The sequence below is a fragment of the uncultured Thiohalocapsa sp. genome, assembly GCF_913063425.1.
Lineage (GTDB): Bacteria > Pseudomonadota > Gammaproteobacteria > Chromatiales > Chromatiaceae > Thiohalocapsa.
The window spans coordinates 1-55,054 of the sequence record NZ_CAJXYK010000019.1 but is presented as its reverse complement, the minus strand read 5'-3'; the positions used below and the strand labels follow the sequence as shown (position 1 = coordinate 55,054).

Sequence of the window (55,054 nt, the reverse complement as noted above, 5' to 3'; positions counted from 1 at the left end):
TTTCGCGATCTGCTCGCCATCGGCCGCCAGGCGCGGACCGCCCTCTATGATCTTCAGCCGCCGCCGGCACCGCCGCCGGTGCCGCCCGAGCTGTGCCTGGAGACGGGCGGGCGGCTCGCTGCGGACGGTGCGCTGCTGGAGCCCCTGACGCAGGCGGACCTCGACGCGCTGCGGGCAGCGCTGACGCGGCTCGGTGCCGAGTCCGTTGCGGTGAGCCTGCTGTTTGCCTATCTGGACGACCGCGCCGAGCGCGCCATCGCCGCGGCGGTGCCGCCCGGGTGCTTCGTCTCCCTGTCATCGGCGGTGCTGCCGCTCATGGGCGAGTACGAGCGTGGCATTGCCACCTGGCTCAATGCCCGGGTCGGGCCCGTGGTGGCGGGCTATCTCGGGCGGCTGCGGGCCGGGCTGCCCGGCGCGCGGGTGTCTGTGATGCAGTCGAGCGGCGAAGCCGTGGCCGCCGCCGCAGCCGGCGCCGCCGCCGTGCGGCTGCTGCTCTCCGGGCCCGCCGGTGGGCTCGCGGGTGCGGCACACGTGGCCGCCGCGGCGGGGGTCGAGCAGCTGCTGACCTTCGACATGGGCGGCACATCCACGGACGTGGCGCTGGTGGAAGGCGCGCAGCCATTCATCCCCCGGCTCACGCTGGAGGGCCGCATCGGCGGCCTGCCCGTTGCTGTGCCCATGGTGGACATGCACACCATCGGCGCCGGCGGCGGCTCCATCGCCCGGGTGGATGCGGGCGGCGCGCTGAAGGTCGGCCCCGAGTCCGCAGGCGCCGACCCAGGACCCGTCTGCTACGGGCGCGGCGGGCGGGAGCCCACGGTGACCGACGCCAATCTGCTGCTTGGGCGGCTGCGGGCGGAGGCCTTCCTCGGCGGTCGCATGCCCCTGGACCTGGGGGCCGCCCGCCGCGCGCTGGCGCGGCTCGCGCAGCAGCTCGGTCTTGCGGATGCCGCCGCGACAGACTCCGGGGGAATGGAGGCTGCGGAGCGGGCTGCCCGCGGCATCATCGACCTCGTCAACGAGCACATGGCGCAGGCGCTGCGTGTCATCTCCGTGCAGCGCGGCATCGACCCAGCCGGCGGCTGGCTCTGCTGTTTCGGCGGCGCCGGCGGCCTGCATGTGTGTGCCCTGGCGGAGTCGCTCGGTATGACGCGAGCGCTGGTGCCGGAGCGCGCCGGAGTGCTCTCGGCGCTCGGCATGCTCGCGGCGCCGCCTGGGCGGCTCCTGACCCGCGCCTGGCTGGCGCCCCTTGACGCCCGCGGGGATGCCGAGGTCACCGCGGCCCTGGCGGCGCTCGCCGACACGGGCCGGCGGGCACTGGCGGCAGACGGCATCGACCCTGGCAGCCTCACGCGCGCGGACAGCCTGGACCTGCGCTATCGCGGCCAGTCGTACACGCTGAATCTGCCCTGGCGCGGGGTGGCGACGACGGCTGCGGACTTCCAGGACCTGCACGCCCGGCGCTACGGCCACACACTGGACCTGCCGGTGGAGCTGGTGAATCTGCGTGTGCGGCTCACGGCGCCGCCACGGGCGCCGGCGCTGCCCACCATCACGCCAGCGCGGGCGGCGCCCGCCGCCGCGCCGGCCGCGGCGAGCCTGCCCGGCTTCGAGGTGCCGGTGCCCCTGCACCGGCGCGAGGGGCTCGCCGTCGGTGCGCGGGTCGAGGGTCCGGCGGTGATCCTGGACGCTGTGGCCACCACCTGGCTTGCGCCCGGCTGGCAGGCGGAGCGCGACGCCTACGGCAATCTGTTGCTGCACCGACGCTGACGGGCCGCCGCACCGCTGGTGTCGCGGAGCGGCCTTGGCTATAGTGCAGTCCCCACGCTCCTCCCGGATAACAACGACGACAACCGGGGCTCACCGCGGACACGCCCGAGGATTTTGCTTGATGACGTACCAGGGTCTACTGGAGTTTTCCCCTTGGCAGATCGTGCTTGCGACACTCGCGATGACGCACCTGACCATCATCGCCGTGACGCTCTACCTGCACCGCGCCCAGGCGCACCGGGCGCTGCACCTGCATCCCGCCATCGCTCATGTCTTGCGTTTCTGGCTCTGGCTCACCACGGGCATGGTGACCCGCCAATGGGTGGCGGTGCACCGCAAGCACCACGCCCACTGCGAAACCGAGCAGGACCCGCACAGCCCGCAGGTTCTGGGTCTGCGCACCGTGCTGTGGCGCGGCGCCGAGCTCTACATGGCAGCCGGCAAGAATGCCGACGACTTGGCCCGCTACGGCCACGGCACCCCGGACGACTGGATCGAGCGCAACCTCTACAGCCGCTTCAGCTGGTACGGCGTCGGTGTCATGCTGGTGCTCGACCTGCTGTTGTTCGGCGCCTTCGGGCTTACGGTCTGGGCCGTGCAGATGCTCTGGATTCCGCTGCTGGCCGCCGGTGTCATCAACGGTGTCGGGCACTTCTGGGGGTATCGCAACTTCGAGACACCGGATGCGGCCACCAACATCGCGCCCTGGGGCATCCTCATCGGCGGCGAGGAGCTGCACAACAATCACCATGCCTTTCCGTCCTCGGCGCGTCTGTCCATGCGCCGCTGGGAGCTCGATCTGGGGTGGCTCTACATCCGTCTGCTCACATGGCTGCGCCTTGCACGTGTGAAGCGCCTGGCGCCGTCGCCGCGGTTCATCGAGGGGAAGCGCACCATCGACCTTGACACGCTGCGGGCGGTGCTGGTGGCGCGCATGCACGTGGTCCGGCGCTTCAGCCTGGATGTGCTGAAGCCGGTGACGCGCGAGGCCCTGGCCTCCGAGCAGCCGCAGTGCGGCATCTCCCCCCGCCGCGCCGCGCGCATGCTGGCACGCACCTGGAGTCAGCTCGATGAGAGCGGCCGGCGCAACCTGGAGCAGTTGCTGGCACAGAGCCGCGAGCTTGCGGTGGTGTACCAGTTCCGCGAGCGGCTGCAGCAGATCTGGGAGCGCAACGCCCCGACCCAGGAGGCCCTGTTGGCCCAACTTCAGGATTGGTGCCACCAGGCCGAGGCCACGGGCATCCAGGCCCTGGAGCGCTTCTCCCGCCAGCTGCGCGGCCTCGCGCTCGCCGGCGCGCACTGACAGCGCTGGCGCCGCGGCTGCCGGCGCATCCAGGCACCCGCGCAAGAAAAAGCCCGCGTCTGCGGGCTTTTTGCTGCGCGGCCGGTGGGCTGCGACGTCTTACTTGATCTTGCCTTCCTTGTACATGACGTGCTTACGGGCGACGGGATCGAACTTTTTGATCTCCATCTTGCCGGGCTGGTTCCGTTTGTTCTTGGTGGTGGTGTAGAAGTGACCGGTTCCCGCGCTCGAGTTGAGGCGGATCTTTTCGCGAGCTGCCTTGGCCATGGGCGTGGTACCTCGTAGTGCGGCGTGGTGGCGACGGTAGGGGTGGGGGCGACAGCGTGGGGCTTTGGCGCGTGGGGCTTAGGGCTGTCCCCGTTCAGACCTGTTGGCGTCAGACCTTTTGGCCGCGGGCACGCAGGTCACCCAGCACCGCGTCGATGCCGAGCTTGTCGATGATGCGCAGTCCTTTGGTGGAGACGCGCAGCCGCACCCAGCGCTTTTCGCTCTCGACCCAGAAGCGATGGTAGTGCAGGTTCGGCAGAAAGCGCCGCCGCGTCTTGTTGTGCGCGTGCGAGACGTTGTTTCCGGTCACCGGGCGCTTGCCGGTCACCTGGCAGACTTTGGACATGGCCCAGGCTCCTGTGTGTCATCACCCGCGGCGGTGTGGCGCCCGCTGCTCTTGCAGGGGGCTCCGGCATCGGCCGTACCGCAAGGGAGAGCGGCTGACGTGCCGAGTCGGATTGCGCGGGATCACTGGAAATTGCTAAGCACGCCAGAATACCTGCTCGCGGGGGCAGGTTCAAGCGTTGAGACTCGCCGGCGGCGCCGACAGGGCCCGCCGTCAGAGCAGCCCGCGCTCGGCGAAGGAGGTGCCGCCGCCTTCACCGATGACGATGTGATCCAGCACCCGGACATCCACCAGGGCGAGGGCGTCCCGCAGGCGCTCGGTGATGCGCAGGTCCGCCTGGCTCGGCTCGGCAACGCCGGAGGGGTGGTTGTGGGCGAAGATCACCGCCGCGGCGTTCCAGCGCATGGCCTCGCGTACCACCTCCCGCGGGTGCACGCTGGCGCCGTCGATGGTGCCGCGGAAGAGCTCGCGGTACTCGATGATCCGGTGCCGATTGTCGAGGAAGAGGCAGGCGAAGACCTCGTGCGGGAGCACGCGCAGGCGGCTTTTCAGGTAGTTGCGCACAGCCTCCGGGCTGGTGAGCACATCCCGCTTTTCGATCTCCGCGCGCAGGTAGCGCCGGCTCAGCTCCAGCACCGCCCGGAGCTGGACGTATTTGGCCACGCCGAGCCCCTTGCCGGCGCAGAACTGGGCCTGGCTCGCGGACAGTAGGCCGACAAGCCCGCCGAAATCGGCAAGCAGATCCCGGGCCAGATCCACGGCGCTGCGCCCCGGTACACCGGTGCGCAGGAAGATCGCCAGCAGCTCGGCATCGCTCAACGCCCCCGCGCCGCGCTGAATGAGCTTCTCGCGGGGGCGGTCCTGCTCAGGCCAGTCGCTGATGGACATGTGCGGAGCTCCCTGAATACGCTGCCCGGGAGAAGCTTACCTGAGCGTACACGACCGACCAAGTGTGGATGCTCAGGGCATGCCGGACCGCTCTGGGGCACCCGGCCAAGTGTGGTGCGGGACAACGCGGCCCAGGCACCATGGCGACTGCGCTACAATCCGGCGTATTCCCCGCTGTGAGTCATGCAGTCAACGCCGCGAGTACCGTGTCCGACGACGGGATGCAGAAGATTCTGCTTGGGGTGAGCGGCGGCATCGCTGCGTACAAGACCCCGGAGCTGGTGCGGCGCCTGGTGGAGCGCGGCGCCTGCGTGCAGGTGGTCATGACCGCGGCGGCAGCCGCCTTCGTGACGCCCCTGTCGCTGCAGTCCGTCTCCGGGCGGCCGGTGCGCACGGCACTGCTGGCGCCGGAGGCCGAGGCCGGCATGGACCACATCGCCCTCGCGCGCTGGGCGGATCAGGTTGTCCTGGCACCGGCCACGGCGCACCTGATCGCGCGCCTGGCGCACGGGCTTGCGGATGACCTCCTCACCACGCTCGTGCTGGCGACCTCTGCACCTGTGACCATAGCCCCAGCCATGAATCAGCAGATGTGGCAGCATCCCGCCACCATGGCCAACATTGCAATGCTGACCGAACGCGGCTGCCGCCTGCTCGGGCCCGCCAGCGGCGAGCAGGCCTGCGGGGAGCAGGGGCCGGGACGGATGCTGGAGCCGGCTGCGATCGCCGCCGCCTTGCTCGCGCCGCCACCGGCGGCGGCTGGCGCGCTCGCGGGGGTGCCGGTGCTGCTGACGGCGGGCCCAACGCGTGAGGCCATCGACGCAGTGCGCTATGTCGGCAACCGCAGCTCGGGCAAAATGGGCTATGCATTGGCGGCGGCGCTGGCGGGCGCCGGTGCGCGGGTGACACTCGTCTCAGGGCCCGCGCAGCTGCCATGCCCGACGGGCGTGCAGCGCGTGGTGGTGGAATCCGCGGCCGAGATGCATGACGCGGTGATGGCGCGTGTGGCCGACTGCGCCCTGTTCATCGCCGCCGCCGCCGTGGCCGACTATCGCCCCGCGCAGTCCCTGCCGGGCAAGCTCAAGAAGCACGCCGACACCCTGACCATCCAGCTCGTGCGCAACCCCGATATCCTGGCCGAGGTCGCGGCCCGTCCCGACAAGCCCTTCACCGTGGGCTTCGCGGCCGAGACCGAGGGTCTGGAGGCCGCGGCCCGCGACAAGCTCGGGCGCAAAGGGCTGGACATGATCGCCGCCAACGAGGTCGGCGCCGCGGCCGGCGGCTTCGAGGCCGACGACAACGCGCTGCTGGTGCTCTGGCCCGGCGGGCGCCGCACCCTCCCCATGATGCCGAAGCCCGCGCTGGCGACGGCGCTGACGCAACTCATTGCGGAACGCTATGCGGCATCGGCTTCAGGTTAAGGTGCTGGACCCCCGGCTCGGGCGGGACTTCCCGCTGCCGGCCTACGCCACCGAGGGCGCGGCCGGCATGGATCTGCGCGCGCTGCCCGAGGCCCCGCTGGACCTGGCGCCTGGGGCTGCCGAGCTGCTGCCCACCGGCATGGCCGTGCACATTGCCGAGCCCGGGCTTGCGGCCATGGTGCTGCCGCGCTCGGGCCTCGGGCATCGCCACGGCATCGTGCTCGGCAATCTGGTGGGCCTCATCGATGCCGACTATCAGGGCGAGCTGCTGGTGTCCTGCTGGAATCGCGGGCATGCGCCCTTCCGCATCGAGGTGGGTGAGCGCATCGCCCAACTGGTGCTGGTGCCGGTTGTGCACGCGGACCTGGAGCTGGTGGACGAGTTCCCTGCCAGCGCCCGCGGCACCGGCGGCTTCGGCCACAGCGGGCGGCTCTGAGCCATGCACCTCCGCCCTGCCCCGGTGAGTCCTGCCCCAGCCGGCCGTGCCCCAGCGAGCCGTGCCCCAGCGAGCCGTGCCCCAGCCATCGGCAGTCGCCGGCTGTCGTCGCCGCAGCGTCGGCGGCATCCCCGCCATCACCGGAGTCGCTGAGATGCCTGCGCGCCTGGGCAAGAGCGCGGAGGCCGAAGGGCTTGCCGTGCCGGACAGTGTCGACGGCTTCGGCCTCGGCACCTATTGCTGGATCGCCTATCTCGCGGCGGGCCTCGTGCTGCTGCTCGCGCTGCTCGGCGCCGCTGTGATCTTCGGCGCGAACGAGTCGCGCATGATGGAGCGCCACCTGCGTGCCTACTCCGCCACCCTGGCGCAGGAGATGAGCAACCGCACCGCGGCCGTGCGCGGACAGCTGAAGCGCTGGCGCGAGGACCCGGGCCTGCGCGCGGCGCTGCTGGATGGACGCCCGGATATCCTGCGCGACAAGGAAGCGGAGCTGGCGCTGCTCGTGCCGGGGGCGCTGGACGTGCTGGTCTTTCGCAGCGCGGACACCTCGGCCGGCGGGGCGGCATCGCAGCGGCTCAGCTTTGCCGGGCTCGACATGGTGCAGCAGGTCAAGGAGCAGGTCGCCATTTCTCCGTTGGAGGCGCATCGGGTGCGGCGCGACGATGAGCATCTCGCCATGGCCGGCCCGGTGACGGACGCCGACGGCGGCGAATTGCTGGGCATCGTGCACATCATGCTGCCGCTCTCGCTGCTGCCGCATACCGCGGCGGAAGCGGATGCGCATACCCACTTCGTGTTCCGTCAGCGTGTCGGTGACAGCCTGGTGGCCGTCAAGCCGCGGGACGCGGGCAACACGCCCCCGGGCGCCCCGTCGGTTGCCTTGCCCATCGCGGACACGCGGCTGTTGCTCGACGCCTGGGCCGAGATGCCCGGGCTCGTCGGTGGCGGACTCCTCCCGCTGTTGGCAGGGCTCTATGTGCTGGCGCTGGGGCTGCTCGCCGCCGCCCTGGGCCTGCCCTACCGCTACCTGCGCCGCGGCGTCGGGGCGGACCTCGCGAGCATGGTGGCGCTGGTGGAGGACGCCGCCGCCCAACGCCCCCTGCGCAATACCCGGGGGCGCATCCGCGAGCTGGTGGCCGCCACGGATACGGTGCGCAGACGCCTGCGCGAGCTGGGGCCGGGACGTGCGGTGTCGCCCAAGTCCGCAGAGCAGCTCGCGGCCCTGGCTGCGGCGGCCCCGGACGACGATGCGCCACTCGACCTGGAGGCGGGCTTCGACATGGAGCTCGACACGCCGCCGTCGGACCCGGCACAGGACCCCGCTTCGCCGCCCGCCGCCTCCGCCGCCGAGGTGCCCGCCACGAGCGGCGAGTCCCAGACGACGGTGCCGGACCACATCTTTCGTGCGTACGACATTCGCGGCCTCCTGGGTACCGAGATCGATGCGCGGGTGATGCGCCTGCTCGGCCGCGCCGTGGGCAGCGAGGCGGCGGCACAGGGCCAGCGCAGCTGCATCGTCGCGCGCGATCAACGGCCCTCCGGCCCGGAGCTGACGCAGGCACTCATCACCGGGCTGTGCGAGAGCGGCTGCGATGTGGTGGATCTCGGCGTCGCGCCCACGCCGCTCGCCTACTACGTCACCTTCCAGCGCGGCGCCGCGAGCGCGGCGGTGGTCACCGCGAGCCACAACCCCGCGGATTACAACGGCCTCAAGGTCGTCCTCGGCGGCCGTGCCGCGAACGAGGAGCAGATTCAGGGCCTGCGCGAGCGCATCGCACGCGGCGACTTCGAGCGCGGCGAGGGCCGCTGCACCGAGCTCGACCCCACAGACGACTACATCCGTGAGCTCTGCGACGACATTACCCTGGCGCGGCCCATGAAGATCGTCGTCGACTGCGGCTTCGCGACGGCCAGCCGCCTGGCGCCCGCCCTGTTCCGGGCGCTGGAGTGCGAGGTCACCGAGCTCGACTGCGACCTGGACCCGGCGCAGGCAGATGCCCACATGCCCGACCCGTCGCAGCCGAAGAATCTCTATGCCCTGGGCGATGCGGTGATCGGTGCCGGCGCGGATCTCGGGCTCGCCTTCGATGCCGACGGTGACCGGCTCGGCATTGTCGACTCCGCCGGCAAGTTCATCGCCGCTGATCGCATGCTGATGCTGCTCGCGGCGGATATCCTGGCACGCGCGCCGGGGAGCGACATCGTCTACGACGTCAAGTGCAGCCATCACCTCGGCTCGGCCGTGCTGCGCCACGGTGGCCGCCCGGTGATGTGGAAGTCCGGGCACAGCTTCATCAAGCAGAAGGTGCGCGAGCTCGGCGCCCCCCTCGGCGGCGAGCTCTCCGGGCACATCGTGCTCGCCGAGCGCTGGAACGGCTTCGACGACGCCTTCTACGCCGGCGCGCGGCTGCTGGAGGTCCTGGCTCTGGACCCGCGTCCCAGCACAGAGGTCTTCGCGGACTTCCCCGTCGGCATCGGCACACCGGAGCTGTTCGTGCCGCTGGCGGCCGGCGAGGATGCGGGCATCATGCAGTCGGTGCTCGCCATGGCGGACCGCCTGGACGGGGTGGAGGTCAACACCACCGACGGTCTGCGGGCCGAGTTCGACCAGGGCTGGGGCCTGATCCGGGCCTCCAACACCCAGCCGGGGCTGGTGTTCCGTTTCGAGGCGGACGACCAGACGGCGCTGGAGAAGATCCAGGACCTGTTCCGGCGCATGATGGACCTGGTGGCGCCGAATCTCGACATCCCGTTCTGAGGCGCCCACACGCGCCGCCCGCCCCAAGGAAACCCCGTCATGTCACTGCCGGAAGACCGTGCCCGCAACATCGCCCGCGTCCTCATCGAGGCGCTGCCCTACATTCGCCGCTTCGCCGGCAAGACCATGGTCATCAAGTACGGCGGCAACGCCATGGTGGAGCAGCGCCTGAAGGAGGGCTTTGCCCGCGACGTGGTGCTGATGAAGCTGGTGGGCCTGAATCCGGTGATCGTGCATGGCGGCGGTCCGCAGATCGGCGAGCTGCTGGAGCGGCTCGGCAAGGCCAGCGAGTTCGTGGACGGCATGCGCGTCACCGACAGTGAGACCATGGACGTGGTGGAGATGGTCCTGGGCGGACTGGTCAACAAAGAGATCGTCAACCTGATCAACCGCCACGGCGGCAATGCCGTGGGTCTCACCGGTAAGGACGGCGACCTGATCCGGGCGCGCAAGATGCTGCTGCGCCGGGACGCGCCGGAGCTCGCGGCGCCGGAGATCATCGACCTGGGTCACGTGGGCGAGGTGGAGAGCATCGACGTGAGCGTCGTCAACATGCTCGTGGGAGGCAATTTCATCCCGGTCATCGCCCCCATCGGGGTGGGTGCCGACGGCTTCTCCTACAACATCAATGCGGACCTGGTGGCCGGCAAGGTGGCGGAGGTGCTGCGCGCCGAAAAGCTCATTCTTCTCACCAACACCGCCGGCCTGCTGGATGCCGATGGCGAGCTGATCCGGGAGCTGGAGCTGGCGCGGGTGGAGGGCCTGATCCGCGCGGGCATCATCGCGGGCGGCATGTTGCCTAAAGTGGGCTGCGCCGTGGAGGCCGTGAAGGCCGGGGTGCGTGCCGCCCACATCCTGGATGGGCGGGTGGAGCACGCGGTGCTGCTCGACCTCTTCACCGACGAGGGCGTCGGCACCAAGATCAGCCCCCGCTGAGGGACGCAGGCGCCCTGGGCTGCACGCGCACGGCGGCGGTGTCGTCGCTGCTGCGGGCGTCCTCCCCACGCTCCAGGGCACTGCGGAAGCCGTCGAGCACGGCGGCGCGGGCGTCCGTGCGGCAGCTTTCCTCCTGGCCCGGGGAGTAGCTGCGGCACTGTACGTCCAGGAAGATCGACGCACTGCGACCGTCCTCGCGCCAGATGCGCGACACGGTGAGGGCGATATCGTTGCGGTCCTTCGGCGCCTCGGTCATGGCCACGTCCTTGCCGAGCGATTCGATGGGCATGGTGGCGTGGCGTCTCACATAGGACAGTGCGCGCTGCCAGAGCTGCTCGCAGCTCATCTGGTCGCTGCATTCGACCAGGTTCTTGAGCACCGGCGGGCGTGTCGCAACGGCTTCTCTGGGCGTCGGGGTGGCGGGCAGATTCTTGAGCTGGCGCAGCCGCTTGAGGTCGCGGTCGAACTTGCGGCGGATCTCCTGCTTCTGCTGCTCGCGCTCGACGATGGCCGCCAGCGCCTCCTCGATGGAGCGCTCGGTGCCGTCGATGCGCTCTTTGAGCTGCGGTGGTACTGCCTCGCCCTTGCGCTCCAGGTCTGCCGCTTCCGCGCGCAGCTGCATGAGCCAATCCTGCTGGCGGCGGATATTGCCCTTCTTGAACTGGATCATGGTGTCGATGTCCGACAGGTTCCCGTCCCGGGTCATGATCAGGTCGTCGACGCTCTGGAAGGTGTTCAGCAGCACGCGATCATCGGCGCGCTGCTGCTCCAGCATACGCTGCTGCTGGGCGCGCAGGCGCTCGAGCTCGCGCTCGCGCTGGATCTCTTCGGGCGTCTTGGCCGGTGGCACCGTGCGCACCCGCAGGCCCTGAGGCGAGAGCTGCGTGTGGCCCTTCTCCACTTCCGTGGGGGGAATCACATCCGAGTATTGGATGTTGCCCTGGTCATCCACCCAGCGATAGAGCGCCTGGGCCGCCGTCTCCGCGGCGGCGCCGAGCAGCAGGCAGGCCAGCAGCAGGCAGCACGACATCACAGCAGCAGGGCCGGGGGCGCGCCCACTGCGGTGCGGCGACTTCTCCGACGACGGGGGGGGATCGACGTGGCGCATGGCGAATGGTGGACTCGTGCGGCGCCCGCAGTCAGCGGCGCTGCAAAACATAATGGGACTGTAATACACGGGCCGTTCGCGGACTGGGATGCGGCGCATGTTTCCTGCGGACCGCCCGGGCGCGACGTGATCAGCCCGGGGTGGCGGTGCCCCAGCGCCGGCGGTAGTCGTCGAGGGCCTGATGAAATTCGGCAAGATCTGCATGCGCGTCGAGGTAGTCTACGAGGTCGTGCAGGGTGACGATGCTCACGGTGGCGAGGCCGAAGGTCGCGGCAATCTCCGCCGTGGCCGATTGCTCGCCGGTGCCGCGCTCACAGCGGTCCAGTGCGATGAGCACCCCGGCAGGTGTGGCCCCGGCGGCGCGGATCAGCGCTACGGATTCGCGTACCGAGGTGCCGGCGGTGATCACATCGTCCACGATGAATACCCGTCCGTCGAGGGGGCTGCCGACGATGCTGCCACCCTCGCCGTGAGTCTTGGCCTCTTTGCGGTTGAACGCGAAGGGCAAGTCCCGGCCGTGGTGCTCGGCGAGTGCGATGGCGGTGCAGGCGGCCAGCGGAATACCCTTGTAAGCGGGGCCGAATAGCATGTCCACCGGGAGCTTCGAGTGCGTAAGCGCTGCGGCATAATAGCCCCCGAGCCGGGCGAGGCGGGCACCGGTGCTGAATGCCCCCGCGTTGAAGAAATAGGGGCTGTGCCGGCCGGATTTGAGGGTGAAATCCCCAAACCGCAGCACGCCGACGTCGACGGCGAAGCGCAGGAAGTCCCGTTGATAGTCTTGCATGCTGGTGGGTCCCGGAGGTTCTCTGGTGAGTGGTGTTGGAGTGAGCGGTATTGGGGTGAGCGGTGCAGGAGTGCGTGGCGCAGGGGTGGCTGGTGGGCTGCGCTGTACTGGTGCTCCCGCCGGCCCGCTCAGCGGCTTGCGGCCCGATGTCGCGGACTGAGACGGCGCCTGCGGCGCTGCACCCCAGGCCATCGCCAGCATGCTAACGCGAGACGGGGCCTGACGTGCTGCTGACCTCCCTTGCCACGGCCTTCGTCGTCGGGCTGCTCGGTGGCGTGCATTGCGTCGGCATGTGCGGCGGCGTGGTGTCCATGCTCACGCTGGGTATCGCGCCGGAGCGCCGCGGCGACCTCGCCGGGCTGCTCCCGCTGCAGTTCGGCTACAACCTGGGCCGGGTGGCGGGCTACGCCCTCGCCGGTGCGATCTCGGGCGGCATCGGGGCGGTGCTGGCGCAGGCCGGTCTCCTGTACTGGGGGCAGCGTGCGCTCTACGCCCTCGCCGCGTGCGTGATGATTGCGCTCGGACTGTATCTCGGCGGCTGGTGGCGGGGGCTTGCGGTCATCGAGCGGGCCGGTGCCGGGCTCTGGCGGCGCATCGAGCCCATCGGCCGCCGGCTGCTGCCGATCCGGAGCTGGACGCAGGCGGTGGCGGTGGGGCTGGTCTGGGCCTGGCTGCCGTGCGGGCTCGTCTACAGCGTGCTGATCCTCGCGCTCGGCACCGGCTCGCCGGTCCAAGGGGCGCTGCTGATGCTGGCGTTCGGCCTCGGCACGCTGCCGAATCTGCTGGGCATCGGGCTGCTCGCCGGCCTGGCGTCGCGTTACCTGGCGGCGGTCTGGCTGCGGCGTACGGCGGGCCTGCTGGTGATGGGGTTCGGGCTGGCGGCGCTGTGGCAGGTCGTCGCACCCTGAGATGCGCATCTGGACGCCCGGGCTGCTGCTCGTCCCGGCGTTCATTCGCCCGGCGCCGGTCGCGCGTCAGCCGGAGCGTCGCACCGGCTCGCCGTCACTGCGCACCAGGTAGGGTGAAGGCGGGCGCTGCGCCGTGGTGCCGGGGTCGTCGTCGAGGGCATTGCGGATGTTGCGCAGCAGCGTCAGCTCACGGGCCAGCCGCGCCCGCTGTTGGGTCAGCTCGGTGCGCTCCGCCCGCGCCTCTTCCCGTGTGCGCTTGACGCGCTGGTAGCGCTCCAGGCGCCGCTCCGCCCGGACCTTGCGTCCTTCCACCGCCGCCACCAGCGGCGCCAGGGCACCCCGGCGCCAGGCATCGCAGTCCTCGCGCAGATGCTCCAGCAGCACGCCGGCGCGCTGCACCAGGCCGCGGCGCAGGCGGCGGATGGCCATGCCCTGCTCCGTGAACAGCAGCTCTGTGCCGGCGGCGAAGCGCAGCGCCTCTGCGTGCAGCAGGTCCATCTCGTGGCGGTAGCGTGCCGCCGAGAAGGGGGGCGGCGGCTTCACGTCCAAGCCGAGTGTCCGCTGCAGCAGCGTGTAGGTGGCATCCACCTGCTCGGCGGCCGCGGCGGCCTCGGTACTGGTCTGTGCCACCACCAGCCGCAGCTCGGTGAACAGCGCGCAGACGGCGCGGCGCAGGCCGAGCGTGGTCCAGCTGGCCGCAAGCCGCGCCTGGGCGCCGCCGATGAGGTGCTCGCCGGTGTCGCTCGCAATGAGGCCGCGGCAGCGCGCAGTGCGCTCGCGCAGGCGCCGCTGCGCGCGCTGCACCTGCTGCACGCTCTGCACGTAGGTCTGCTCGTCGCGGCGGGTGCGCTCCAGCGTGCGGGCAACGAGGTCTGCGCTGCGCGCTTCCAGTGCTTCCAGCTCGCGCACACGGGCGTCCGTGTGGGCGCAGCGCTCGCCGATGCGCGCCATCGCGGCCCGCAGCAGCTCGCCGATGCTCGCCTCCACGACGGCCCGCGAGCGTTCGCGCTGGGCGCCGATGATGCGCGTGCCGAGCCGGGACTCCAGCGCATCGACGCCGCTTGCACGGCGCCGAGCCGGCTTGTCGGCGATCTTCGCGGCGAGACCCTCCCGTGCCGAGATGGCATGCACTGCATCCCGCGCCACCGCCAGCGCCGTGGCGGTATGGTGCGTCAGACGCTCGATCTTCGTGGCCCGTTGGGGCCCGTCGGGGCCGAGCAGGTCCGTGCGGGTCAGGGCCACGAGGGTGACCTCGGGCTGCGGCTCGAGGGTCCGCAGATGGTCCTGCCACAGCGTCAGGTCATCGGCCTCGACGCCGCGGTCCGCGGCGATGGTCAGCACCAGTGCATCGATGTTCTCCAGCAGCTCGCGCTGCAGGAGCGCGTCCCGGGCGGTGGCGGCGAGACCCGGCAGGTCCAGCAGCACCAAGCCCTTCTTCAGCAAGGGATGCGGAAAGCTCAGTGCGGCGTAGCGCCAGCAGGGTACCTCGCAGGTGGCCCCGGCGGTGGCATCTCCAGCCAGGCCGAGCCGCGCCGCCTGCGGGGCGGGCAGCGGCTTGGTGCGGTGGATCTCGGCGAGCGTGGCGCTGATCTGCTCCGGCTCCTGCGGATGCAGGGGCAGCCGCACCCAGCGCTCGGGTGACGCCCTGAGCTCGGCGAGGGAGAGGTCGTCCGCCTGGTACTCGATGGGCAGCAGGCGCAGACAGGCATCGCCGTCGCCGGGCTGCCAGCGGATCTCCAGTGGGCACAGGCTGCGCGTTGCGGTGACCGGCATGAGCCGCCGGCCGAAGTCGGCAAAGAAGAGCGCGTTGATGAGCTCCGTCTTGCCGCGCCCTTCGGCACCGGCGACGGCGATGCGCAGCCCGTCCGCCTCGATGGCCGTGAGCGCGCGTCGCAGGCGTGCGTCCGCCTCGGGCGTGCCGGCGCCGGCGCTGCGCAGCCAGGCCCGCAGGTCATGCACGGCACGGACGGCGCGAGCGCGCCACTTGCCGTGGAGCGCCAATTGCACCTTCAAGGATGCGGGCTCTGTGCTTGCGGCTCCCGAGGGCATCGGGGCGGCCTCCGTCTACGCTGCGTGCATGGCCGGGCGCCGCGCGGCCGACGCCTGCAAGGCGGCTGCGATCGGCGGCGTCGCTGTCTGCGCGACTGCGAACAGCCGGCTGCCCAGTATTGTAGCGGGGCTTCAGCCCGTATCCCGTGAGCCGGTGCGAGAATCGGCCAACGGTGGAGGCAGGACGACCGGCGCCTCGATGGCCACGACCTTGGAGCGGCCCTGTGCGCCACTCAGCAGCCGTACACGGCCTTTGGGCACGGCGCAGCTGCGGGCGAGGAACGCCAGCAGCCGGGCGTTGGCCTTGCCGTCCACTGGTGGCGCCTTGATGCGCACCCGCAGCTCCTCGCCCAGGGGCTCGCCGAAGGCATCCTCCCGTGCGCGGGGCTGCACGCGCAGCGCGAGCCGCAGGGTGTCCCCCTGCCAGCGGTACCAGCTCACGGCGATGCCGGCTGGCGCGCTGGCGGCGGCGCGCGCAGGATCAGAACGGACTGCCCGTGAGGGCGCGCAGCGGCGGCAGCAGCAGCATCTGCAGCAGCACCAGGGCGATCATCGCCACCATCGGCGACAGATCGATACCGCTGATGGGGGGCACCAGGCGCTGGGCAGGCTCCAGGATGGGGTCCGTCAGTCGGTTCAGCAGCTCCACCGCCGGATTGAAGGGATCCGGATTCAGCCAGCTCAGAATGACGCGGATGAGGATGGCGAACAGGAAGATGCTGATGACGAGCCCCACCAGCGCCGGGATTGCCCAGGCCAGGGCCAGCAGCAGGTTACGGTCGAGTCCGAACAGCAGGGCCAGCAGGGCGAGCTCCACCGCCTTCAGCAGCCAGGCCAGCACCAGCGAGGCGATGTCGAGCCCGCGGAAACCCGGGATGACCTTGCGCAGGGGGCGCAGCACGGGCGAGGTCAGGGTGACGACGAATTGCGACACGGGATTGTAGAAATCCGCCCGCGCCCATTGCAGCAGGAAGCGGATCATCACCAGGGCGATGTACAGCCCGAACAGGGTTTTGACCAGGAAGATCAGCGGGTTGGTGAAGTAGGCTTCGGTCATGCATCGGCTCCCAGCAGTTGCGACAGCTCCTCGGCCCGGGCGCGGGCGGCGGCGACGGCCCGGGCCATGAGCGGCTCCAGGCCGCCGTCGGCGAGCACGCCCAGCGCGCGCTCGGTGGTGCCGCCGGGTGAGGTGACGCGCCGGCGCAGGTCCGCCGGCGACTCTTCGCTCGCCACCGCCATGCGCGCGGCGCCGAGCGCCGTCTGGATGGCCAGCAGCCGGGCGGTTTCCGCGTCCAGGCCTTCTGCCACGGCGGCCTGCTCCAGCGCCTCCATCACCAGAAAGAAGTAGGCCGGGCCGCTGCCGGAGACGGCGGTGACGGCGTCCAGGTCCGTCTCCGCGTCCACCCAGCGCGTGAGGCCGCCGGCGCGCAGGATCTCCTCCGCCAGATTGCGCTGTGCCGGCGAGGTCGCGGCATTCGCATGCAGCCCGATGGCGCCCGACTGCACCAGCACCGGTGTATTCGGCATGCTGCGCACCAGCGCCGTCTCGCCGCCGAGCCAGGCGCAGATGGCGGCCTCGGTGACGCCTGCCATCACCGAGATCACCAGCGGCGCGGGCCGCGGCAGGTGCGGTGCCAGCGCCCGGCAGACGCCGGGCGCCACCTGCGGCTTCACCGCCAGGACCACCACGTCGGCAGCGGCGACGGCGGCGGCGTTGTCATCGTTGGTGTGCACGCCGTAGGACTCGGCGAGCTTGCTGCGCATCTCGGCGAGCGGGTCGCTCACGGTGAGGGCGCCCGGCTCGTGGCCGTCGGCGATGAGCCCGGCGACCAGGCTGCGCGCCATGTTGCCGCCGCCGATGAAGGCAATGCGGGTCTGACTCAGTGACATGCTGTGGTGGGCCTCCGGCGTGGTGGCTCGGGGTTGGGTTTGGAAATCTTCCGATGCAGTGGGCGCGGCGGCCGGCTGCGCTCTGCGCCCTGGCTGCGGCCGGTGCGCGTCGCGCAAATCGCGCCGCGGTGCCTGCCGCCGTCTCAGCGCTCGCCCGCCGGCGGCCGGGGGCCGAAGACGGCGGTGCCCACGCGCACCATTGTAGCGCCCTCGGCGACGGCGGCTTCCAGGTCCGCCGTCATGCCCATGGACAGGGTCGTGAGCGGCAGCGCCGGCGTCGCCAGGCGATCCCGCAGGGCGCGCAGCGCCGCGAAGGGGCGGCGCTGCTCGGCGAGGTCGTCGGCGGGTGCCGGCAGGGTCATCAGCCCCGCCACGGAGATGCCGGCGATGTCACGGCACTGATCCAGGAGCTCGCTCACCTGCTCCGGCAGCAGTCCGGCCTTGCTCGCCTCGCCGCTCAGGTTCACCTGCACGCACACGGGCAGGGGGCCGGCGGTTGCCGGGCGCTGGGCGCCGAGCCGGCGTGCATGCTTGAGCTCGCAGAGCCCGTGCACCCAGTCGAAATGGGCCGCGATGTCCCGGGTCTTGTTGGTCTGCACCCGGCCGATAAAGTGCCAGCCGAGCGGCAGCGCCGACAGTGCGGCCTGCTTGTCCAGGGCCTCTTGGACATAGCTTTCGCCGAACAGCGTCTGACCGGCGGCGTGGGCCGCTTGGATGCGCTCGGCGCCGTGGCGCTTGCTGACAGCGAGCAGTGCCACACTGCCGGGCGGGCGTCCATAGCGGGCCTCGGCGTCGGCAATGCGCTCGCGCACCCGGGCGAGGTTGTCGGCGATGGTGCGACTGAGGTCGGTCTGCGGGGGCATGGCGGCTTGGGTTGGCGGGTCTGTGTCGGTGGCGGGGGTCTTGGCTGGGAGCATGCCGGCGTTGATGACGGCCTGATGGCGACGGGCAGGCCGCCGCGGCGGCACACCGGCGCAAGCCCGCGCTAACCTGCCGCGGCCGTCAGCTGCGCCACCAGCGCCCGCAGCGCCTGGCCGCGGTGGCTGAGACGGTCTTTGGTGGCCGCGTCCAGCTCGGCGGCGGCGCAGCCCTGTGTGGGCACGAAGAACAGCGGGTCGTAGCCGAAGCCATTGTGTCCGCGCGGCTCGCGCAGGATACGCCCCTCCCAGGTGCCGAGGCAGATGATGGGCGTGGGATCCTGTGCATGGCGCAGATAGACCATGACGCAGCGATAGCGCGCGGTGCGGGCGGCGTCCGGCACCTCCGCCAGCGCCGCCAGCAGCTTGTCGTTGTTGGCCTGCTCGTCGGCGCCGGCGCCGGCGAAGCGGGCGGAGTAGATGCCCGGGGCGCCGTCGAGGGCATCCACCTCGATGCCGGAGTCGTCGGCGATGGCCGGCAGGCCGCTGCCGGCGGCGGCGTGACGCGCCTTGAGGATGGCATTCTCGACGAAGGTGAGGCCGGTCTCCTCGGCCTCGCCGATGCCGAAATCGCGCTGCGGCAGCACCTGCATGCCGGCGTCGGCGAGCAGGCGGCCGATCTCGCGCAGCTTGCCCGGGTTGTTGCTGGCGAGCACGATCCGGTCGGGTTGGGCGGTGGTCATGTGCGGCTCCGGTTGCGACGCGGGGGCGGCGGGCTGGCGGGCGAGGGGTGCAGGGCGAGGGTCGATCAGGCCAGCGCGGCCCGCTGCGCGGCCACCAGCCGGGTGATGCCGGCGCCGGCCAGGTCCAGCATGGCATTCAGCTCCGCGCGCGAGAAGGCGGCGCCCTCCGCGGTGCCCTGCACCTCGACCAGGCCGCCGGCGGCGTCCATGACGACGTTCATGTCCGTCTCGGCGGCGCTGTCTTCGGCATAGTCCAGGTCCAGCACCGGGGTGCCCGCATAGATGCCGACGGAGACGGCGGCCACCTGCCCGTGCAGGGGCCAGGTGGACAGCTGACCCGCGTCGCGCAGGGTCGTCAGCGCGTCATGCAGTGCCACCCAGGCACCGGTGATGGCTGCGGTGCGGGTGCCGCCGTCGGCCTGGAGCACGTCGCAGTCCAGGGTGATGGTGCGCTCGCCGAGGGCCGTCAGGTCCATCGACGCCCGCAGCGCGCGGCCCACCAGGCGCTGGATTTCCAGCGTGCGCCCGCTTTGCTTGCCGCGGGCCGCCTCGCGGGCGGTGCGCTCATGGGTGGAGCCCGGCAGCATGCCGTACTCGGCCGTCACCCAGCCCTGCCCCGCACCGCGCAGGAAGGGCGGCACGCGCTCCTCCACGCTTGCGGTGCAGAGCACCCGGGTGGCGCCGAATTCGGTGAGTACGGAGCCGGCGGCGTGCCGGCTCCAGCCGCGGGTGAGCTGCACCGCCCGCATCTCGTCGGGCGCGCGCTGGGATGGGCGCATGGCTTGGGTCCTCCGGGGCTCGGTTGCTGGCGGTGGCGGTGCGCTCAGGTGACCTGGGCGACGGCGGCGTTGTGGCGCATGGTCTGCAACATCTCGCCGGCGTCGCGCGGGCGCTCCTCCGGCACCAGCGACATGCTGCGGTCGATGAGCTCCAGCAGCCAGTGCGGATAGGTGTTGGCATACTGCTCCAACGCCGGCACCAGGGTGTCGTCCGCGAGCCTGTCGGGCGCCGGCGGCGGTGTCTTGCCGTCGATACAGCAGCGCAGCGAGGCGCCGACGGCGTAGACGTCCGTCCAGGGGCCGATCTTGCCGCCGTGGCGGTACTGCTCCGGCGGCGAATAGCCCGCGGTGATGACATGGCTCGCGGTGCTGCCGCCGATGGTCAGCACCTGCGCGGCGCCGAGGTCCAGCAGCAGCGGGTCGTGGCCGTTGCGCAGGTGGATGTTGCCGGGCTTCACGTCGAGATGCAGCATCGCCCTGGCGTGCATGGTGTTGAGCGCGTCCAGCAGCGGGACGAAGATGCGGCTCATCAGCGTGGTGCTGAGGCCGCCGCCGCGCTCGTGCACGAACTGGCCCAGGTTCCTGCCGCGCTCGTGCTGCATCACGATGTAGCCCGTGTCGTTGCGCATGATGAGGTTCAGCACCGCCACGATGTGCGGATGTGCCAGCGAGGCCATGACCTTGGCCTCCTGGAAGAAGAGCCGGCGGCTGCGGTACAGGGCCTCGCGCTGCTTGTTGTCCACGGGCAGCAGGCGGCCGTCGGCATGGCGGCGCGCGAGCCGCTTGGGCATGAACTCCTTGATGACAACCTCGTCGCCGGTCTCCTCGTTTTCGGCGAGGTAGATGAGGCTGAAGCCGCCCTTGCCGATGGTGTCGACCACGCGGTAGCAGTCGAGGACGGTGCCGGGCTCCAGACTGTCGCGGGCACGTGCCATGCGGGGCCTCGTGGTGGGCTGATTCGGGCGCTGTGGCGGGCCTGGCCTGGCCGCCGCACCGCGGTCGTGATCTGCGCCGCCGGATTGCGGTGGACACGACCGGGCAGGCGCCGGCGCATCCCCGGTATGATAGCGGCTTGAGTCCCGCACCGCGCCCCCACGGGGTGTGCCACACAGCCGACACCTGAGGTGCGCCCTATGACCCGCAGCATGACCGCCTTCGCCCGCGAGCACAGCAGCACGGACCTGGGGGAGCTGACCTGGGAGCTGCGCTCCGTCAACCATCGCTTCCTGGAGCCCCATGTCCGGCTGCCGGAGGACCTGCGCGCGCTGGAGACGCCGGTGCGCGAGCGCCTGAGTGCGCGCCTGGCCCGCGGCAAGGTGGACTGCACCCTGCGCTTCGTCCCGAGCCAGGACAGCGCCGGCGGCCTCAAGGTCAACCGTCGGCTGCTGGAGCAGGTGCTGAACGCCGCGGACGAGATTGCCACGCGCATCGGCGAGCCCGCCACACCGCATGTGCTCGACCTGCTGCGCTGGCCCGGGCTGCTGGAAGAGCCGGAGCAGGACCCGGACGCCGTCGCCGCCGCGGCCCTGGCGCTGCTGGATCAGGCGCTGGACGGCCTGGTGGCCCATCGCGAGCGCGAGGGCGAGCGACTCAGAGCCCTGCTGCTGGAGCGCTGCGACAAGCTCCTGGCCCTGGTGGCCGACGTGCGCGAGCGCATGCCGCAGGTGCTGGAGGGCGTGCGCACGCGCATCCGCGAGCGGTTGACGGAAGTGCTCGACGAGCTCGATCCGGCGCGGCTGGAGCAGGAGATGGCCCTGCTCGCCCAGCGCCTCGATGTGGACGAAGAGATGGACCGCCTGTCGGTGCATGTGGAGGAGGTCCGCAAGACCCTCGCGGGCGACGCGCCGGTCGGCCGGCGCCTGGACTTCCTGATGCAGGAGCTCAACCGCGAGGCCAACACCCTGAGCTCCAAATCCGCCGACGCCGAGACCACCCATGCCGCTGTGGAGATGAAGGTGCTCATCGAGCAGATGCGCGAGCAGGTGCAGAATCTGGAGTGACCGACATGCCGCCGATGGAAACCGCCAAGCCCCAGCCGGACGCCCGCCGGCGCGACGCCGCCCAAGGCGCCGACCGCGGACTGCTGTTTGTTGTCTCCGCGCCGTCCGGTGCCGGCAAGACCAGCCTGGTGAAGGCGCTGCTGGAGGTGGAGCCGTCGTTGCAGCTGTCCGTGTCCTACACCACCCGGGCCCCGCGCCAGGGCGAGGAGGACGGCGTGCACTACCACTTCGTCGATGCCCCGACCTTCGAGCGCATGGCGGAGGCCGGCGAGTTCGTGGAGTTCGCCCGGGTCTTCGGCAACGCCTACGGCACGGCGGCGAAGACGCTGCGCGAGGGTCTGGATGCCGGCGCCGATCTGCTGCTGGAGATCGACTGGCAGGGTGCGCGCCAGGTGCGTGCGCGCTTTCCGGAGGCCATCGGCATCTTCGTCGCACCGCCGTCGCTGGCGGCGCTGGAGTCGCGCCTGCGGGGTCGCGGCAAGGACAGCGAGGACGTTATTGCCGCGCGCATGTCTCAGGCCCGCGATGAGCTGAGTCACCATGCGGAGTACGACTACCTGGTGGTCAATGACGACTTCGCCGAGGCCCTGGGCCACCTGCGCGCCATCGTCACCGCCGAGCGCCTGCGCGAGCCGCGCCAGGCCGAGCGCCATGCCGCGGCGCTGAAGGCGATGCTCGGCGCGGACTGAGCCGCTGCGACAGGCGCTGCGGTCCGCATGGCCGTCCGCCGGCAGGCGCGGGCCGGCGGACCGCTTTTCTGGTATGTTTTAAACAGTTCCGTCGGGGCTTGACTCACCCCTGCAGCGCTGCGGAAGTCGCCGGGTCGCCTCCCTCTGGGTCGTCCACCGGCTGCGCCGACGTCAGTCGGCACCCCCGGGGCAGGCGGCCTTGAGTCCGCCGGTGGCACATGATCGCCCGCCCCGAGCCGCCCGCAGCCTTGGACTGGGGTGAGAGCACAAAGGTGCGGCCGCGCCTGCCTGCCTCCCGAGTGCGGCGGTTACGGCCCTAGCAGGGCGGCCGTCGCAAGACAATGTTCAACTTTACAGACGCAGCGCACCGGTGCCCATGCCGCCGGCGCGCCCGCCATCAGGAGACCCGTCATGGCCCGCATCACCGTCGAGGACTGTCTCGATCACGTCGATAACCGCTTCGACCTCGTGCTGCTGGCGTCCAAGCGCGCCCGCCAGCTCGCCAACGGCGTCGAGCCCATGCTGCCCTGGGAGAACGACAAGCCCACGGTCATGGCGCTGCGCGAAGTCGCCGAAGGCGTCGTCAAGCCTGAGACCCTGGCCGAGGCCGACCGCGCCGCCGCCGATGCGGCCGAGGCGCTGGAGAAGGCGCTGGCGGAAGAGCTCGGCATGCGCGACGGCGACGAAGAGTAGCCGCCGCACCGCAATCGTCGTGACGCACGAGCACCGGGGCCAAGCTCCCACGCGCGCGGCGCCTGCCTGCGGCGCTCGCCTGCGCACCGGCCTCGGGCCGGTGGATTGGGCCTGCGTCCGTCACGGCGCTCGCAGCCGCCAGATCCGAGCGCAGGCCGCCGCGCGGAGGGGTCTGTGAGCACGCCGGCGGCACGGATCAGCACCAGCCCAGCCGCAGACGCGGCCGCGGCAAGCGCGACGGATGCCGGGCCTGCCGCGGCCGTCGAGCAGAGGCGGGACGGCGACGCGTCCGTCCGCCCGGCGCCGAAGCCAGAGCCGGCAGCGCCGGCGGGCGCCGGCCAACGGCGCAACGCCGCCCCGGGCGCAACCGCGGGCAAACCGCGCTACCTGATCAGCGACCTCTGCGCGGACCTCGACGGCTATCTGCCGCCGGAGCATGTCTCGGAGGTGTACCGCGCCTACCTCTACGGTGCGGAGGCCCATGCGGGCCAGCAGCGCCAGTCCGGCGAGCCCTACATCTACCACCCCATCGCCGTGGCGCGGATCCTGGCCGAGCTGCGCATGGACCACAAATGCCTGGTGGCGGCCATCCTGCACGACGTGCTGGAGGACACCGGCAAGCCCAAGTCGGAGCTCGCGGCGCAGTTCGACGGCGAGGTGGCGGAGCTGGTGGACGGCGTGAGCAAGCTCACGCAGATCGACTTCCCGTCCCGCGCCGAGGCCCAGGCCGCGAACTTCCGCAAGATGCTGCTGGCCATGACCCGGGACATCCGGGTCATCCTGATCAAGCTCGCGGATCGGCTCCACAACATGCGCACCCTGGGCGTCATGGCGCCGGAGAAGCGCCGGCGCATCTCCCGCGAGACCATCGAGATCTACGCCCCCATCGCCAACCGCCTCGGCATCAACAGCCTGCGGCTGGAGCTGGAGGACCTGGGCTTCCGGCACCTGTGGCCCTGGCGCTATCAGGTGCTGGAGGCCGCCGTGAGCCGGGCCCGGCAGCACCAGCGCGAGCTGGTGGCCAACGTCGAGACGGCGGTGCGCGGGCGCCTGGAGCAGGAGGGCATCGACGGCGAGGTGAGCGGGCGCGAGAAGCACCTCTTCAGCATCTACCGCAAGATGCGCGAGAAGGGCAAATCCTTCAAAGAGCTGGTGGATGTGTTCGCGTTCCGGGTGGTGGTGGACCGCGTGGACACCTGCTACCGGGTGCTCGGGCAGGTGCACAGCCTCTACAAGCCGGTGCCGGGCAAGTTCAAGGACTACATCGCAATCCCGAAGTCGAACGGCTATCAGTCCCTGCACACGGTCCTGGTGGGGCCCCAGGGCACGCCCATCGAGGTGCAGATCCGCACCGCCGACATGCATCGCATCGCCGACGCCGGCATTGCCGCCCACTGGCTCTACAAGAATGCCGCCGAGGGCAGCGGCGCCAAGACCCTGGCGGACGACTGGCTGCAGAACCTGCTGGAGATGCAGCGGGACTCGGGCGACTCGCAGGAGTTCCTTGAGCACGTCAAGATCGATCTGTTTCCGGACGAAGTCTATGTCTTCACGCCGCGGGGCAGCATCCTGGTGCTGCCCAAGGGCGCGACTGTCGTGGACTTCGCCTACGCCATCCACTCCGACGTGGGCAACACCTGCGTCGCGGCACGCATCGACCGCCGGCTCTCGCCCCTGCGCACGGTGTTGCGCAGCGGCCAGACGGTGGAGATCATCAACGCCCCGGGTGCCAAGCCCAACGCCGCCTGGCTCAACTTCGTCGTCACCGGTAAGGCGCGCGCCAATGTGCGCAGCTATCTCAAGAACCTTCAGGCGCAGGAGGCAGAGGCCCTCGGCCGGCGCATGCTGAATGCCGAGCTGGCGCGCTTCGGGCTCAGCCTGGAGGCCGTCGGCGAGTCGGTCATCGCCGTCTACGCCCGGGAGGTGCATCTCGACTCGCCGGAGGCCTTATTCACCGAGATCGGCCTGGGCAACCGGCTGCCGCTGCTGGTGGCACGCCGGCTCGCCGGCGCCGACAAGGCCGGCGGTGAGGCGGCGCAGGTACCGGAAGAGGGCAGCCCGCGGCGGCTCGCCATCCGCGGCACCGAGGGCATGGTGGTGAACCTCGCACGCTGTTGCCGGCCCATCCCCGGGGATGCCATCACCGGGCTCTTCAGCCCCGGCAAGGGCATCGTCGTGCACCGCTGCGAATGCCGCAACCTGGGGGAGTTCCAGTCCAAGCGCGACAAGTGGCTGGACGTGGAGTGGGCGGACGAACCGAAGGCGGAGTTCCAGACCGAGATCCGCGTGGAGGTCGGCAACCGTCGCGGGGCGCTCGCCACCATCGCCGCAGCCATCGCCGAGCAGGGCTCCAACATCGAATACGTGAACTCCCGGGAGAAGGACGGCATGACCTCCACCCTGGACTTCACCATCAATGTCCACAGCCGCGCGCATCTGGCGACGATCATGCGCCGGCTGCGGCAGATCCCGCTGGTGATGCGTATCACGCGGCTGGCGCGCTAGCGCAGGTTCTTCTTGTAGCTCGGGATCGTCGCATTCAGCGCCTTGGAGAAGTTGGCGAACTCCATGGTGACGCTCGCGAGCTCCACACCGCGGAAGTCGGCACCCGCCACATTGGCCCCGCGCAGGATGGCACCGCCGAGCACGGCGCCGGAGAAATCCACCCCTGTCAGATTGGCGTTGCGGAAGTTCGCATCCTGGGCCGCGGCATTGGTGAAGCGGGCATTGCGCAGGTCCGCCCCCTCGAAGTTGGCCAGGTTGACCACCGTGAAGCCGCCGGGGTCGGCGCTGGTGAGGTCAGCGTCGTGCATCCTCACGCGCACCAGGCTCGCATCGTTCAGATGCGAATCCCGCAGGTCCGCCCCGCATAGGTTGGCCTCGCGCAGGTTGGCCCGGATAAAGAGCCCCTTGGTCGCCGAGACGTGGCATAGGTTACTGCCGGAGAAGTCCGTGCCGCGCATGTCCGCCGCTTTGAGCTTGGCCTGTTGCAGATCAGCGCCGCGGATCTCGGCGTTGCGCAGGTCCGCGCCCTCCAGGTTGGCGCTGTGCAGGTTGGCACCCGAGAGCACCGCCGCGTCCGCCGGACGGTCCGACCCCGCCCGCACCCGTGACAGATCGGCGCCGTTCAGGTCCGCATCGTTGAGATGCGCGCTGCGCAGCACCGCGCCCCTCAGCTGCGCGCCAGCCAGGTTGGCGCCCACGAGATCGCTGAACTCCAGGTTGGCGCCGGTGAGATCGGCGTCCGCCAGGTCGGCGCCGTTCAGGCGCATGTCACGCAGATCCGCGCCGACGAGACCGTCCGCGTCGATGCTGGCGAGTACTTCTCCGGTGTCTTTGTGCTTGATGTCGATCATCGTCCGGGTCCTCGTTGTGTCCTCCTCGCCCCTGAATCTAGCACAGCGCCCTGTGCCTGCGATCCCGCCGGCGCGACGGCCGCCATGCGCTATCCTAAGCAGCCGCTGCGCCGGGGCGAGCTGCGGACGCTCCCCGACGGCGTGCAGCAGGCCGACAAGAGCATCAACCGAGGAGTGCAGCATGAAGATCGAGACCAAGGCCATCCACGCGGGCTTCCAGCCGGACCCCACCACCAAGGCGGTGGCGACGCCCATCTACCAGACCACCAGCTACGCCTTCGACGACACCCAGCACGGCGCGGACCTGTTCGACCTGAAGGTCCAGGGCAACATCTACACCCGCATCATGAACCCCACCAGCGACGTGCTGGAGCAGCGCGTGGCGGCCATGGAGGGCGGCGTCGGCGCGCTGGCGCTGGCCTCGGGCATGTCCGCGGTGACCTACTCGATCTTCACCATCGCCCAGGCCGGCGACAACATCGTCGCCACCACCACCCTCTACGGCGGCACCTACAACCTCTTCGCCCATACCCTGCCGCGGCTCGGCATCGAGGTGCGCATGGTGCCGCCCAACGACATCGACGCCATGGCCGCGCAGATCGACAGCAGGACCAAGGCGGTCTTCTGCGAGTCCATCGGCAACCCGGCCGGCAACGTGGCGGACCTCAAGGCCGTCTCCGACATGGCCCACAGCCACGGCGTGCCCGTCATCGTCGACAACACCGTGCCGAGCCCCTACCTGTGCCGGCCCTTCGAGCACGGCTGCGACATCGTCGTGCACGCGCTCACCAAGTACATGGGCGGCCACGGCACCACCATCGGCGGCGTGCTGGTGGACTCCGGCAAATTCCCCTGGGCGGAGCACGCGGAGCGCTTCGCCATGCTGAACGAGCCGGACGTCTCCTACCACGGCGTGGTCTACACCGAGGCGCTGGGGCCCGCCGCGTACATCGGCCGCGCCCGCGTGGTGCCGCTCAGGAACATGGGCAGCGCCATTTCGCCCTTTAACAGCTTCCTGGTGCTCCAGGGCATCGAGACCCTGCCCGTGCGCATGGACCGCCACTGCGAGAATGCACTCGCTGTTGCCGAGTACCTCAAGGCCCACGACAAGGTGGAATGGGTGCGCTACGCAGGCCTGCCGGACAGCCCGCACTATCCGCTGGTGCAGCAATACATGGATGGCGCCAAGGCCAGCTCCATCCTGTCCTTCGGCATCAAAGGGGGCCGGGCAGCCGGCGCCCAATTCATCGATGCCCTTCAGCTCGCCGTGCGGCTGGTGAACATCGGCGATGCCAAGACGCTCGCCTGCCACCCGGCCACCACCACCCACCGCCAGCTGAGCCCGGACGAGCTCGCCAGCGCCGGCGTGTCGGAGGATCTGGTGCGGCTCTCCATCGGCATCGAGCATGTCGACGACATCATTGCGGATCTGGATCAGGCGCTGGCGGCGGCGGGTTAGAGGCCATGCTCTATGAGCCGGATTCAACGCAGCGGCTTGATGGTCGTACCAGGCGTACCCGAGTGCCTTGGAGCAGCGCATGCATGAGACAATGCTCGAAACGACAGTGACTTACAGCATCGACTACCAAGGGAAGCGCTGCACTGTCGAGCATGTTCCGGCGCGCGTTTGCCAGGAAACCGGCGAGGCGCGCTTCGCGCCCGAGACAGTGGAGCGCATCCAGGCGCAGATCCAAGGCGGCAGCCCACCGGACCGGGTGCTCGAAATGCCCGTCTTTGACTTCGCCCGGAGCCCCGCGCAGCTGCAATAGGATCCGGCCGCTCGCCACAGGATGCACGTGCAGGCGGCAGCCTGCTGGCGTCCATCCCGCGAGGTCGCGCAGCCCTGCATCGAGCCGCCTGCCGCCGCCGCGGCAAGCGAAGACCCGTTCGAGCAGGGCCTGACTGACGGGACCACCACGACGTGCTGTCCGTTGCCGTGGAGCAGGCTCAGCCACTGGGCCTGATCCCTGCGCAGACCGGCCCAGGGAATCTCGATGTCCACGTGCTGCCGCGGCGCCGGCGGGAGGTGGCGCGACGGCGCGTCTGGGCCGGCGGTGCGTGCGAGACGGACCAGGCTCAGGGGACTCCAGCGAGACCCGCCGGACGAAATCGGCAGCCGGTGTAACGGAGGCCGCAGACGGCCGTGCCCGATCACCCGCACGACGCATGTGTCCGCGACCGGCGGAAACGGGCAGCCTCGCGCCGGTTGACGGTGCGTGGGCGACGGTGTGAACTTGTGACCGCGGGCTTGGGTACCCTCAGAGCCCGGCCCGGCTCCGCCTGGGACTGCGGCTCTCGGCGCCCTTGGAGGGGTTGCTGATATTGGGCTGGGCTGTCGACTGCCTAGCACCGAATGCGCAGTCGCCAGCCTAGTGAACTGTTAGGATTGTGGAGAGACGCTCGTGGATAATTTAGACCCAAGGATCACCTCGGGTATCATAGGCGCTGGCGCTGCTATTCTCGGGTCTGTGATCTCACACGTTTTGGTATTCCATTATCAACAAAAGCCAAAAAAGGAAGGAGCTACTTCGAGCCTCGTATCAATTCGCGTTAATCTTCTTAGAAAGACTAAAGCTGGAAGGAGGAGCATCCATTGAAAGGAATGACTACTATGATCTGGTCTCTCATATATCGATCTTGCCAAAACCGCAGCGCAAACAGATTATTCAATTCTACGGAGCCGTGTCTCACCCTGATTACAATGCCGAAAAGCTAAACAGAGACATCTCAAGGCTTCAAGAAGAGCTTGCCCTAAGGCTTTCATGAGGAGAATGCCTATGAATGACTTTGAACAGTTGTCCAACATTAAGAACAGTCAGAAAATATCAGTCAACAAACCCAAAGGTGAACTTCAGCACATATTATCCGAGCTAGAAAGCGAGCACAAACTGCGACATGTCTTTGGCCAAATCCAGCTTAATTTCGATCCTCTTGCGTTTAGATCGGAGGCGATAAATTTTCCGGGCCTCATCGAAAGCCTTTCGGAGAAGTATCAATTGGAGTTCAAAGCTCCGGCAATTATCGAAATGGCAAAGAGGCAAACCGGCCAAGTCGACAAGCAGCTGTATCACCAAGCGTTTGAAAGCCGTGAGGGATTAGATTTCAGGCATGGCCTTGTCAGCTACGAGCAAAAAGGCGATAACCAACAAATAGTATTACGCCGAGTGAATGTGCATGGTCAAAATATCACGGTGGCCTTGGACGGGACAACGGATGAAGCCGAAGTCGTAGCGCAAAAAATCGCAGCCGACATGTTGGAAAACCAAGGCTTGCATTCGTCTTGGTCGAACTTTCGGAAGAGAATAGGCGGGATAGGTTATCTAAGTACGTCTATGTTGGACTTGGGCTTCAACCCTATGCGGCTTCTTTCAGACGAGATGAATAGCTTTATATCGGAAGATATCGAGAACGACCTTGGGTTTAAAATGGCAGACAAGCCGCTTGATGGCCCCACGAGGTGCCAAGAAGACTTTATTTATAAATGTGTCTTGGATGAACTGAAATTCAAAGTGTCCGTATTCGATAAGAATTCCGGATCGCAAGACTACTTCGAATTCAGATTTGACACCAGTGACCGGCGTAGCCGTGGATCTGGGGTTGTTGCTGTAACTTCGCAGCTAAAGTTCGAAGATCACATGCACGCGCTCCACTCATTAATACGACGGTTCGTCAAGCCCCTAACAAGCGGGCAAGCTGCGACGCAAGACTGCGCACCGGCCTCGTAGCAGAACACCAAGGCAGTGCTAGCGCAGTCTTGCGCGCGCTGCCCTAAACGTTCGGCTCCAAACAAGCAAGAGGCGTTGCGAAGCTCGGTTCGTCTTTGACTCATGAAAAAGCGCAAGCTACTCCTGAAACTGCTCTCCGGCTCCAGGAATGTCCGGTTTTCGGAAGCAGTAGCGATAGCTGAGGCTTTCGGATTCCGATTGGACCGAGTGAACGGAAGCCATCATATTTTCGTTCATCCGAAGATTCCGGAATTGTTGAATCTGCAGGATTTGAAGGGGAAGGCGAAGCCCTATCAAGTCAAGCAACTACTCCAATTGGCCGAGATTCACAACCTTCAACTGGAAGACGAATCATGAGAGATTATCACGTCAACATCTTCTATAGCGAAGAAGATGAAGGCTACATTGCTGACATTCCAGATTTGAGAGCGTGTTCTGCATTCGGCGAAACGCCGAACGAGGCTTTGGCGGAAGTTCTGAAGGCCAAGGAGAGTTGGTTGGCATCCGCAGAGGCGAACGGTAAGCCAATTCCGGTACCAGAGTACCGCCCGGTCATCTATCGCGTTGGATGAACGAGCCGAACAAGCGCACCAGCAGCGACGCCTTGGAGCAGCCTTCGCTCTCGCTCAGGCTGCTCCAAGGCGCGCGCTGTGCGTAACGTTGTAGCGCCGAGCAAAGAGCGGCGTCTCTTGCCGGGTGAAAGTCCCGGTCGGGTAAGGGCTAGCCACCCACCCGTATCGAGTGTTGGTCCGGTTGCGGAGCTTTGTGCCCTGCGAACAGAAAGCCGGGCAAGCGTACACAGAGAATCCTGTCGGCCGTAGGGGTGGTCGCGCACCCTTGAAGTGCGCCTCGTCCGGATCAGGGCAGCTTCGAGCCCCCCTGTGTCAGGCGGGGCCGATTCCAGTTAACCGCAAACAGCAGTGAGCGAGTCATGCAGATCCACGTTCTTCAGCATGTCCCCTTCGAAGGCCCGGCGGGCATCGCGGACTGGGCGCAGCGCCGCGGGCATGCGCTTGCGGTGAGCCAGCTGTATGCGGGGGATGCGCTGCCGGCGCCGGGCGAGTTCGACCGGCTGGTGGTCATGGGCGGGCCCATGAGTGTCGGCGATGCGCACGCATATCCGTGGCTTGCGGATGAGCTTCGGTTCATCGCGGACGCCATTGCCTCCGGCAAGTCCGTGGTGGGCGTCTGCCTGGGCGCGCAGCTGATCGCGGCGGCGCTGGGGGCGCGTGTGTATCGCCACGCGCACAAGGAGATCGGCTGGGTTCCGGTGCGGCTGGCGGCGCGGGGCCGGGCGCTGGATCTCTGCGACGGTCTGCCCGCGGAGCAGACGGTGTTCCACTGGCACGGCGACACCTTCGATCTGCCGGCGGGTGCGGTGCATCTGGCGCAGAGCGAGGCCTGCGCCAACCAGGCGTTCCTGGTGGGCGGCCGGGTGCTGGGGCTGCAGTTCCACCTTGAGTCCACGCCGGCGAGCGTGGCGGCCCTCTGCGAGCACTGTGCCGACGAGATCGTCCCGGGCCGCTGGGTGCAGAGCGCCGCCGAGATGCGTGCCGCCGAACCGGAGCTCTACGCCGGCATCGGCCGCACGCTGGAACTGTTGCTGGACCGCCTGCCTGCTTGAGCCGCCGGCTGCTGATCGTAAGACGCGTCCATGGCCTCGCCGGACCCGACCACCCGCTGCCCCTGGTGCGGCACCGACCCGCTCTATGTCGCCTACCACGACGAGGAATGGGGCGTGCCGCTGCGCGACGAACGCCGGCTGTTCGAGCTGTTGATCCTGGAGGGCGCCCAGGCGGGCCTCAGCTGGCTCACCATCCTGCGCAAGCGGGAGGGTTACCGCCGCGTCTTCGAGGGCTTCGACCCCGAGCGCATGGCGGCCTATGGTGCCGCGGACATGGATCGCCTGCTGGCGGACCCCGGCATCGTGCGCAACCGCGCCAAAGTCGCGGCGGCGGTGGACAACGCCCGGGCGCTGCTGGCGCTCTGGGACAGCGGGGGAACGCTCGCCGACACCCTCTGGCGCCACGTGGACGGCGAGCCCAGGCGCAACGCCTTCGCGACCATGGACCAGGTGCCGGCGGCGACGCCGGAGTCCGAGGCCATGAGCCGCGCCCTGAAGCGCCTGGGCTTCCGCTTCGTCGGTCCGACCGTCTGCTACGCGCTGATGCAGTCCGCCGGGCTGGTGGACGATCACCTCACCAGCTGCTTTCGGCACGGCGCCGCGGCGGCGCAGGCGACTGACCACACGCCCTCGGGTTGAGCACGTCAACGGGGTTGCGGAACATGCCGCAACCCGGGCAGCCTAATCCGCATCCGGATCGAGACGTCCGCCACGGCGCCAGCCGCCAGATACCATGCAGCAACGCACGCAACTGATTCTCACTGCCACAGCCACCTTCTTCGCCGGCCTGCTCACCGGCGCCACCGTCCTCTCCGATGTGCTGCGCGACGCGCCCGAGCCGGTGCCTGCGCCGCAGGCCGAGCCGGAGTCGCCGGCGCCGCCGCCGCTGGATGCCGCCGCGGTGACCACGCCGGAGCCCGAGGTCGAGCCCGAGCCGGCACCAGAGCCCGTTGCCGAGCCCGAGCCGCCGGCGGTGTCACCGGAGGTGACCGATGCGCTGGCCGCCCGGGTCCAAGAGCTCACCGACGGCTGGGGCCGCATGCAGGCGGAGCTCGCCGAGCTGCGCCAGCGCGTGGCCCTCATCGAGCGCCAGGAGCCGGAGCCGGCCGCGGACGACGCCGGCGACACCCAGCGCCGGCGCCCGGCGACACCAGCCGAGCAGCGCGACGCCCTGCTGCGCGCCGGTGTGACGCCGGAGGTGGCGGACGATCTCATCTGGCGGCGCTCGCAGGTGTCACTGGCGCGGCTCGAGCTGCGCGACGAGGCCGCCCGCGACGGCTGGCTCAACAGCTCGCGCTACCGCGAAGAGCTGCGCCGTATCAACGAGGAGCGGGTCTCCATCGAGGACGAGATCGGGCTCGATGCTTACGACCGCTATCTCTACGAGACCGGGCAGCCGAACCGGGTCGCTGTGGACTCGGTGATTCCGGGCTCCGCGGGTGAGGAAGGTGGCCTGCTGCCGGGGGACGTCATCGAGCGCTATGGCGATTCGCCGGTGCTGGACTTCCGGGACCTGCGGGAAGCTACCAGCGCCGGTGAGCGCGGTGAGCTGGTGCCGGTTGCGGTGCGCCGGGGCGAGGAGATCCTGGACGTGTGGCTGCCGCGCGGCCCCATCGGCATCGGCCTGGATGCCACGCGGGTGCCGCCGGGGGGCTGATGCTGGAGGAGACAAGTGCCCGCCGCGCGGCGGGCCGCAGGCCATTTCCGGGTTGTATACTGGGTTTTCGCCTGCACCTCCCGTGGTAAGCATGAAACCACAGCCATGGCCCCGAGGCAGGACCACCGGCGACGGCGAGGACGACGCCCGCCGGTGCGCAAACCAGGGATGCCATCAAGCCAAGCCGATGCCGGCCACTCCCGCTGCCGCCCGTTCGGTGTGCCGCCCCAGATATCTCCCCGCAACCCTAGGTCAAGACCCATGTCAGAGCTCACTGCCGAAGAACGCCACACCATGACGCGCAAGGTCATGAGCATGCTGGAAAGCTGGAACCTGAGCGCCCAGGACATGATCCGGCTGCTGCAGCTGCCCGACAGCGTCAAGGCGCGCAACATGGCCCGCTTCCGCGATGACGAGCCCTTTCCCGTGGACGCGACCGTGGACCGCCGCGTCGCCTACCTGCTGCGCATCGAGGAGGCGCTGCACACCTACTTCCCGCGCAACCCGGAGATGCGCGACATGTGGGTCAAGCGCGGCAACAAGCAGTTCGGCAAGCGCTCCCCAATCGCCGTGATGGTCGAAGACGGCGAGAGCGGTCTCATCTCCGTGCTCTCCCACCTGGACTGCACCTTCGCCTGGGACCTCACCGGCTCCAAGAGCGAGTACAGCACCGCGAGCTGAGTGCCGCGTCTGCGACACCGCGCACAGGAGCCGGCCGGGGCTGGGGCTTGGGCGCTGCGGTATGATCCGCGCCCAAGCACTCCACGGAGACAGCCCCATGATCCATGGCAGACGCCGCCGGCCCACCGCCGTCCTCAAGCCCACCGCGATGCGCGGGCAAAGGCCTGCGCTCATCAGAACCGCAGTGCTCGCCTGCGGCCTTGGCGCCGCGCTGCTCGCCGCCTGTGCGACGCCGCCCGAGGACGCGCAGAGCGAGGTCCTGAACGCCGACCCGGGCCGTTCCGCCTTCACGCCCGTCCCCCTGCCGGCTGCCGGAACGACCGGTGCCGACCCGCTGGCGCTGGCCCGGAACCTGTATGGCATTCCCGGACCCGTGGAGGGCAACTACTCCGAGAGCGTCGAGCTGCTGTCTGAGACCGCCGACCAGCAGGTGGTCCTGTTCACCCAGGTGGGGCTGCCGGACGATTCCGTTCGCGGGCAGCGCCATCGACTGGAATTCTTGCCACAGGGTGCCGACTGGGCGCTCACCTGGGCCGGCCGTCAGGTGCAATGCTGGCCCGGGCGCGGGCACGAGGACTGGGCAACGGCGCCCTGCCGCTGACTGTGCCGCTGACTGGAGCGCCCGCGCTACAGCGAGCGACCTTCGGCAGCGCCCACCAGTCTGCGCAGGGCCCCGAGGGACTCTTCCATGGCCGTCTCCCCGATGCGGATCAGCTCTTCCGCCCGATCGAACTCACCGTGAAAGATGTGTCCCACCCGCGGCGTGACCGTGAGGGCGGCGGGGGCGGCGGCGTTCTGTTGCAGGGAGAGCTGGCGCAGCGCCAGCGCACTGGAGGCCAGGGCGACGGCGAGCAGGCTCGGCTCGTCGGCCCAGGCACGCAGCCGGCGCAGCAGCGGCCAGCCGCGCATGAAGGCGGGAACGGCGGACCACAGGCGGGCGCGGATGCCGCGCCGCTGCGCTTCCGGCAGCAGTTGGTCGCGCAGGCCGACGGTGGTGGCGACGCTCTCGAAGTCCGCGGTGACATCCACACCGACCACCAGATCGGCGCCGAGGGTGCGGGCGGCGGCGACGGGTACGTTGGCCACCAGGCCGCCGTCCACCAGCAGGCAGGCGCCCGATGGCGTCTGAAGCCGCACCGGCGCAAACACCGCGGGCAGTGAGATGGACGCCCGCACCGCGGTGACGAGGTCGCCCGTGCTGGCGGTCCAGGCCGTGCCCGTGCCGAGGTCCGTGGCCACGGCGGCGAAGGGGATGGGCAGGTCTTCGATGCGCTGGTGACCGAAATGGCGACGCAGCTCGCGCTCAATGGCGCGGCCCTCCAGCACACCGCTGCCGCCGAGCCGGAAGTCCGTGAGCCGCAGTACCCGGCGCCAGTTGATCTGGCGCGCCAGTGCTTCCAGCAGGTCCAGCTTGCCGGCGGCATAGGCGGCACCCACCACCGCCCCCATGGAGGTGCCGGTGACGACGGCCGGGGCCAGGCCCGCGCGCTCCAGGACGCGCAGCGCGCCGATGTGGGCAAGCCCCAGTGCGGCGCCGCCGCCGAGGGCCAAGCCGAGGTTCGCGTGGCTGGTTTCGAGCATCGAGGCGCCCGCCGCCATGCCGGCCTGCGCCATCGACGCCTCGCCCCTCGTCACTCGTTACTCGTCAGTGGATCTCTGGAACGCATCCGCCAGCTGCTTCTGGATATTGCCCGGCACCGCCTCGTAGTGGCTGAGCTCGATGGTGTAGCTGCCCTCGCCGCCGGTGATGGACTTGAGCCGGGATTCATAGCCCTCCAGCTCCGCCAGCGGCACCTCGCCTTCGATGACGATGCGTCCTCGACTCTTGGACTCGCTGCCCTGGATGCGTCCGCGGCGGCTGGAGAGGTCGCCGGCGAGATCGCCCATGTGGGAGTCGGACGCGGTGATGCGGATCTTGACGATGGGCTCCAGGATGGCGGGCTTGGCCTTGTCCACCGCCTCCAGAAAGGCCTTCTTGCCGGCGGTGGCAAAGGCGATGTCCTTGGAGTCCACCGGGTGGGACTTGCCGTCGTAGACCGCCACGCGCACGTCCTGGATGGGATAGCCGGCGATGGCACCTTCTTCCAGCACCTGGCGCACGCCCTTCTCGATGGAGGGGATGAACTGGTTCGGGATGCAGCCGCCGACGGTCTCGTCCACGAACTCGAAGCCCGCCCCCTGGTCCCGCGGCTCGATGCGCAGGTACACCTCGCCGAACTGGCCCGCGCCGCCGGTCTGCTTCTTGTGGCGGTGATGGCCCTCCGCCTTGGCGGTGATGGTCTCGCGATACGGGATGCTCGGCGGCTTGGTCTCGATGTCCACGTGGAACTGGTCCGAGAGCCGGCGCATCAGCACCTTCAGGTGCAGCTCGCCCAGGCCGCGCATGACGGTTTCGTTGGCGGCGGCGTTGTGCTCCACGTGGAAGCAGGGGTCTTCGGATTCGAGCTTGTGCAGGGCGTCGGTGAGCTTCTGCTCGTCGCCGCGCTTGGCGACGTTGACGGCGAGGCCGAACAGCGGCACCGGGCACTCCACGCTGGTGAGGTGGTAGTGGTCCTCGTCGTGGGAGTCGTGCAGCACCGCGTCGAAGTGGATGTCGTCCACGCGCGTGACGGCGAGAATGTCGCCGGGCACGCCTTCGCCCACCTCGATGAGCTCGGCGCCGTGCACCCGGTACAGGTGGGTCACTTTGAAGGGCTTGCGCGCATCGCCGATGAAGAGCTGGGCGTTGGTGGTGATGCGCCCCTGATGGATGCGGAAGATCCCGATCTTGCCCCGAAACGGGTCATTGATGACCTTGAAGACATGCGCCACGGCGTGCTGGTCCGGCTCCGGCACGACGCGCACCGGCTGCATGTTGGCGCCTTCGCCCTTCATGAAGGGCGGCGGGTTGCCCTCCGCGGGATTCGGCATCAGCCGCACCAGGACCTCGAGCAGCTCCGGGATGCCGGCGCCGGTCTCGGCCGAGCAGAAGCAGATGGGCACCAGATGGGCCTCGCGCAGGGCCTCCTCGAAGGCGTCGTGCAGCTGCTCCGGCTGCAGGGCCTGCCCCTGCTCCAGGTAGCGCTCCATCAGCGCCTCGTCCACCTCCACCACCTGGTCGATGATCTGGCTGTGGGCCTCTTCGACGCTGGAGAAGTCGGCGCCGTCGCCGGACGGGTTGAAGAAGCAGTCGATGACCCGCTTGCCCCCGTCCGCCGGCAGGTTGATGGGCAGGCACTCGGCGCCGAAGGCCTCGCGGATCTGTGCCGTCAGCTCGCCCAGGTCCACGCCGTCCGCATCGATGCGGTTGACGATGAACAGGCGGCAGTGGTTGCGCTGGTCCGCCGCCTTCCACATGCGCTGGGTCAGGGGCTCGATGCCGTTCTCTGCGTTCACCACGATGGCGGTGGTTTCCACCGCGCTCAGCACCGACAGGGCGCGTCCGAGAAAGTCCGGATAGCCCGGGGCGTCCAGCAGGTTGATGTGCTTGCCGTGGGTGGTGAAGCCGGTGATGCCGACATCCAGGGAGTGCTTCAGCTCCTTCTCCATGTCGTCCCAGTCGCAGACTGCGGTGCCCTTGTCCACGCTGCCCGGCTCATTGATGGCCCCGGCGGCGGCGAGAATGGCCTCCACCAGCGTGGTCTTGCCGGCGCCGGCCTGACCGACGAGGGCGACGTTGCGGACGTCCTCCGCGTTGTATTCGGACATGGATTGACCCTTGATCGTTGAGCGGTTTTCAGGGAAGCCGGCGGGCGTTGTCCAGCACAGGCATTCAGGTGTGTCGAGTATATCGTAACGGTCTCGTCACGCGGGTCGGGCGGCTCCGGCGAATCGGCATAGGTCGTGCTTTGCGTCAATTCGGCCTGTAGCATGCGCCCGGCAGCGCTCGTTGGGGTGCGGCGGCCTCACTCGTGTTCAACCCGGAGCTCCCTCGATGTTCGACGCCATCACCTGGCTCGCGGTGGCCTTCGCCGCCGGTGTTCTCGCCAAGCAGTACGGACTGCCGCCGCTGGTGGGCTATCTGGTGGCGGGCTTTGTGCTGAATGGACTGGGCGCCGAAGAGGGGCCGGTCATCGCGGCACTGTCGGAGCTCGGTGTTACGCTGCTGCTCTTCACCATCGGCCTCAAGCTCAAGCTGAAGAGCCTTGCGGCGCCGCAGGTGTGGGGGGTCGCCCTGGTGCACATGGTGGGCATCGTCGCCGTGCTGGTGCCGCTGCTGCTCGCCGAAGGGGGGCTCGGCGTGCCCTACCTCGCGGGGCTGGACCTGGGGCCGGCGCTGGTGCTGGCCTTTGCGCTCAGCTTCTCCAGCACTGTGTTCGCGGTGAAGGTGCTGGAGGACAAGGGCGAAATGACCGCCCTCTACGGCACCATCGCCATCGGCATCCTGATCATGCAGGATCTGGCGGCGGTGCTCTTTCTCGTGTTCTCCGCCGGCAAGGTGCCCTCGCCCTGGGCGGTGCTGCTGCTCGGGCTCTTCTTCGCCCGCCCGGTGCTGGACTGGCTGCTGGAGCGTGCGGGTCATGGCGAGCTGCTGCTGCTGTTCGGACTGACGCTGGGCCTGGGCGGCGCGGAGCTGTTCAAGCTGTTCGACGTCAAGGGCGATCTGGGCGCGCTGCTGCTCGGCGTCTTGGTGGCCTCGCACCCGAAGTCCGGCGAGCTCGCCAAGGCGCTGCTGGGGCTCAAGGACCTTTTTCTGGTGGGGTTCTTCTTGAGCATCGGGCTCGCGGCGACGCCGAGCCTGGACATGGCGCCCGCCGTGATCCTGCTGCTGGTGGCGCTGCCGCTCAAGGGGTTTCTGTTCGAGCAGCTGCTGCTGGCCTTCCGGCTGCGCGCCCGCACCGCCCTGCTGGGCGCGCTGGCGCTGTTCAATTACAGCGAGTTCGGCCTCATCGTCGCCGCCGTCGCCGCGAAGAACGGCTGGCTGTCGGAGGACTGGCTCGCCGTCGTCGCCATCACCCTGGCGCTGTCCTTCGTCATCGCGGCACCGCTCAACAGCCAGTCCCATGTGATCTACGAGCTCTTCAGCCGCCGGCTGCGCCGCCAGGAGCGTCGGCAGCGCATCCCGGCGGAGCTTGAGATCGACCCGGGGGATGCGAATGCGATGATCGTCGGCATGGGCCGCATCGGTGGTGGCGCCTATGACTTCCTGGTGCGGGAGCGGGGGCTCAAGCCGGTGGGCATCGACGCCGACCCGGACGCGGTGGCCAAGCAGAAGGCCGCCGGGCGCAACGTCGTTCAGGGCTCGGCCACGGACGCCGACTTCTGGCATCGCCTGCACCTGGACGACGGCCATATCAAGCTGGTGCTGCTGGCCATGCCCCAGGCATCCGAGAACGTCTTCGCGGCCGAGCACCTGCTGAAGGAGGGGTTCGAGGGCACCATGGGTGCCATTGCCAAGTTCCCGGACGACGAGGCGGCGCTGCGCGCGGCGGGCGTGCACCAGGTGTTCAATCTGTACGCGGAGGCGGGGGCCGGCCTGGCGCAGCATGTCTGCGCCGAGGCCACGCCGGTGCCCGACGGCGGTGCGTTGAGCAAAACGCAGGCACCGGCCTCCGGGCGCTGACGCCGTTCTGCGGGCGCCGAGCCCGAGCCGGCGGACGCTCAGCCGCCAGGGACGTTGCAGCGGACAAAAAAAAGCGGCCAATGTTGGCCGCCAAAGGACGCACAGCTAGGGACCGGTGACGCTGTCTGTCGATTCGCCTGAGCGCTCGACCCTTGTCGGGTCAAGATCTCTTGGACAGACAGCGCGGTGAAGATTGGGCGCGGTATTTCGAGATGATCTGTGTTTCGGAGTCCTCTCACGTACTTTGCCCGGGAGCCGCCGGATTGGGTCACGCCTTGATCGCGGCGAAACGGTGAAGTCGGTGTCCGGCAGGCCCTCGTAAACTGTGGTTAAAGGTTAGTCCGACGTGGCGGAAAACGGGAACCCTGCTCATCGGTCGCGACGGCACGTCTGTCGGTGCTGCCCTGGACGCCCCGCGACAGGCGTCACGCGCAGTTGCAAGCATGCAGCATGGTCCCCCGCATTGCTGTGACAGGCTTCCTGAGTTGCTGCGCCGCGGCGATGTTCAGCGGTGTTAGCATGCGCGCCGACCGACCCGGGCGCGTGCTGCCGCAGCTCCCGGCGCGGCGCAACGGCGGCCCGGCGACTTCGGCCGGGCGGATGACCAGATCTCTTTGGTGCCGGATGGTCGGCGATGCAGTTCCGGGGGGAGAGCATGTTCAAGCAGGTCAAGGCGGCGGTGGAAGGGCTGTTCGGACTCGGGCCCAAGAAAAGGCCACAGCGGGAGGCTGCCGCCGGTTCGCCGGCTGCCGATGGCGACAGCGCAGCAGCGGCGCCGCGGGCGGCCCCCACTGCACCGGCGGCGCCTGAGCGGGCTCCGGGGCGGGCTCCGGAGCCGACTCCTGAGCCGACGACCCCGGAGCCGACTCCAGCGCCGGTGCCGGCGGCTGCATCCGCTGCCGCCGACGCCGGGACGGCGTCTCATGGCGATGCACCGGCATCGGCTGCCAAGAAGGCTTCAGCCAAGAAGGCGGCTGCGAAGAGGACGGCCGCGAACAAGACCGCCACCAAGAAGGCAGCGGCTCAGAAGGCGCCCGCGAAGAAGGCAGCCACGAAGAAGGCCCCCGCCAAGAAGACCGCAGCGAAGAAGGCCGTCGCCAAGACCACGGCCGCCGCAAAGAAGACCGCCGGCAAGAAGACCGCCGCCAAGAAGACGGCGGCGCAGCAGGCCGAGTCCGAGGGCGACGCCTGAGGCCTGGTGCGACCCCCGGCGGGGCAGGTGCTCGACAGCCTCGACCGACGGGGTAGGCTGCGCCCTGTCGGTCTAGGCCGCCATGGCCACCGGCTCGTGCGTGAGACAGTTCTTGGGACAGACGCGCGAACAGGACTCGCAGCCGATGCAGTCCATGACGTTCTTCAGGTTCATGACCATGCCGGGAGCTTCGTCGAAGTCGTCGTCGAAGTCGTCATCGTCATCCAGCTCCAGGTCGTCCCGGTCGATGAGCTCGAAGACGTCCCGCGGGCACACCTTGAAGCAGCGCCCGCATCCGATGCAGTTGGCTTGATTGAGTGACGTCACGAAGGCGGGCGTCCACTCGACGCCGCCGCGGGTCAGGCCGGTGATGGTACTCATGTCGCTCTCCGGTGATGGGCTTGGGGCGGCGTCGGTCGGGTCGGCCGGTATTGCCGCGATTTCGGGGTTCAGGTGGTGGCTTCGGCGGCCTTCAGCTTGGCGCTGGCCTCCGCCCAGGCCTGGCAGGCGTCGTACGTGGCCTGCGCCGTGGCCGGAATCTCCTCGTAGGCCGCCGGCAAGCGGTCCTCCACCAGATCGTGCAGCTCACTGGCACGCTCGCTGGCGATGCGCTTGGCCTTCTTCACGGCCTTCTCCAGGGCTTTCAGGTCTTCGTCGGTCATGGTCGATTTGCTCCAGTAGCTAGTGGCCAGCGGCTGGCGGCTGGCGGCAGGGGACTGGCGCTGAGCATTCGCCGTGCACTTTTGCACTCCTGCACCCGGCTCATGCGCCAAGCAACCGCACGATGCACCGCGCACTTTGCACCCTTCTACAGGCCCGCCACGTCCGAATGCTCCCCCACCAGCTCGATGGCCACGGACAGATACTTGTCCGCCTCGTCCTTCATCTTGCCGAGGCTCGCGAAGCCGAAGCGGTGCACGTCGCGCAGGCTGCGGTCCAGCACCACGAGCTTGCCGACGGTGATGAGCACGCGGCCGAAGCCCTCGTGGGTCAGGTTCACCAGCGGCACGGCCATCAGGCCGCATTCCTGCTCGATGAGCGCCGCGATGGCGTTGTAGAAGACCTTGATGCGGGCGATGACGATCTCGTCCGGATCACCGACGATGGGCAGCTCGCGCTTCTCCTCCTTGGTGAGGATGAAGGGCTCCAGGATCTCCGCCGCGGACTGGTTGTCGGTGGTGCCGTAGGCGTCGATGGCGCGCATCTGGCGCACCATCTCCTGGCCGAAAGCGGTTTCGAGGACGGGGTCGTCTTGGGCGATCTTGGGGGTGGCTGTCATCGTCATGGCTGTCTCAGGTCTCCTGTGGGTCTGTGGTGCAGATTGCGTGTTGCGCGAATGGTGTGCAGAAGTGCAGGAAGCGCATCAGTGCAGCGAGCGTCATCGCAGGCCGGGTGCAGCGCGGCAGCTCTCCATCCCACTGTTGCACTCTTGCACGCTCCCCGTAGATCACCCCGCCACCGTCGGATGCATTGGCTCGATGGTGACGCTGGCAGTGCTCGTGGCGCGGCGCAGCAGCACGGGCCGGAAGCGCGCCCGCGCGCCGCTGCCGCCGGTGATGAGTCCGGCGAGCCAGAGCCCGGCGAGCAGGCCGCCCAGGCCGCTCGCGGCGCCGGCGACATCGCCCAGGCCCGCGGCCTCGGCACCGCCGGCGGCGGCCACCAGGGCCAGCAGCGGCAGCAGATAGGCGGCCAGCGACGCCCGCACCAGGAGCGGACTGCGGATGCCGATGACCACACGGTCGCCGGCGGCGAGGTTCAGATGGTCGATGATCCGCAGCCGCGTGGCACTGCCGTTGCCGAACAGCTTCGCAACGGTGGCGGTGCCGCAGCTCGCGCCGTGCCCGCAGCCGGAGCAGCTGCTGCGCCGCGGCACCTCCACGAGCGCGGCGCCGTCAGCGACGGCAACGACGGAGGCTTCTTGCTCGATCATTATCTAAAAGTTGTCGTCCGGTTCGTTCACGTAGGTCCTTGAGCAGGGCGGAGGTCAGGGTTCGCGTGATGCCCTCAGCCCTCAGCCCAGGACGGCGGATGCGCTGCGCTTATCCGCCCTACCGGGCTTCAAGCTTCTCAGTTCAAGCTTCATTCGCTCCAGCCCTCCGCCTCCATCGCATCGAACCGGTCCGCACGGCTCGGTGCGCGCCGCTCCATCGCCCGGGCCAGCCAGGCGCTCGGCCCCTCGCGCAGCTCCTGCTGCAGCTCCCGCAGCAGGCCGCTGATGAGCGTCTCCGGGGCGACCTTGATGGGCTGGATGCCGCGGGTCTTGAGCTGGCCGATGGCGGAGGCGCCCACGGCCTGGCAGTAAACGGCGACACAGTCGGCGAGGGCGTCGATTTTGGCGGCGAGCTTGTCCTCGTTGCCGTCCATGTCGAGGCGGCCGAACTGGGCGGCTTCCATCAGCTCACCGCGGTGCGGTCCGACGCGGTAGATGACGAAGCCCTCGGCGGCGCCGAAGTGCTGGTCCACGTGCTTGCGGTCGGCGCTGGCGAAGGCCACGCACACCTGCTCGTCCGCGTGGTCGGCGCCGACGCCGGCCTCTTGGGCGGGTGTTGTGCCGCCGTCGATGATCCTGAGCTTGCGTTCGAAGGTCATGGTCGTCTCCGCGCTGCCGGTTCGTCGGTGATCAGCCGATTGCTTGGCCGGTCGCTCGTCAGGCTGCGGCGGTGGCACCGCGCTCGGCGTCCGGCCACTGTTTGAGGCTGGAGCGGTAGGCGTGGATCTCGCCCTTGTGCAGCCCGAGCAGGATATTGGCCAGCTCGAACAGGGTCGCGCGGGTGCCGGTGTAGCCGATCCACTGGCGCTGATAGCCGCCCAGGATGTCGAACTGCGGGAACCCGGCCCGCAGCAGCGGGATACCCAGGCGCTCGGCGGTGTGCACGCCGTGGCTGTTGGTGATGAGCACTTCGGCGCCGTTCGCCCGGGCCAGCTGCTCCAGGTCTTCGAGGTCGCCGATCTTCACGGAGCCCGCCGCCACCTGTTTCAGCGTCGGGCCGTTGGTGGGCGCGACGGCGGCCACGGTCTCGGCGCCCATGGCGGCCAGCAGCTGGGTCAGTGCGGCCAGCAGGTCGCCGTCGCCGGCCACCGCGAAGCGCGCCTGGCCCAAGGAGAAATGGGCATCCAGCATGGCGTCCTGCAGCTGGCTGCGCTGGCGGGTGATACGGTCCGGCACCGGCTCGGCGCTGATCTCGGCGAGGGTCGTGATGAAGGCGTCCATGGCCTCCATGCCCATCAGGTGCGCGAAGCGATGGTCCGGCACGCCGGTGCGGGCGGCCAGCGCGTCCGCGGCGCCGTCCAGGGACTTGCCGATGACCAGGGTCGCCACCGCGTCGCCGAGGTGCGCAAGCTCTTCCAGGCGCGTGCCGCCGATGGTGAGGGCGCTGTAGTCCGTGTCCGCCAGGTGGCCGTCCAGGGAGTCGGAGAGGTCCGGCAACAGCACCGGGCGCAGCCGGAAGCGCTCCAGCAGATCCTTGATGTGCTCCAGGTCGCCCACCGTCAGATGTGCGCCCGCCAGCACGTTCACCTGGCGCCGGCGGCGGCCGGGCCTTGTGCCGGCGACGCTGGCCTTGGGCACCAGGCGCTCGATCATGGCCTTGAGCGCGGCGTTGAAGCCGGATTCCAGGCTGCCGGCGTAGTCCGGCGTGCTCACGGGCACCACGGCGATGTGGTCGTACTCCGGGTGCTTCGCCCGGAACATGGCCACCGCGCGCTCGATGTCGGCGCCCTGGGTCTCCGTGAGCCCGGTGGTGGGCAGGCCGATGAGGTCGGGTGCATGCTTGCCGGCGATGGTGGCGAGCCCCTCCACCACGGCGTCGTCGCTGCCCATGATGGTGCTGACCTGGTCCAGCGCCGTGGTCTGCATCGGCATCGGCTCACGGAAGTGCTGGATGAAGAAGATCTTGCCGAAGGCTGTGCAGCCCTGACTGCCGTGCAGCATGGGCAGGCAGCGGTCCATGCCCAGGAATGCGAGGGTGGCGCCCAGGGTCGAGCTGGCCTTGAGCGGGCTCACCGCCAGGGCCTTGTTGCGCTTGACGATCTCCGGGGGAGTGATTGGGGGAGTGATCGGAGGAGTGATCGGGGGCATGGTCGTCTCAGGCATGGCTGGCGGCCTCTTGCTCCGAGCGCTCCGGCGCAGTGGATTGCGTCGGGGACGGCGCTCCGACGGGGGTGGATGTGGCGTCGGCAGCGGGTGCGGCGCGCACGGCCCAGGGCGGTGCGCTGCGCACGGCGGTCCAGATTGGGCTCTCCACGGTGACGCAGAGCTGTCGCGCCAGCTCCAGCATGCCGTCGTAGCCGGCATAGCCGAATTCGCGCTCCTGGTTGATGTCCAGAAACGGGATGCGGGCCTTGAGCGCCGTGTACATGTTGCGCCCGCCGGCGATCATCACGTCGGCGTCGTAGCGCCGGTAAAGGTCCAGCAGGGAGCGCGGGTTGCCGTCCTCGATCATGGGCGCGTCCTCGCCCATGAGCTCGCGGATGCGGGCCTTGTCGTCCTCGGTGGACTTCTTGGTGCCGGTGGCCACGACCGTCATGCCGAGATCCTGGAGGGCTGACACGACGGACCAGGACTTCACGCCGCCGGTGTAGAGCAGGGCGCGCTTGCCTTGGAGTCGCTCCCGCCAGGGGGCCAGCGCGTCGTGCAGCCGCGCCTCCTCGCGGGCGATGAGGGCCTCGGTGCGCGCGGTGAGTGCCGGGTCGTCGATGAGCCGGGCGAAGTCGCGCAGCGCCTGGGACATGTCCGCGACGCCGTAGAAGCTGCCCTCGAACCAGGGCGTGCCGTAGGTGTCCTTGAGCTGGCGGGCGACGTTGATCATGGCCTTGGAGCAGACCATCATGTTGACGCGCGAGCGATGCATGGTCTGCACCTCTTGGTACCGCGCATCGCCGGAGAGCGTGCACAGGACCCGCAGTCCCAGCTCGTCCAGCAGCGGCAGCACATGCCACAGCTCGCCGGCGATGTTGTACTCGCCGATCAGCGTGATGTCGTGGACCTTGAAGCCGTCGCGCTCGACGCCCGCCGGCACCGGGTCCGGCTCGCGGGTGCCGCAGACTTGGCGGACCATGGTCTCGCCAGCGATGCGGTTACCGAGATTCTTGGTGCCGTAGAAGCCGGCGGCGTCCACGGCAATCACGGGCGTGCCCCAGCGCTCGGTGGCCGCCTTGCAGACGGCACCCACGTCGTCGCCGATGAGCGCCGGCACGCAGGTGTTGTAGACGAACACCGCCGCGGGCTGATAGGTCTCGATGGCCTGCTTGATGCCGTGGAAGAGCCGCTTCTCGCCACGGCCCATGATGACGTCCTGCTCCGTCAGATCCGTGGTCATGCCGAGCTTGAACAGCTCCGGACCCGTGGAGCGGGTGCCGCGGTTGTCCCAGGCGCTGCCGGCGCAGGCGATGGAGCCGTGCACGATGTGCGCGACGTCCACGATGGGCAGCAGTGCGATCTGCGCGCCGTCGAAGGCGCAGCCGCCGGCCGTGGCGCCCGGCTTGGTCTTAGCGCAGCCGGATTTCTCTTTCTTGTTGTGCTCGCAGGCCGGCTCGTCGAGGAGGGCGGCGATGTCTTTCTGCTTCATGCTCGATCCTGCGCGTGGGGTTCGGAGGGCGGAAAGCAGAAGCCGTGCCAGCGCTTTGGCGGGCACCGGGCACAGGTGGGGATGTCACGCTAAGTGTCTGTCTTTGCGGTGGTCCTCGTGACAGGACTGCGCCGGCTGGTGATACGTGGGGCGCCTGTCAGGAATGCGACAAGCCGCAGTGCATGAAGGGTTTGGCACAGGCTTGCCGCGTCGGTCTCGAAGAGGCGCACGCGAAGCCGCGAAGACGCGAGGGAAGACCGACTGAGCGGGGGCCTGGCGGAGGGCTGGAGATCCTGATGGCGCGTTCCATTGGGTCGCCGACCCGGCTCGGGCGTCCTGCCGGGAGCCATTGGCAGGCAGAATAAAGTCTTTTGATAAGAGACGTGTATTCGCACTTTGAGGGCGTATCCGCGGTGCTGATCCAGCCTGCGGACCCGAGGATCTCCATCGCCCTCGCTTCTTCGCGTCTTCTGATCGTCCTCGCGGGGCTTCCTTCGCGCCTTCGCGTGAGACATCTTCCCATTGGTGCGCTGGCGCCGCCCGTCTGGCACCGCTGTTGCTAAGAGGCCCTCGAATAGACCCCGGCCCGACAACGACGGAAGCCCAGCCCATGTCCCTCTCCCTCACCGACCTCGCCCAGGCCGCGCAGCGCGGCGACCTGGTGCCCTACCTCGGCCCCGGCGTGCTCGCCGATGTGCGAGATGCCGACAACGGCGAGCCCATGCCGGCGCAGAGCGACGAGCTCATCATCGCCATGAACAATGGCCGGCCCATGGCGCCGAAGCTCATGTGGGAGTTCCCGCGCGCGGCCATGAACGTCGAGCTCAAGCGCGGTCGCAGCGCCGTGAACCGGTTTCTGGACCAGCTCTACGGCCAGCGGCAATGGACCCGTGCCGCACTGCACGACTGGCTCGCCGCCGCGGCGCCGGGCTATATCATCGACATCAACCGCGACACCCAGCTCCAGGACTCCTTCGCGGATCGCGAGCATCTGCTGATCCGCGGCATCGCCCGGGTGGGCGGCACCGACTACCGCTTCAAGCTGCACACCTACGACGGCGAGGCCTACCGGGAGATCGACCAGTCCAGCGCCGACCCGCGGCTGCCCATCCTGTTCAAGCCGCTCGGCAGCCCGCGACCCGATCCCACCTACATCGCCTCCGACGCGGACTTCGTGGACTACCTCACCGAGCTCATGGGCGGCTTCGGCCTGCCGAAGTTTCTGAAGGAGCATCGTGTGGGGCGGCAGTACCTGTTCCTGGGGCTGCGCTTCACCCGCGACACCGAGCGCATGGTGATGTCCGACATCATCTACGCCGCCGGCGAGCCGGCAGGCTACGCACTGATACCGGAGCCGACGGAAAAGGAGCTGCGCTTCTGCGACAAGAAGGGCATCGAGGTCATCGAGGCAGATGTGGCGGACCTGCTCAGCGCCGCCGGCGCTGCCGACGAGGGACTGGTGCTAAACGGCGCCTCGTGATGCGGCACTGATGCGGCGACAGTATACTGAGCCGCGAGCGAGATCCAGCGAGAATAAGGGGGCAAGAACAAGGGGACAGTACACGGAATAACAAGCCCCAGGCCAGGGCTGCAAGTTCAGTATACCGTCACCGTTGAAGTTAGGTATACCGTCCCCGTTTTTGGTCCCCGGTTTTGAGGGGTCGCGACGTCGGCCCCGGCGTGCTCGTCGATGGGCGTGATGCCGTCAACGGCGAGCCCATGCTGCCGCCTTTACGCCATCGCCGCTTGGTGCAAGCTGGTGCGGGCGGCGATGGCCTCGCTGTAGAAGTCCGCGTAGTGGCGGGCGCTCGCCTGCCAGCTCAGGTCCTGGCGCATGCCGGCGAGCATCAGGGCGCGCCATTGACCGCGCTGCTCGCGGTGCATGCGCAGTGCTTTCTCCACCGCGTACCAAAGGCCGTCGGCGTTCGGATCGTTGAACAGGAAGCCGTTGGCGGTGCCGGCGGCGAGGGTGGCGTCGCTCGCGTCCACCACGGTGTCTGCGAGGCCGCCGGTGTTGTGCACGATGGGCACGGTGCCGTAGCGCAGGCTGTACATCTGGTTAAGGCCGCAGGGCTCGAAGCGCGAGGGCATCAGGAAGGCGTCGCAGCCGGCCTCGATGAGGTGGGCGCGGATCTCGTCATAGCCCACGTGCACGCTGACCCGCTCCGTGTTGGCGGCGGCCGCCTGCAGGGCCTGCTCCAGGGCGCGGTCGCCGGCGCCCTGCATGACCAGTTGTACCTGCCCGGCCTCCACCAGCCGCGGCAGGATGTCGATGATGAGGTCTACGCCCTTCTGCTCCACCAGCCGTCCGACGTGGCCAAGCACGAAGGCGTGCTCGTCCCGCGGCAGGCCGAACAGGGTCTGGAGCTCGCGCTTGTTCTCGGCCTTCAGGTGCACGTGCTCGGCATCATAGCCCTGGGGCAGGGCGGGGTCGTCGGCGGGGTTCCAGACGCGGTAGTCGATGCCGTTCAGGATGCCGCGGAAGCGCCCGCCCAGTTGGCGCAGCAGGCCGTCCAGCCCACAGCCGAAGCGCTGGGTGCGAACCTCGTCGGCGTACTGGGGGCTCACGGTGTTAACGCGGTCGGAGAAGACGATGCCGCCCTTGATGAAGGACATGCGCTGGTGGAATTCGAGCCCGCTCACAGCCCATAGCGCTGGGGGCAGGTGCAGCCGGTCGAAGGTGGCGCGGTCGAACAGGCCCTGATAGGCCAGGTTGTGGATGGTGAAAACCGTCGCCGGGCGCTCGTCCTGCTCTCGCAGCAGCGCCGGCGCAAGCCCCGTCTGCCAGTCGTTGCAGTGCAGGATGTGCGGGCGCCAGTTGAGCGGGGGCAGGCCCATGGCCACATGGGCGACCACGCGGCTGAAAAGCAGGAAGCGCTCGGGATTGTCGCCCCAGTCGCGGCCGCTCACATCGGTGTAGGGGTTGCCCTCGCGGCAGAAGTAGGCGGGGGCATCCACCAGGTACACGGGCAGGTCCCGGTCCGGCAGCAGGCCCCCCAGCAGCTGCACCGTGCCGACGATGCCCGGCATGCGCAGCTCCATCAGGGGCTTGAGCTCGCGCACCAGCTTCTTGGCGCTTGGATACGCCGGCAGGATGAGGCGGGCGTCGTGGCCGAGATCGCGCAGTGCCATCGGCAGGCTCGCGGCGACGTCGCCGAGGCCGCCCGTTTTGACCAGTGGGTGGGCCTCGCTGCTCGCGAACAGCACGCAGTGGCCGGTGCGGCCTGAATCGGATGGGAAGTCGCTGTAGTCCATGGCGGTCGGCGCAATGACTGGGTTGAGTCCGCAGGGCGCTGGCGCGTAGTGAAGACATTCGGGCTGCTGGCCCGGGCTGCGAGGCGCTCCCATCGCCTCACGCGACGGCCGGCAGCCCCGCACCGACGACGCCGTACAGGGTACTGCGCGATGGATCTCCAAGCACCGGCGCAACGGCGGGGCGGGGTATCCAGCCGAGCTTCCGTCCCCTGCACCTATCCATCCGGCGACCTGCGACGACGGCTAGGTTTTGTTCAATGAACCTAGCACAAAGTTCAGGGCTTGTTCGACACGCATTCAAACTGAGGGGGCTTCTATGCACGCATCCTGCACGCTGGTGATCTTCGGCGCCACCGGCAATCTCTCACAAATAAAGCTGTTGCCCGCGCTGTACCAGCTGGAGCGCGGCGGCCACCTGTCCCCAGCCATGCGCATCATCGGCTTCGGGCGCCGGGACTGGTCGGACGACGACTGGCGCGGTGAGGTGCGCGAGACCCTGGACCGGCAGCTGCGCGGGCGCCTTCAGGGCGAGGTGCTGGAGCGGCTGCTGGGGCGGCTTCACTTCGTGGAGGGCGATCTCACCGAGGGTGCAGGCTTCGAGCGGCTAGCGCAACGCCTGTCCAACGAGCGTCAGGGCGGCGATGCCGATGACGGCTTCTCGCCGAACCTCGTGTTCTATCTGGCCATTGCGCCTGCGTTCTATGGCGAGGTGGCGGATCGGCTGGCGGCGCAGGGTCTGAACCGCCCGGAGCACGGCTGTGCGCGCCTGGTGGTGGAGAAGCCCTTCGGCTATGACCTGGAGAGCGCGGAAATTCTGGATGAGCAGCTGCAGCGTCACTTCAGCGAGGCGCAGATCTACCGGATCGACCATTACCTGGGCAAGAGCACGGTGCAGAACGTGCTGGTGTTCCGCTTCGCGAACCTGCTGCTGGAGCCCCTGTGGAACCGCAACTACATCGACCACGTCCAGATCACCCATGCCGAGGCCAAGGGCATCGGCGGCCGCGCCGGCTTCTATGACGGCGTCGGCGCCCTGCGGGACATGATCCAGAGCCATCTCCTGCAGATGCTGACCCTGGTGGCCATGGAGCCGCCGCCGAGCATGGATGCCGAGGCCCTGCGCGATGAAAAGGTCAAGGTGCTGCGCTCCATCCGGCCCATCCCCCGGCAGGCGGTGCATGCGCAGGCCTTCCGCGCGCAGTACCGCGCCGGCGAGAGCGATGGGGCCAGAGTGCCGGGCTACCTGGAGGAAGACGGCGTGGACCCGCGCAGCAGCACGGAGACCTACGCCGCGCTCAAGCTCTACATCGACAACTGGCGCTGGCGGGGCGTGCCCTTTTACCTGCGCACGGGCAAGCGGCTCGGCGCGTCGCACTCGCTCATCGCCATCCGCTTCCGGCATCCGCCGCAGCAGCTGTTCAGCGACACCCCCATCGAGCAGCTGAAGCCCAACTGGCTGCTGCTCAACATCCAGCCCAACGAGTGCATGCGCTTCGAGCTCCTGGTGAAGCAGCCGGGGCTCACCATGCGCACCCAGACCGAGCGCCTGGACGCCAGCACCTGCTCCATCGGCCGTGACCAGATCGACGCCTACGAGGCGCTGATCCTGGACGTGCTGTCAGGGGATCATTCGCTGTTCCTGCGCGCCGACGAAGTCGAGCATGCCTGGGGGGTGGTGGACCCGGTGCTCAAGCTCTGGGCCATCGAGCGCGACTACATCCACACCTACGAGGCGGGCAGCTGGGGGCCGACTGAGGCCAACCGGCTGTTCGACAAGGAGGACCAGGACTGGCGCAACGGGCTGGATGAATGACACGGCCCGCGTCGACTGGAAGTGGGTGTCCCTGAATGCAGAAGGGGACAGTACACTGAACAATAAGCCCTAGGGCAGGTTCACAAGTTCAGTATACTGTCCCCGTTTTTGGGGCTATGACGGATCAGTCGCCGAGCCGAGGGTGGGATAGTCCGTGTAGCCCTCGGCGCCGCCGCCGTAGAAGGTGGCCGGGTCCGGGTCGTTGTACGGGCCGTTCTGCCGGATGCGCGCGGGCAGGTCCGGGTTGGCGAGGTAGAGGCGGCCGAAGGCGATGCAGTCGCCGTCGCCGTTCTCGATGGCCTGGCGGGCGCGCTCGGGGGTATAGGCGCCGTTCAGCATCACCACGCCGTCGAACTTCGTGCGGGTGAAGGGCAGGATCGCCTCCATCTTGGGCGCGGCGCCGCGCATGACGTCGGTGTCGGCCACATGCAGGTAGGCGATGCCACGCTTGCCCAGGTGCTCGGAGACATAGCCGAAGGTCTCTGCCGGGTCGGCGTCGTCGATGCCATTGAGCTTGAACAACGGTGAGATGCGCACGCCGACGCGCCCGGCGGGCACCTCGCCCAGCACCGCGTCCATCACGTCGAACAGCATGCGTGCGCGGTTGGGAAGGCTGCCGCCGTAAGCATCGGTGCGCTGGTTGGTGTTGCTGGCGAGGAACTGATGCAGCAGGTAGCCGTTGGCGCTGTGCACCTCCACGCCGTCGAAGCCCGCCGCCATGGCGTTGCGGGTGGCCGTCGCATAGTCCTCGATGGTGGCATCGATGTCCGCCTGGGTCATGGCCTTGGGCGGCGAGACGGGCCTGAGGCCGCCCTTGCCCTCGTCGTCCACGTAGAACACCTGGCATTGGTCGCAGTGGATGGCTGAGGGCGCCATGGGCGGCGTGCCCGGGTGCAGGGCCTCGTGGGACATGCGCCCGCAGTGCCAGAGCTGCAGCAACATCTGGCCGCCGGCGGCGTGCACGGCCTCGGTAACCAGCCGCCAGCCGGCGATCTGCTCTTCGGTGAAGATGCCCGGGGTGAGCGCATAGCCCATGGCGACCTGGGAGATGTTCGTCGCCTCCGAGACGATGAGCCCGGCGCCCGCGCGCTGGGCGTAGTACTCGGCGTTCATGGGGCCGGGGACATTGCCCGGCTGCCGTGCCCGGGAGCGGGTCAGGGGCCCGAGGACGATGCGGTTCGGCAGGTGCAGCTCGCCGGCTTGAAGGGGCTTGAAGAGCGGATCATCGCTGGTTTGTGTGTCGGTCATGGTCGTGCCTCCACGAGGCTTGTCTGCTGTCGATAAGCAAACGCTCATGATCGCAGATCCGGCCTTGCGGCGGGGTCACAACAGCCTTGCGCCACGAGAATCCAGCACAATAACGGGGACGGTATATGAAACTTGAGCGTTTCATGCTGTGCAAAGGCCGCACTCCGGGGGCGCCGACTTTCAGTCGGCGGCTTGGAGGAACGGAGGCGGTCTGTTCGACTTGTTGCATTTCAGCGCTGGGAGGCGGCCGCGTGGGCGTTGGGCCGAGTGAAACTCGGCGCCCCCAGGTTGGGCCGAGTGGAACTCGGCGCTCCCAGGCGTTGGGCCGAGTGGAACTCGGCGTCCCCAGGTTGGGCCGAGTGGAACTCGGCGTCCCCAGGTTGGGCCGAGTGAAACTCGGCGCTCCCAGGTTGGGCCGAGTGAAACTCGGCGTCCCCAGGTTGGGCCGAGTGAAGCTCGGGGCTCCCAGGCGGCACTGCAGCGCTGATGCTGGGACCGGGGACAGCAGTGGGGACGGTTGCTTGCGCGCTTGCGCTCGCGCCCGGATTCGCCGCTGTGCTCAGTGGGCTGTCGCTGCGGTTGCGCGGTTGCAGAGGTCGCGCACCGCATGGATGGCGCTCGGCAGCGCCGCCTGCACCGATGGGCTCAGGTCGAAGTGCCCGTAGTCCCAGGCGGCGCCGCCCACGGAGACGAGCCAGGCCTCCGGGGCGCTGCCGTAGAGCCCCTCGCACCAGGCGAGCAGCTCCCGCGGGTCGTGGAAGTGGGCCATGGTGGAAAGGGCGGTGGGGTCCGGCTTCAGGGGCAGCGTGCGCACTTCTCCGGCCGGCGTGTCGGCGGCGGCGTCGATGAAGATCACCCGCCCGGCCTGCTTCAGATCAGCGACGATCTCGGCCGTCAGGATGTGGCGGGCCTGGACTTGCGTGCCAGCCGGCCAGTGGCCCAGGGCGAGCTGCTCGGCGATGCGATCCGCGAGCAGCGGCCCCACGGCGTCATCGCCGCGGATGGGGCTGCCGTAGCCGATGATGAGGGTGTGCATGGGAAGTACGGAGTGCGGAGTACGGGGTACGGAGTACGGTGAAGGAGCCGGCGGGGTCTTCACCGCGGTCCGGGCTGCCCTCAGCGAAGCTGAGTGTGTCGCACGGCGCGCCGAGCCCTTCAGGTGGCCCCGTACTGCGTACCTCGTACTCCGTACTCTCCGCGTCAGTCGCGCGTCAGACGGCGCACGACCTCTCCAGCCGAATTCGTCAGCTCAACGACCATCGGCATCTGCCCGAACGCATGGGAGGCGCAGGACAGGCAGGGGTCGAAGCAGCGGATGACGGCCTCGACGCGGTTCAGCATGCCCTCTTTCACGTCCGTGCCGTCCACATAGGCATCGGCGACTTCCTTGATGCTGCGATTCATGGCCAGGTTGTTGTGGCCGGTGGCGATGATGAGGTCCACCCAGGTGATGAGCCCGGCCTCGTCGATCTTGTAGTGGTGCATCAGGGTGCCGCGGGGGGCCTCCGAGACGCCGAGGCCTTCGCTTCTGTTGCCGCGGGCCCGGGCGCGCACGCGGGTGTCCAGGATATCCGGGTCCTTCAGCAGCCGCTGCATGCTCTCGATGGCGAAGAGGATCTCCACCAGCCGGGCGTAGTGATAGTGGAAGCTGGAGGTGATGGGGCCTGAGTCTTCCTGAAGCGTGCGGAACTCGGCCAGCGCCACGTCGGCGAATGGGGTGCCGCAGGCGTCGGCGTTGTTGAGGCGGGCGAGGGGACCCACGCGGTAGATCCCCCTGGGATAGCCGAGCGGCTTGTAGTACGGGAACTTCATGTAGCTGAAGTCCTCGACGGCCTCGCCGATGATGCGCGGATAGTCGCGCGGCGGCACCTTGTCCTCGACGATGCGGCCCGCCGCGTCTTTGAGCCGCAGGAAGCCGTCGTAGTGCTCCAGGTGGCCCTGGGGTGAGACCAGGCTCAGGAACATGGTCTTCATGGTGCCGAAGTGGCTGGCCTCGTCCTTGAACTTGGGCACCAGGGTCTTGAAGAAGGCGTAGGTGTCCTTGGCGATGGTGAGCGCCTCGGGCAGCATCGCCAGCATGGCGTCGCGCTTCTCCACCGAGAGCGCCTCGTTGACGCCGCCCGGCACCACCCAGGTGGGGTGGATCTTCTTGCCGCCCAGGGTCTCGATGATGGTCTGGCCCACCTGCCGCAGCCGGATGCCGTTTTTGGCGAGCTGCGGGTCGGCGCGCATGACGCCGAAGATGTTCCGATCCCTGGGGTCGGAGTCCCAGCCCAGCAGCAGGTCCGGCGAGCTCAGGTGAAAGAAGCTCAGGGCGTGGCTTTGCAGGATCTGGGCTAGGTTCATGACCCGCCTGAGCTTCTCTGCCGTCGGCGGGATGGTCACCGCGAGCAGGTCGTCGCAGGCCTTGTTCGAGGCCAGCAGATGACTCACGGGGCAGATGCCGCAGGTGCGTGCCGTGAGCGCCGGCATCTCGCGGTAGGGGCGGCCCTCGCAGAATTTCTCGAAACCGCGGAACTGGGTCAGGTGGAACTTGGCGTCTTCCACCTCGCCGGTGTCGGCGAGCTGCAGCGTGATGCGGGCATGCCCTTCGATGCGGGTGACCGGTTCGATGCTGATGGTGCGGCTCATGGTGCTGGGCCCAATGGCTGTTCAGGAACGAGGATGTGATAACGGGCGAGCGCTGGTGGCGGCTCAGAGGTTGTGAAAAATCTGCCGGCCGTCGCGAGGGCGTCTCCGGGCGTGCCAGGCAAGGCGCAGGGAGCCGAA

The 55,054-nt window shown here is 68.9% G+C and carries 52 protein-coding genes (1 of these 52 cut by a window edge); 25 read left to right on the top strand and 27 right to left on the bottom strand.

Going from position 1 to position 55,054, the window contains the following annotated elements; all coding sequences use genetic code 11:
- Positions 1-1,770, top strand: the 3' portion of a protein-coding gene (locus QZ607_RS12255) for a hydantoinase/oxoprolinase family protein (RefSeq protein ID WP_295882938.1). 243 nt of this gene lie to the left of the window's left edge; 1,770 of the gene's 2,013 nt are visible here — the last part of the coding sequence; its start codon lies beyond the left edge, outside the window; its stop codon occupies positions 1,768-1,770.
- A gap of 121 nt (positions 1,771-1,891) precedes the next feature.
- Positions 1,892-3,073 (top strand): fatty acid desaturase, encoded by a 1,182-nt coding sequence (locus QZ607_RS12250; RefSeq protein WP_295882937.1) that lies wholly within the window; start codon positions 1,892-1,894, stop codon positions 3,071-3,073.
- A gap of 99 nt (positions 3,074-3,172) precedes the next feature.
- On the opposite strand, the gene rpmG is transcribed toward QZ607_RS12250, so the two are convergent.
- The 3 genes from rpmG to radC all read right to left on the bottom strand — a co-directional run bounded on the left by rpmG (position 3,173) and on the right by radC (position 4,574).
- Complete coding sequence (gene rpmG, locus QZ607_RS12245) at positions 3,173-3,340, bottom strand: 50S ribosomal protein L33 (protein ID WP_058555420.1); 168 nt, start codon at positions 3,338-3,340, stop codon at positions 3,173-3,175.
- Positions 3,341-3,449: 109 nt separating this feature from the next.
- On the bottom strand, positions 3,450-3,686 hold the full coding sequence (rpmB, locus tag QZ607_RS12240; protein WP_295882936.1) for a 50S ribosomal protein L28: 237 nt from the start codon (positions 3,684-3,686) through the stop codon (positions 3,450-3,452).
- A gap of 213 nt (positions 3,687-3,899) precedes the next feature.
- Positions 3,900-4,574 (bottom strand): DNA repair protein RadC, encoded by a 675-nt coding sequence (gene radC, locus QZ607_RS12235; protein ID WP_295882935.1) that lies wholly within the window; start codon positions 4,572-4,574, stop codon positions 3,900-3,902.
- 221 nt (positions 4,575-4,795) lie between these two features.
- Between radC and coaBC the strand changes: the two genes are divergently transcribed.
- From coaBC to argB, 4 genes are all read left to right on the top strand, one after another.
- Complete coding sequence (gene coaBC, locus QZ607_RS12230) at positions 4,796-5,995, top strand: bifunctional phosphopantothenoylcysteine decarboxylase/phosphopantothenate--cysteine ligase CoaBC (protein ID WP_295883001.1); 1,200 nt, start codon at positions 4,796-4,798, stop codon at positions 5,993-5,995.
- On the top strand, positions 5,973-6,431 hold the full coding sequence (dut, locus tag QZ607_RS12225; protein ID WP_295882933.1) for a dUTP diphosphatase: 459 nt from the start codon (positions 5,973-5,975) through the stop codon (positions 6,429-6,431). The genes coaBC and dut overlap by 23 nt, the downstream gene beginning before the upstream one ends.
- Positions 6,432-6,585: 154 nt before the next feature.
- On the top strand, positions 6,586-9,189 hold the full coding sequence (locus tag QZ607_RS12220; protein WP_295882932.1) for a phosphomannomutase/phosphoglucomutase: 2,604 nt from the start codon (positions 6,586-6,588) through the stop codon (positions 9,187-9,189).
- 39 nt (positions 9,190-9,228) lie between these two features.
- Complete coding sequence (gene argB, locus QZ607_RS12215; protein WP_295882930.1) at positions 9,229-10,125, top strand: acetylglutamate kinase; 897 nt, start codon at positions 9,229-9,231, stop codon at positions 10,123-10,125.
- Here argB and QZ607_RS12210 read toward each other — a convergent pair.
- Together QZ607_RS12210 and pyrE are read right to left on the bottom strand one after the other, a co-directional pair.
- Positions 10,112-11,155, bottom strand: a complete 1,044-nt coding sequence (locus QZ607_RS12210) for a DUF4124 domain-containing protein (protein WP_295882929.1) — start codon at positions 11,153-11,155, stop codon at positions 10,112-10,114. The two genes, argB and QZ607_RS12210, sit on opposite strands and share 14 nt — an antisense overlap.
- A 208-nt stretch (positions 11,156-11,363) precedes the next feature.
- A complete protein-coding gene (gene pyrE / locus QZ607_RS12205; RefSeq protein WP_295882927.1) occupies positions 11,364-12,017 on the bottom strand; it encodes an orotate phosphoribosyltransferase in 654 nt (217 codons plus the stop codon).
- A gap of 227 nt (positions 12,018-12,244) precedes the next feature.
- Here pyrE and QZ607_RS12200 point away from each other — a divergent pair, with 227 nt between their 5' ends.
- Positions 12,245-12,925, top strand: a complete 681-nt coding sequence (locus QZ607_RS12200) for a sulfite exporter TauE/SafE family protein (protein WP_295883000.1) — start codon at positions 12,245-12,247, stop codon at positions 12,923-12,925.
- Between the two features lie 66 nt (positions 12,926-12,991).
- Here the strand turns inward: QZ607_RS12200 and QZ607_RS12195 are convergent, their stop codons facing one another.
- The 8 genes from QZ607_RS12195 to QZ607_RS12160 all read right to left on the bottom strand — a co-directional run bounded on the left by QZ607_RS12195 (position 12,992) and on the right by QZ607_RS12160 (position 20,178).
- On the bottom strand, positions 12,992-14,938 hold the full coding sequence (locus tag QZ607_RS12195) for a hypothetical protein (RefSeq protein ID WP_295882926.1): 1,947 nt from the start codon (positions 14,936-14,938) through the stop codon (positions 12,992-12,994).
- Positions 14,939-15,106: 168 nt separating this feature from the next.
- On the bottom strand, positions 15,107-15,421 hold the full coding sequence (locus tag QZ607_RS12190) for a DUF167 family protein (RefSeq protein WP_295882998.1): 315 nt from the start codon (positions 15,419-15,421) through the stop codon (positions 15,107-15,109).
- 34 nt (positions 15,422-15,455) lie between these two features.
- Positions 15,456-16,031: a YggT family protein gene (locus QZ607_RS12185; RefSeq protein WP_295882924.1), complete on the bottom strand. Its 576-nt coding sequence runs from the start codon at positions 16,029-16,031 to the stop codon at positions 15,456-15,458.
- A complete protein-coding gene (gene proC / locus QZ607_RS12180; protein WP_295882996.1) occupies positions 16,028-16,858 on the bottom strand; it encodes a pyrroline-5-carboxylate reductase in 831 nt (276 codons plus the stop codon). The genes QZ607_RS12185 and proC overlap by 4 nt, the downstream gene beginning before the upstream one ends.
- A 149-nt stretch (positions 16,859-17,007) precedes the next feature.
- Positions 17,008-17,727, bottom strand: a complete 720-nt coding sequence (locus tag QZ607_RS12175) for a YggS family pyridoxal phosphate-dependent enzyme (RefSeq protein ID WP_295882922.1) — start codon at positions 17,725-17,727, stop codon at positions 17,008-17,010.
- Positions 17,728-17,849: 122 nt separating this feature from the next.
- Positions 17,850-18,464 carry an RdgB/HAM1 family non-canonical purine NTP pyrophosphatase gene (gene rdgB / locus QZ607_RS12170; protein WP_295882920.1) on the bottom strand — a complete coding sequence of 205 codons (615 nt, stop codon included), beginning with the start codon at positions 18,462-18,464 and terminating at the stop codon, positions 17,850-17,852.
- 65 nt (positions 18,465-18,529) lie between these two features.
- The gene (gene rph / locus QZ607_RS12165; RefSeq protein ID WP_295882918.1) at positions 18,530-19,243 is read right to left on the bottom strand and encodes a ribonuclease PH; all 714 of its coding nucleotides are present in this window, start codon (positions 19,241-19,243) and stop codon (positions 18,530-18,532) included.
- 44 nt (positions 19,244-19,287) lie between these two features.
- Entirely contained in the window at positions 19,288-20,178 is an 891-nt protein-coding gene (locus tag QZ607_RS12160) for a serine/threonine-protein kinase (RefSeq protein WP_295882916.1), read from the bottom strand.
- A 198-nt stretch (positions 20,179-20,376) separates the two neighbouring features.
- Between QZ607_RS12160 and QZ607_RS12155 the strand changes: the two genes are divergently transcribed.
- The 4 genes from QZ607_RS12155 to QZ607_RS12140 all read left to right on the top strand — a co-directional run bounded on the left by QZ607_RS12155 (position 20,377) and on the right by QZ607_RS12140 (position 25,130).
- Entirely contained in the window at positions 20,377-21,243 is an 867-nt protein-coding gene (locus tag QZ607_RS12155; protein WP_295882914.1) for a YicC/YloC family endoribonuclease, read from the top strand.
- A 14-nt stretch (positions 21,244-21,257) separates the two neighbouring features.
- Positions 21,258-21,932, top strand: coding sequence for a guanylate kinase (gene gmk, locus QZ607_RS12150; RefSeq protein WP_295882994.1), 675 nt, complete (start codon positions 21,258-21,260; stop codon positions 21,930-21,932).
- A gap of 411 nt (positions 21,933-22,343) precedes the next feature.
- Positions 22,344-22,625, top strand: a complete 282-nt coding sequence (gene rpoZ, locus QZ607_RS12145; protein ID WP_295882912.1) for a DNA-directed RNA polymerase subunit omega — start codon at positions 22,344-22,346, stop codon at positions 22,623-22,625.
- Positions 22,626-23,012: 387 nt separating this feature from the next.
- Positions 23,013-25,130 (top strand): bifunctional (p)ppGpp synthetase/guanosine-3',5'-bis(diphosphate) 3'-pyrophosphohydrolase, encoded by a 2,118-nt coding sequence (locus tag QZ607_RS12140; RefSeq protein ID WP_295882993.1) that lies wholly within the window; start codon positions 23,013-23,015, stop codon positions 25,128-25,130.
- On the opposite strand, the gene QZ607_RS12135 is transcribed toward QZ607_RS12140, so the two are convergent.
- Positions 25,127-25,981, bottom strand: a complete 855-nt coding sequence (locus QZ607_RS12135) for a pentapeptide repeat-containing protein (RefSeq protein ID WP_295882910.1) — start codon at positions 25,979-25,981, stop codon at positions 25,127-25,129. The two genes, QZ607_RS12140 and QZ607_RS12135, sit on opposite strands and share 4 nt — an antisense overlap.
- Before the next feature lie 181 nt (positions 25,982-26,162).
- On the opposite strand from QZ607_RS12135, the gene QZ607_RS12130 reads away from it, so the two are divergent.
- The 10 genes from QZ607_RS12130 (at position 26,163) to QZ607_RS12085 (ending at position 34,269) form a co-directional block, all read left to right on the top strand.
- A complete protein-coding gene (locus QZ607_RS12130) occupies positions 26,163-27,440 on the top strand; it encodes an aminotransferase class I/II-fold pyridoxal phosphate-dependent enzyme (RefSeq protein WP_295882908.1) in 1,278 nt (425 codons plus the stop codon).
- Between the two features lie 67 nt (positions 27,441-27,507).
- Complete coding sequence (locus tag QZ607_RS12125) at positions 27,508-27,750, top strand: YgiT-type zinc finger protein (protein ID WP_295882907.1); 243 nt, start codon at positions 27,508-27,510, stop codon at positions 27,748-27,750.
- A 1,008-nt stretch (positions 27,751-28,758) separates the two neighbouring features.
- Positions 28,759-29,706 (top strand): hypothetical protein, encoded by a 948-nt coding sequence (locus tag QZ607_RS12120; protein ID WP_295882905.1) that lies wholly within the window; start codon positions 28,759-28,761, stop codon positions 29,704-29,706.
- A 102-nt stretch (positions 29,707-29,808) separates the two neighbouring features.
- Entirely contained in the window at positions 29,809-30,063 is a 255-nt protein-coding gene (locus QZ607_RS12115; protein WP_295882903.1) for a type II toxin-antitoxin system HicA family toxin, read from the top strand.
- Positions 30,060-30,278 (top strand): type II toxin-antitoxin system HicB family antitoxin, encoded by a 219-nt coding sequence (locus tag QZ607_RS12110; RefSeq protein ID WP_295882902.1) that lies wholly within the window; start codon positions 30,060-30,062, stop codon positions 30,276-30,278. The genes QZ607_RS12115 and QZ607_RS12110 overlap by 4 nt, the downstream gene beginning before the upstream one ends.
- Before the next feature lie 359 nt (positions 30,279-30,637).
- Positions 30,638-31,330, top strand: coding sequence for a type 1 glutamine amidotransferase (locus tag QZ607_RS12105; RefSeq protein ID WP_295882901.1), 693 nt, complete (start codon positions 30,638-30,640; stop codon positions 31,328-31,330).
- A 30-nt stretch (positions 31,331-31,360) separates the two neighbouring features.
- Positions 31,361-31,969, top strand: coding sequence for a DNA-3-methyladenine glycosylase I (locus tag QZ607_RS12100; protein ID WP_295882900.1), 609 nt, complete (start codon positions 31,361-31,363; stop codon positions 31,967-31,969).
- Between the two features lie 94 nt (positions 31,970-32,063).
- On the top strand, positions 32,064-32,987 hold the full coding sequence (locus tag QZ607_RS12095) for a PDZ domain-containing protein (protein ID WP_295882899.1): 924 nt from the start codon (positions 32,064-32,066) through the stop codon (positions 32,985-32,987).
- Positions 32,988-33,248: 261 nt separating this feature from the next.
- A complete protein-coding gene (locus QZ607_RS12090) occupies positions 33,249-33,668 on the top strand; it encodes a DUF2384 domain-containing protein (protein ID WP_295882898.1) in 420 nt (139 codons plus the stop codon).
- Positions 33,669-33,765: 97 nt separating this feature from the next.
- The gene (locus QZ607_RS12085) at positions 33,766-34,269 is read left to right on the top strand and encodes a hypothetical protein (RefSeq protein ID WP_295882897.1); all 504 of its coding nucleotides are present in this window, start codon (positions 33,766-33,768) and stop codon (positions 34,267-34,269) included.
- A gap of 26 nt (positions 34,270-34,295) precedes the next feature.
- Here QZ607_RS12085 and QZ607_RS12080 read toward each other — a convergent pair whose 3' ends face one another.
- Positions 34,296-35,303, bottom strand: coding sequence for a patatin-like phospholipase family protein (locus tag QZ607_RS12080; protein WP_295882896.1), 1,008 nt, complete (start codon positions 35,301-35,303; stop codon positions 34,296-34,298).
- Positions 35,304-35,306: 3 nt separating this feature from the next.
- On the bottom strand, positions 35,307-37,355 hold the full coding sequence (gene fusA / locus QZ607_RS12075) for an elongation factor G (RefSeq protein WP_295882894.1): 2,049 nt from the start codon (positions 37,353-37,355) through the stop codon (positions 35,307-35,309).
- Positions 37,356-37,581: 226 nt separating this feature from the next.
- Between fusA and QZ607_RS12070 the strand changes: the two genes are divergently transcribed.
- Complete coding sequence (locus QZ607_RS12070) at positions 37,582-39,210, top strand: cation:proton antiporter family protein (protein ID WP_295882893.1); 1,629 nt, start codon at positions 37,582-37,584, stop codon at positions 39,208-39,210.
- 655 nt (positions 39,211-39,865) lie between these two features.
- Positions 39,866-40,402, top strand: coding sequence for a hypothetical protein (locus QZ607_RS12065; protein WP_295882892.1), 537 nt, complete (start codon positions 39,866-39,868; stop codon positions 40,400-40,402).
- 72 nt (positions 40,403-40,474) lie between these two features.
- On the opposite strand, the gene fdxB is transcribed toward QZ607_RS12065, so the two are convergent.
- The 7 genes from fdxB to nifE form a co-directional block, all read right to left on the bottom strand.
- A complete protein-coding gene (fdxB, locus tag QZ607_RS12060) occupies positions 40,475-40,783 on the bottom strand; it encodes a ferredoxin III, nif-specific (RefSeq protein ID WP_295882890.1) in 309 nt (102 codons plus the stop codon).
- A gap of 68 nt (positions 40,784-40,851) precedes the next feature.
- Positions 40,852-41,064: a CCE_0567 family metalloprotein gene (locus tag QZ607_RS12055; protein ID WP_295882889.1), complete on the bottom strand. Its 213-nt coding sequence runs from the start codon at positions 41,062-41,064 to the stop codon at positions 40,852-40,854.
- A gap of 146 nt (positions 41,065-41,210) precedes the next feature.
- A complete protein-coding gene (locus tag QZ607_RS12050; protein WP_295882888.1) occupies positions 41,211-41,687 on the bottom strand; it encodes a NifX-associated nitrogen fixation protein in 477 nt (158 codons plus the stop codon).
- Between the two features lie 162 nt (positions 41,688-41,849).
- A complete protein-coding gene (locus QZ607_RS12045; RefSeq protein WP_295882887.1) occupies positions 41,850-42,332 on the bottom strand; it encodes a SoxR reducing system RseC family protein in 483 nt (160 codons plus the stop codon).
- Between the two features lie 149 nt (positions 42,333-42,481).
- On the bottom strand, positions 42,482-42,991 hold the full coding sequence (locus tag QZ607_RS12040) for a NifB/NifX family molybdenum-iron cluster-binding protein (protein WP_295882886.1): 510 nt from the start codon (positions 42,989-42,991) through the stop codon (positions 42,482-42,484).
- A 58-nt stretch (positions 42,992-43,049) separates the two neighbouring features.
- On the bottom strand, positions 43,050-44,495 hold the full coding sequence (nifN, locus tag QZ607_RS12035) for a nitrogenase iron-molybdenum cofactor biosynthesis protein NifN (protein ID WP_295882885.1): 1,446 nt from the start codon (positions 44,493-44,495) through the stop codon (positions 43,050-43,052).
- Complete coding sequence (nifE, locus tag QZ607_RS12030) at positions 44,488-45,969, bottom strand: nitrogenase iron-molybdenum cofactor biosynthesis protein NifE (protein ID WP_295882884.1); 1,482 nt, start codon at positions 45,967-45,969, stop codon at positions 44,488-44,490. The genes nifN and nifE overlap by 8 nt, the downstream gene beginning before the upstream one ends.
- 610 nt (positions 45,970-46,579) lie before the next feature.
- Here nifE and QZ607_RS12025 point away from each other — a divergent pair.
- On the top strand, positions 46,580-47,449 hold the full coding sequence (locus QZ607_RS12025) for an SIR2 family protein (protein ID WP_295882883.1): 870 nt from the start codon (positions 46,580-46,582) through the stop codon (positions 47,447-47,449).
- A gap of 251 nt (positions 47,450-47,700) precedes the next feature.
- Here the strand turns inward: QZ607_RS12025 and glgA are convergent, their stop codons facing one another.
- The gene (gene glgA / locus QZ607_RS12020) at positions 47,701-49,224 is read right to left on the bottom strand and encodes a glycogen synthase GlgA (RefSeq protein ID WP_295882882.1); all 1,524 of its coding nucleotides are present in this window, start codon (positions 49,222-49,224) and stop codon (positions 47,701-47,703) included.
- Between the two features lie 316 nt (positions 49,225-49,540).
- Here glgA and zwf point away from each other — a divergent pair, with 316 nt between their 5' ends.
- Positions 49,541-51,037, top strand: coding sequence for a glucose-6-phosphate dehydrogenase (gene zwf, locus QZ607_RS12015; protein ID WP_295882881.1), 1,497 nt, complete (start codon positions 49,541-49,543; stop codon positions 51,035-51,037).
- Between the two features lie 114 nt (positions 51,038-51,151).
- Here zwf and QZ607_RS12010 read toward each other — a convergent pair whose 3' ends face one another.
- The 3 genes from QZ607_RS12010 to QZ607_RS12000 form a co-directional block, all read right to left on the bottom strand.
- On the bottom strand, positions 51,152-52,285 hold the full coding sequence (locus tag QZ607_RS12010) for an alkene reductase (RefSeq protein ID WP_295882880.1): 1,134 nt from the start codon (positions 52,283-52,285) through the stop codon (positions 51,152-51,154).
- A gap of 559 nt (positions 52,286-52,844) precedes the next feature.
- Positions 52,845-53,321, bottom strand: coding sequence for a hydrogenase maturation protease (locus tag QZ607_RS12005; RefSeq protein ID WP_295882879.1), 477 nt, complete (start codon positions 53,319-53,321; stop codon positions 52,845-52,847).
- A 164-nt stretch (positions 53,322-53,485) separates the two neighbouring features.
- Positions 53,486-54,916, bottom strand: a complete 1,431-nt coding sequence (locus QZ607_RS12000) for a Ni/Fe hydrogenase subunit alpha (protein ID WP_295882878.1) — start codon at positions 54,914-54,916, stop codon at positions 53,486-53,488.
- Positions 54,917-55,054: the final 138 nt, after the last annotated feature.

Excerpts from the sequence above, each read along its gene's own strand:
- nifN (WP_295882885.1), bottom strand. The coding sequence starts at position 44,495 with ATGCCTGAGACGACCATGCCCCCGATCACTCCTCCGATCACTCCCCCA.
- dut (WP_295882933.1), top strand. The coding sequence starts at position 5,973 with ATGCGGCATCGGCTTCAGGTTAAGGTGCTGGACCCCCGGCTCGGGCGG.
- QZ607_RS12050 (WP_295882888.1), bottom strand. The coding sequence starts at position 41,687 with ATGACGATGACAGCCACCCCCAAGATCGCCCAAGACGACCCCGTCCTC.
- QZ607_RS12055 (WP_295882889.1), bottom strand. The coding sequence starts at position 41,064 with ATGACCGACGAAGACCTGAAAGCCCTGGAGAAGGCCGTGAAGAAGGCC.
- glgA (WP_295882882.1), bottom strand. The coding sequence starts at position 49,224 with ATGGACTACAGCGACTTCCCATCCGATTCAGGCCGCACCGGCCACTGC.
- QZ607_RS12210 (WP_295882929.1), bottom strand. The coding sequence starts at position 11,155 with ATGTCGTGCTGCCTGCTGCTGGCCTGCCTGCTGCTCGGCGCCGCCGCG.
- QZ607_RS12095 (WP_295882899.1), top strand. The coding sequence starts at position 32,064 with ATGCAGCAACGCACGCAACTGATTCTCACTGCCACAGCCACCTTCTTC.
- rph (WP_295882918.1), bottom strand. The coding sequence starts at position 19,243 with ATGCGCCCATCCCAGCGCGCGCCCGACGAGATGCGGGCGGTGCAGCTC.
- QZ607_RS12000 (WP_295882878.1), bottom strand. The coding sequence starts at position 54,916 with ATGAGCCGCACCATCAGCATCGAACCGGTCACCCGCATCGAAGGGCAT.
- QZ607_RS12220 (WP_295882932.1), top strand. The coding sequence starts at position 6,586 with ATGCCTGCGCGCCTGGGCAAGAGCGCGGAGGCCGAAGGGCTTGCCGTG.
- rpmB (WP_295882936.1), bottom strand. The coding sequence starts at position 3,686 with ATGTCCAAAGTCTGCCAGGTGACCGGCAAGCGCCCGGTGACCGGAAAC.
- QZ607_RS12185 (WP_295882924.1), bottom strand. The coding sequence starts at position 16,031 with ATGACCGAAGCCTACTTCACCAACCCGCTGATCTTCCTGGTCAAAACC.
- rdgB (WP_295882920.1), bottom strand. The coding sequence starts at position 18,464 with ATGACCACCGCCCAACCCGACCGGATCGTGCTCGCCAGCAACAACCCG.
- QZ607_RS12040 (WP_295882886.1), bottom strand. The coding sequence starts at position 42,991 with ATGACCTTCGAACGCAAGCTCAGGATCATCGACGGCGGCACAACACCC.
- QZ607_RS12045 (WP_295882887.1), bottom strand. The coding sequence starts at position 42,332 with ATGATCGAGCAAGAAGCCTCCGTCGTTGCCGTCGCTGACGGCGCCGCG.
- fusA (WP_295882894.1), bottom strand. The coding sequence starts at position 37,355 with ATGTCCGAATACAACGCGGAGGACGTCCGCAACGTCGCCCTCGTCGGT.
- QZ607_RS12085 (WP_295882897.1), top strand. The coding sequence starts at position 33,766 with ATGATCCATGGCAGACGCCGCCGGCCCACCGCCGTCCTCAAGCCCACC.
- QZ607_RS12010 (WP_295882880.1), bottom strand. The coding sequence starts at position 52,285 with ATGACCGACACACAAACCAGCGATGATCCGCTCTTCAAGCCCCTTCAA.
- radC (WP_295882935.1), bottom strand. The coding sequence starts at position 4,574 with ATGTCCATCAGCGACTGGCCTGAGCAGGACCGCCCCCGCGAGAAGCTC.
- QZ607_RS12155 (WP_295882914.1), top strand. The coding sequence starts at position 20,377 with ATGACCCGCAGCATGACCGCCTTCGCCCGCGAGCACAGCAGCACGGAC.
- QZ607_RS12250 (WP_295882937.1), top strand. The coding sequence starts at position 1,892 with ATGACGTACCAGGGTCTACTGGAGTTTTCCCCTTGGCAGATCGTGCTT.
- coaBC (WP_295883001.1), top strand. The coding sequence starts at position 4,796 with ATGCAGAAGATTCTGCTTGGGGTGAGCGGCGGCATCGCTGCGTACAAG.
- nifE (WP_295882884.1), bottom strand. The coding sequence starts at position 45,969 with ATGAAGCAGAAAGACATCGCCGCCCTCCTCGACGAGCCGGCCTGCGAG.
- QZ607_RS12130 (WP_295882908.1), top strand. The coding sequence starts at position 26,163 with ATGAAGATCGAGACCAAGGCCATCCACGCGGGCTTCCAGCCGGACCCC.
- QZ607_RS12135 (WP_295882910.1), bottom strand. The coding sequence starts at position 25,981 with ATGATCGACATCAAGCACAAAGACACCGGAGAAGTACTCGCCAGCATC.
- QZ607_RS12025 (WP_295882883.1), top strand. The coding sequence starts at position 46,580 with ATGTCCCTCTCCCTCACCGACCTCGCCCAGGCCGCGCAGCGCGGCGAC.
- QZ607_RS12175 (WP_295882922.1), bottom strand. The coding sequence starts at position 17,727 with ATGCCCCCGCAGACCGACCTCAGTCGCACCATCGCCGACAACCTCGCC.
- gmk (WP_295882994.1), top strand. The coding sequence starts at position 21,258 with ATGGAAACCGCCAAGCCCCAGCCGGACGCCCGCCGGCGCGACGCCGCC.
- zwf (WP_295882881.1), top strand. The coding sequence starts at position 49,541 with ATGCACGCATCCTGCACGCTGGTGATCTTCGGCGCCACCGGCAATCTC.
- pyrE (WP_295882927.1), bottom strand. The coding sequence starts at position 12,017 with ATGCAAGACTATCAACGGGACTTCCTGCGCTTCGCCGTCGACGTCGGC.
- rpoZ (WP_295882912.1), top strand. The coding sequence starts at position 22,344 with ATGGCCCGCATCACCGTCGAGGACTGTCTCGATCACGTCGATAACCGC.
- QZ607_RS12100 (WP_295882900.1), top strand. The coding sequence starts at position 31,361 with ATGGCCTCGCCGGACCCGACCACCCGCTGCCCCTGGTGCGGCACCGAC.
- QZ607_RS12090 (WP_295882898.1), top strand. The coding sequence starts at position 33,249 with ATGTCAGAGCTCACTGCCGAAGAACGCCACACCATGACGCGCAAGGTC.
- fdxB (WP_295882890.1), bottom strand. The coding sequence starts at position 40,783 with ATGAGTACCATCACCGGCCTGACCCGCGGCGGCGTCGAGTGGACGCCC.
- QZ607_RS12115 (WP_295882903.1), top strand. The coding sequence starts at position 29,809 with ATGAAAAAGCGCAAGCTACTCCTGAAACTGCTCTCCGGCTCCAGGAAT.
- QZ607_RS12160 (WP_295882916.1), bottom strand. The coding sequence starts at position 20,178 with ATGGCACGTGCCCGCGACAGTCTGGAGCCCGGCACCGTCCTCGACTGC.
- rpmG (WP_058555420.1), bottom strand. The coding sequence starts at position 3,340 with ATGGCCAAGGCAGCTCGCGAAAAGATCCGCCTCAACTCGAGCGCGGGA.
- QZ607_RS12005 (WP_295882879.1), bottom strand. The coding sequence starts at position 53,321 with ATGCACACCCTCATCATCGGCTACGGCAGCCCCATCCGCGGCGATGAC.
- QZ607_RS12110 (WP_295882902.1), top strand. The coding sequence starts at position 30,060 with ATGAGAGATTATCACGTCAACATCTTCTATAGCGAAGAAGATGAAGGC.
- QZ607_RS12065 (WP_295882892.1), top strand. The coding sequence starts at position 39,866 with ATGTTCAAGCAGGTCAAGGCGGCGGTGGAAGGGCTGTTCGGACTCGGG.
- QZ607_RS12105 (WP_295882901.1), top strand. The coding sequence starts at position 30,638 with ATGCAGATCCACGTTCTTCAGCATGTCCCCTTCGAAGGCCCGGCGGGC.
- QZ607_RS12120 (WP_295882905.1), top strand. The coding sequence starts at position 28,759 with ATGAATGACTTTGAACAGTTGTCCAACATTAAGAACAGTCAGAAAATA.
- QZ607_RS12070 (WP_295882893.1), top strand. The coding sequence starts at position 37,582 with ATGTTCGACGCCATCACCTGGCTCGCGGTGGCCTTCGCCGCCGGTGTT.
- argB (WP_295882930.1), top strand. The coding sequence starts at position 9,229 with ATGTCACTGCCGGAAGACCGTGCCCGCAACATCGCCCGCGTCCTCATC.